The sequence below is a fragment of the Deinococcus sp. Arct2-2 genome, from assembly GCF_004801315.1.
Classification (GTDB): domain Bacteria; phylum Deinococcota; class Deinococci; order Deinococcales; family Deinococcaceae; genus Deinococcus.
Map to the genome: position 1 here is coordinate 1 of NZ_SSNW01000001.1, position 57671 is coordinate 57671.

At 62.1% G+C, this 57671-nt stretch carries 48 protein-coding genes and 1 tRNA gene (1 of these 49 running past the window's edge); 21 read left to right on the forward strand and 28 right to left on the reverse strand.

The annotated features are described in order from the left end of the window. Positions 1-262: 262 nt before the first annotated feature. From yvcK to metG, 3 genes are all read right to left on the reverse strand, one after another. Positions 263-1519 carry a uridine diphosphate-N-acetylglucosamine-binding protein YvcK gene (yvcK, locus tag E7T06_RS00005; RefSeq protein WP_136364004.1) on the reverse strand — a complete coding sequence of 419 codons (1257 nt, stop codon included), beginning with the start codon at positions 1517-1519 and terminating at the stop codon, positions 263-265. Positions 1520-1665: 146 nt separating this feature from the next. Further along, positions 1666-2508: an RNase adapter RapZ gene (gene rapZ, locus E7T06_RS00010; RefSeq protein ID WP_136363804.1), complete on the reverse strand. Its 843-nt coding sequence runs from the start codon at positions 2506-2508 to the stop codon at positions 1666-1668. Positions 2509-2860: 352 nt separating this feature from the next. Beyond that, positions 2861-4897: a methionine--tRNA ligase gene (metG, locus tag E7T06_RS00015; protein ID WP_136363805.1), complete on the reverse strand. Its 2037-nt coding sequence runs from the start codon at positions 4895-4897 to the stop codon at positions 2861-2863. Positions 4898-5413: 516 nt separating this feature from the next. Here metG and E7T06_RS00020 point away from each other — a divergent pair. The 3 genes from E7T06_RS00020 to E7T06_RS00030 all read left to right on the forward strand — a co-directional run bounded on the left by E7T06_RS00020 (position 5414) and on the right by E7T06_RS00030 (position 8787). After that, positions 5414-6619: an MFS transporter gene (locus E7T06_RS00020; RefSeq protein ID WP_136363806.1), complete on the forward strand. Its 1206-nt coding sequence runs from the start codon at positions 5414-5416 to the stop codon at positions 6617-6619. A 301-nt stretch (positions 6620-6920) separates the two neighbouring features. After that, positions 6921-7517, forward strand: coding sequence for a Holliday junction branch migration protein RuvA (gene ruvA / locus E7T06_RS00025; protein ID WP_136363807.1), 597 nt, complete (start codon positions 6921-6923; stop codon positions 7515-7517). A 13-nt stretch (positions 7518-7530) separates the two neighbouring features. Further along, on the forward strand, positions 7531-8787 hold the full coding sequence (locus tag E7T06_RS00030; protein ID WP_136363808.1) for a low temperature requirement protein A: 1257 nt from the start codon (positions 7531-7533) through the stop codon (positions 8785-8787). Positions 8788-8875: 88 nt separating this feature from the next. On the opposite strand, the gene E7T06_RS00035 is transcribed toward E7T06_RS00030, so the two are convergent. Continuing rightward, positions 8876-10732 carry a hypothetical protein gene (locus E7T06_RS00035; RefSeq protein ID WP_240740762.1) on the reverse strand — a complete coding sequence of 619 codons (1857 nt, stop codon included), beginning with the start codon at positions 10730-10732 and terminating at the stop codon, positions 8876-8878. 574 nt (positions 10733-11306) lie between these two features. On the opposite strand from E7T06_RS00035, the gene E7T06_RS00040 reads away from it, so the two are divergent. The 4 genes from E7T06_RS00040 (at position 11307) to E7T06_RS00055 (ending at position 15972) form a co-directional block, all read left to right on the forward strand. Further along, positions 11307-13391: a protein kinase gene (locus tag E7T06_RS00040; RefSeq protein WP_136363810.1), complete on the forward strand. Its 2085-nt coding sequence runs from the start codon at positions 11307-11309 to the stop codon at positions 13389-13391. Between the two features lie 3 nt (positions 13392-13394). Further along, complete coding sequence (locus tag E7T06_RS00045; RefSeq protein ID WP_136363811.1) at positions 13395-13670, forward strand: glutaredoxin family protein; 276 nt, start codon at positions 13395-13397, stop codon at positions 13668-13670. Between the two features lie 301 nt (positions 13671-13971). Next, positions 13972-14928 carry a signal recognition particle-docking protein FtsY gene (gene ftsY / locus E7T06_RS00050; protein WP_136363812.1) on the forward strand — a complete coding sequence of 319 codons (957 nt, stop codon included), beginning with the start codon at positions 13972-13974 and terminating at the stop codon, positions 14926-14928. Positions 14929-15390: 462 nt separating this feature from the next. Next, the gene (locus E7T06_RS00055; RefSeq protein ID WP_136363813.1) at positions 15391-15972 is read left to right on the forward strand and encodes a CAP domain-containing protein; all 582 of its coding nucleotides are present in this window, start codon (positions 15391-15393) and stop codon (positions 15970-15972) included. 129 nt (positions 15973-16101) lie between these two features. Here E7T06_RS00055 and E7T06_RS00060 read toward each other — a convergent pair whose 3' ends face one another. The 8 genes from E7T06_RS00060 to E7T06_RS00095 all read right to left on the reverse strand — a co-directional run bounded on the left by E7T06_RS00060 (position 16102) and on the right by E7T06_RS00095 (position 25350). Beyond that, the gene (locus E7T06_RS00060) at positions 16102-16803 is read right to left on the reverse strand and encodes an ABC transporter ATP-binding protein (RefSeq protein WP_346763182.1); all 702 of its coding nucleotides are present in this window, start codon (positions 16801-16803) and stop codon (positions 16102-16104) included. Between the two features lie 17 nt (positions 16804-16820). Next, a complete protein-coding gene (locus E7T06_RS00065) occupies positions 16821-17606 on the reverse strand; it encodes an ABC transporter ATP-binding protein (RefSeq protein WP_136363815.1) in 786 nt (261 codons plus the stop codon). Beyond that, positions 17603-18541, reverse strand: coding sequence for a branched-chain amino acid ABC transporter permease (locus E7T06_RS00070; protein WP_136363816.1), 939 nt, complete (start codon positions 18539-18541; stop codon positions 17603-17605). The genes E7T06_RS00065 and E7T06_RS00070 overlap by 4 nt, the downstream gene beginning before the upstream one ends. A gap of 156 nt (positions 18542-18697) precedes the next feature. Further along, positions 18698-19672 (reverse strand): branched-chain amino acid ABC transporter permease, encoded by a 975-nt coding sequence (locus tag E7T06_RS00075; protein WP_136363817.1) that lies wholly within the window; start codon positions 19670-19672, stop codon positions 18698-18700. A 163-nt stretch (positions 19673-19835) separates the two neighbouring features. Continuing rightward, entirely contained in the window at positions 19836-21008 is a 1173-nt protein-coding gene (locus E7T06_RS00080; protein ID WP_136363818.1) for an ABC transporter substrate-binding protein, read from the reverse strand. 178 nt (positions 21009-21186) lie between these two features. Continuing rightward, complete coding sequence (locus E7T06_RS00085; protein WP_136363819.1) at positions 21187-22920, reverse strand: DNA polymerase/3'-5' exonuclease PolX; 1734 nt, start codon at positions 22918-22920, stop codon at positions 21187-21189. Next, positions 22913-23698, reverse strand: a complete 786-nt coding sequence (locus E7T06_RS00090; RefSeq protein WP_136363820.1) for a histidinol-phosphatase HisJ family protein — start codon at positions 23696-23698, stop codon at positions 22913-22915. Before E7T06_RS00090 ends, E7T06_RS00085 begins: the two co-directional genes overlap by 8 nt. 620 nt (positions 23699-24318) lie before the next feature. After that, positions 24319-25350: an MBL fold metallo-hydrolase gene (locus E7T06_RS00095; RefSeq protein WP_136363821.1), complete on the reverse strand. Its 1032-nt coding sequence runs from the start codon at positions 25348-25350 to the stop codon at positions 24319-24321. A 117-nt stretch (positions 25351-25467) separates the two neighbouring features. On the opposite strand from E7T06_RS00095, the gene argF reads away from it, so the two are divergent. The 6 genes from argF (at position 25468) to E7T06_RS00125 (ending at position 30041) form a co-directional block, all read left to right on the forward strand. Then, the gene (argF, locus tag E7T06_RS00100; RefSeq protein WP_136363822.1) at positions 25468-26532 is read left to right on the forward strand and encodes an ornithine carbamoyltransferase; all 1065 of its coding nucleotides are present in this window, start codon (positions 25468-25470) and stop codon (positions 26530-26532) included. A 211-nt stretch (positions 26533-26743) separates the two neighbouring features. After that, positions 26744-27292, forward strand: a complete 549-nt coding sequence (locus tag E7T06_RS00105) for a GNAT family protein (protein ID WP_136363823.1) — start codon at positions 26744-26746, stop codon at positions 27290-27292. Further along, positions 27289-28215, forward strand: coding sequence for an N-acetyl-gamma-glutamyl-phosphate reductase (argC, locus tag E7T06_RS00110; protein WP_136363824.1), 927 nt, complete (start codon positions 27289-27291; stop codon positions 28213-28215). The genes E7T06_RS00105 and argC overlap by 4 nt, the downstream gene beginning before the upstream one ends. A 10-nt stretch (positions 28216-28225) precedes the next feature. Next, complete coding sequence (locus E7T06_RS00115) at positions 28226-29068, forward strand: shikimate 5-dehydrogenase (protein WP_136363825.1); 843 nt, start codon at positions 28226-28228, stop codon at positions 29066-29068. A 126-nt stretch (positions 29069-29194) separates the two neighbouring features. Then, entirely contained in the window at positions 29195-29473 is a 279-nt protein-coding gene (locus tag E7T06_RS00120; protein ID WP_136363826.1) for a DUF2171 domain-containing protein, read from the forward strand. A 247-nt stretch (positions 29474-29720) separates the two neighbouring features. After that, on the forward strand, positions 29721-30041 hold the full coding sequence (locus E7T06_RS00125) for a YegP family protein (protein WP_136363827.1): 321 nt from the start codon (positions 29721-29723) through the stop codon (positions 30039-30041). A 41-nt stretch (positions 30042-30082) separates the two neighbouring features. Here the strand turns inward: E7T06_RS00125 and E7T06_RS00130 are convergent, their stop codons facing one another. The 3 genes from E7T06_RS00130 to E7T06_RS00140 form a co-directional block, all read right to left on the reverse strand. Next, positions 30083-30829: a ScpA family protein gene (locus tag E7T06_RS00130; protein ID WP_136363828.1), complete on the reverse strand. Its 747-nt coding sequence runs from the start codon at positions 30827-30829 to the stop codon at positions 30083-30085. Positions 30830-30872: 43 nt separating this feature from the next. Continuing rightward, on the reverse strand, positions 30873-31871 hold the full coding sequence (gene trpS, locus E7T06_RS00135; protein WP_136364005.1) for a tryptophan--tRNA ligase: 999 nt from the start codon (positions 31869-31871) through the stop codon (positions 30873-30875). Between the two features lie 379 nt (positions 31872-32250). Next, positions 32251-34179, reverse strand: a complete 1929-nt coding sequence (locus tag E7T06_RS00140) for a peptidylprolyl isomerase (RefSeq protein WP_136363829.1) — start codon at positions 34177-34179, stop codon at positions 32251-32253. Between the two features lie 67 nt (positions 34180-34246). On the opposite strand from E7T06_RS00140, the gene E7T06_RS00145 reads away from it, so the two are divergent. Continuing rightward, positions 34247-34323, forward strand: a tRNA-Arg gene (locus tag E7T06_RS00145). Positions 34324-34580: 257 nt separating this feature from the next. Beyond that, positions 34581-35642, forward strand: coding sequence for an SIS domain-containing protein (locus E7T06_RS00150; protein ID WP_136363830.1), 1062 nt, complete (start codon positions 34581-34583; stop codon positions 35640-35642). A gap of 84 nt (positions 35643-35726) precedes the next feature. Here E7T06_RS00150 and recJ read toward each other — a convergent pair whose 3' ends face one another. Together recJ and E7T06_RS00160 are read right to left on the reverse strand one after the other, a co-directional pair. Next, positions 35727-37886: a single-stranded-DNA-specific exonuclease RecJ gene (gene recJ, locus E7T06_RS00155; RefSeq protein WP_136363831.1), complete on the reverse strand. Its 2160-nt coding sequence runs from the start codon at positions 37884-37886 to the stop codon at positions 35727-35729. Next, entirely contained in the window at positions 37883-38251 is a 369-nt protein-coding gene (locus E7T06_RS00160; RefSeq protein WP_136363832.1) for a LapA family protein, read from the reverse strand. The genes recJ and E7T06_RS00160 overlap by 4 nt, the downstream gene beginning before the upstream one ends. 99 nt (positions 38252-38350) lie before the next feature. Between E7T06_RS00160 and E7T06_RS00165 the strand changes: the two genes are divergently transcribed. Both E7T06_RS00165 and E7T06_RS00170 read left to right on the forward strand, forming a co-directional pair. Further along, positions 38351-39235 carry a UbiA family prenyltransferase gene (locus E7T06_RS00165; protein ID WP_205750759.1) on the forward strand — a complete coding sequence of 295 codons (885 nt, stop codon included), beginning with the start codon at positions 38351-38353 and terminating at the stop codon, positions 39233-39235. 116 nt (positions 39236-39351) lie between these two features. Next, a complete protein-coding gene (locus E7T06_RS00170; RefSeq protein WP_240740763.1) occupies positions 39352-40716 on the forward strand; it encodes an FAD-dependent oxidoreductase in 1365 nt (454 codons plus the stop codon). Between the two features lie 52 nt (positions 40717-40768). On the opposite strand, the gene E7T06_RS21075 is transcribed toward E7T06_RS00170, so the two are convergent. The 7 genes from E7T06_RS21075 to E7T06_RS00200 all read right to left on the reverse strand — a co-directional run bounded on the left by E7T06_RS21075 (position 40769) and on the right by E7T06_RS00200 (position 47696). Further along, on the reverse strand, positions 40769-40915 hold the full coding sequence (locus E7T06_RS21075; protein WP_168733303.1) for a hypothetical protein: 147 nt from the start codon (positions 40913-40915) through the stop codon (positions 40769-40771). 60 nt (positions 40916-40975) lie between these two features. After that, positions 40976-42727 (reverse strand): S8 family serine peptidase, encoded by a 1752-nt coding sequence (locus E7T06_RS00175; RefSeq protein WP_136363834.1) that lies wholly within the window; start codon positions 42725-42727, stop codon positions 40976-40978. A gap of 323 nt (positions 42728-43050) precedes the next feature. Beyond that, positions 43051-44622 carry an L-glutamate gamma-semialdehyde dehydrogenase gene (gene pruA / locus E7T06_RS00180; RefSeq protein ID WP_136363835.1) on the reverse strand — a complete coding sequence of 524 codons (1572 nt, stop codon included), beginning with the start codon at positions 44620-44622 and terminating at the stop codon, positions 43051-43053. Between the two features lie 255 nt (positions 44623-44877). Further along, a complete protein-coding gene (locus E7T06_RS00185; RefSeq protein WP_136363836.1) occupies positions 44878-45810 on the reverse strand; it encodes a proline dehydrogenase in 933 nt (310 codons plus the stop codon). Then, complete coding sequence (locus tag E7T06_RS00190; RefSeq protein WP_136363837.1) at positions 45807-46487, reverse strand: GntR family transcriptional regulator; 681 nt, start codon at positions 46485-46487, stop codon at positions 45807-45809. Before E7T06_RS00190 ends, E7T06_RS00185 begins: the two co-directional genes overlap by 4 nt. A 184-nt stretch (positions 46488-46671) precedes the next feature. Then, positions 46672-47181: an MgtC/SapB family protein gene (locus tag E7T06_RS00195; RefSeq protein ID WP_136363838.1), complete on the reverse strand. Its 510-nt coding sequence runs from the start codon at positions 47179-47181 to the stop codon at positions 46672-46674. 92 nt (positions 47182-47273) lie between these two features. Then, positions 47274-47696 carry a hypothetical protein gene (locus E7T06_RS00200; RefSeq protein ID WP_136363839.1) on the reverse strand — a complete coding sequence of 141 codons (423 nt, stop codon included), beginning with the start codon at positions 47694-47696 and terminating at the stop codon, positions 47274-47276. 374 nt (positions 47697-48070) lie between these two features. On the opposite strand from E7T06_RS00200, the gene recO reads away from it, so the two are divergent. Beyond that, positions 48071-48808, forward strand: coding sequence for a DNA repair protein RecO (gene recO / locus E7T06_RS00205; protein WP_136363840.1), 738 nt, complete (start codon positions 48071-48073; stop codon positions 48806-48808). A 61-nt stretch (positions 48809-48869) separates the two neighbouring features. Here the strand turns inward: recO and E7T06_RS00210 are convergent, their stop codons facing one another. Further along, the gene (locus E7T06_RS00210) at positions 48870-49784 is read right to left on the reverse strand and encodes an alpha/beta hydrolase (RefSeq protein ID WP_136363841.1); all 915 of its coding nucleotides are present in this window, start codon (positions 49782-49784) and stop codon (positions 48870-48872) included. A gap of 321 nt (positions 49785-50105) precedes the next feature. Between E7T06_RS00210 and E7T06_RS00215 the strand changes: the two genes are divergently transcribed. Continuing rightward, a complete protein-coding gene (locus E7T06_RS00215; RefSeq protein ID WP_136363842.1) occupies positions 50106-51662 on the forward strand; it encodes a lycopene cyclase family protein in 1557 nt (518 codons plus the stop codon). 132 nt (positions 51663-51794) lie between these two features. On the opposite strand, the gene E7T06_RS00220 is transcribed toward E7T06_RS00215, so the two are convergent. From E7T06_RS00220 to E7T06_RS00230, 3 genes are all read right to left on the reverse strand, one after another. Continuing rightward, complete coding sequence (locus tag E7T06_RS00220) at positions 51795-53132, reverse strand: aminotransferase class III-fold pyridoxal phosphate-dependent enzyme (RefSeq protein ID WP_136363843.1); 1338 nt, start codon at positions 53130-53132, stop codon at positions 51795-51797. An 88-nt stretch (positions 53133-53220) separates the two neighbouring features. Beyond that, positions 53221-53730, reverse strand: coding sequence for a DinB family protein (locus tag E7T06_RS00225; RefSeq protein WP_136363844.1), 510 nt, complete (start codon positions 53728-53730; stop codon positions 53221-53223). 159 nt (positions 53731-53889) lie between these two features. After that, on the reverse strand, positions 53890-55467 hold the full coding sequence (locus tag E7T06_RS00230) for an L-glutamate gamma-semialdehyde dehydrogenase (protein WP_136363845.1): 1578 nt from the start codon (positions 55465-55467) through the stop codon (positions 53890-53892). Positions 55468-55779: 312 nt separating this feature from the next. On the opposite strand from E7T06_RS00230, the gene E7T06_RS00235 reads away from it, so the two are divergent. Both E7T06_RS00235 and E7T06_RS00240 read left to right on the forward strand, forming a co-directional pair. Then, positions 55780-56001, forward strand: a complete 222-nt coding sequence (locus tag E7T06_RS00235) for a hypothetical protein (protein WP_136363846.1) — start codon at positions 55780-55782, stop codon at positions 55999-56001. 170 nt (positions 56002-56171) lie between these two features. Beyond that, positions 56172-57671: the 5' portion of an FAD-binding dehydrogenase gene (locus tag E7T06_RS00240; RefSeq protein ID WP_136363847.1), read on the forward strand. The gene runs 177 nt beyond the window's last position; 1500 of the gene's 1677 nt are visible here — the first part of the coding sequence; the start codon lies at positions 56172-56174; the stop codon falls past the right edge of the window.

A 57671-nucleotide genomic window follows, 5' to 3' on the forward strand; every position in this document is an offset into this window, starting at 1 on the left:
TCAAGAGTGTCTGTTTGATCCCCCTATTCTAAAGCTTTTTATTCGGAGCCCGTATGAGAGAGAGCGGAAGAGGACGGTTGTGGTTCGTTTCACTAGGTAAGTTTAGCGGAGAATGAGAAAGTTTAAGGGAGGAGAAGCAAGCTTGGTGGGGGTATTCCGGAGCTGTGCCAAGCCTGCAAGCGGCAAGAGCTGATGGCCTAAGTAGGGTTTCAATCAGTTCTTAGACCCTTAGACGCCTTACCCCCTCTGTCCCGCACCCTCCTCACGCCCCATTTCGGACGCGGGCAATTAGATTCAGTAATGCCGCTGCCAACGCTGCCGGATCATGGCGGGCTTGTCCATCTTGCAGCAGGGCGGCGCTGCGAACCCGGCCCCGCAGATCGCGGCTGGCCCCGGTCAAGTCCAGCACCGATGCACCCTCGGCGGCGTAGCGCTCGCGCACAGGCTGGGGCACGGGTTCGCTGTTCATCAGCACGCAGTCGGGCATGCGGCCCAAGTGCGCGGTGATGGCCGTCACGTGGTCTTCCAGCGTCAGGCCGGTGGTTTCGCCGGGTTCGCTCATCAGACTCGCCACGTACACCAGCGGCGCGGCAGAGTTGCAGACGGCCCGCGCAATCTCGGGAATAAGGAGCGCGGGGATAATGCTGGTAAACAGGCTGCCCGGCCCCAGCACGATCATTTCGGCTTCCTTGATGGCCTCCAGCACGGCAGGCAGGGCAGGCAAGTCGGGCGGATCAAGGCGCACTTCACGGATGCGGGCATTTCCCACGCTGGTCGCCAATTGGCTCTCGCCCCGAATCTCGCGCCCATCGTCCAGCATGGCGACTAGCGTAGTGGGCTGTGTCGTGGCCGGAAACACCTGACCGCGCACGCGCAGCACGTCATGAATGTCTTGCATGGCCGCGCCGAGGCCGCCCTGTTCTTCGCTCAGCGTTGCCAGCATCAGGTTGCCGAAGGTGTGCCCCTCGATGCCGTCGCCGCGATCAAAACGGTGCAGTAGCAGGCGGGCCAGCACCAGGCTGTCGCTGAGGGCCGCGTAACAGTCGTTCAGGTCGCCGGGCGCGATCATGTCCAGCGATTCGCGTAGGCGTCCGCTGGAGCCGCCGTCGTCGGCCACCGTGACCACTGCCGTGATGTTGCCCGTGTGGACTTTCAGGCCCATCAAGAGGTTAGACAGGCCTGTGCCGCCGCCCACCGTGACCACCCGTGCGCCGCGTGCCAGATGGCGTCGTTCGTAGATCAAGTCAACCACAGGCGTGCCCGGAGCCGTCCCCGTGCCGCGCAACAAAGAGCGGTTCAGCATGGCGATACTCCAAAACGCGCCGCCCAACGCCAGCACCATCAGGCCCACGCCCACTACGTACAGCGGCATCACTTCCGGCTCCATGAACCTGTTCAGCCACAAAATCCAGCGCGTGGCCGTGAAATGCAGCGGCCCAGTCCACGTAAAATGCAGGAATCCCAACGCCCCCATAAAGGTGCAGGCGGCAAACAGCGTCAGCCACCGCTTGACGCCCATGCCCGGAGACAGCCACATGCGGGCTTGACGTTGTGCGCGGCGGCCCTTTTGCAGTGCGACGGTGCGGCGGCCTTGAGGGACAGGAATTTGGTCTATTCCTTCCGCGCTTGCCTCCAGCGGCGTCCTGTTCGGGGGCGGCACGGTGGTCATAAATCCTCGTGCAGTTTCATGTCGCGGTGGTCGGTCACGTGGGCGTGCAGGTCGGCCAAGTCGGAGGCCAGCCGCGCCGTGACGGCCACGCTGCGGTGCTGCCCGCCCGTACAGCCCACCGCCACCGTATAACCGCGCCGCCCGGAGGCTTTGGCCCGCGTGGCTGCCAAGCGCACAAAGTCGCGTACCTGATCATAAAAGTCGTGCGAGGCCTGATCTTGAAACACGTATCCCGCCACATCCGCCTCCAGCCCCGTTCTGGGGCGCAATGCCGGATCGTAATAGGGGTTGGGTAGCGTCCGCACATCCACCACCAGATCGGCGTCACGCGGGGGCGCATGCTTGAAGCCGAAGCTCATCAGGCGCAGGTCGAATTCCTGTTCCAGCCGGAACAAACGCATCACCCGCTCGCCCAATTGCGCGGCACTGAGCGGCGTCGTATCAATCACGGTATCGGCAATGGCCCGCAGTGGGGCCAGCAGGTCGCGTTCGCGGGCAAAGTCTAGCATCAGCGACTCGCCCAACGGATGCTCGCGGCGGGTCAGGTTGTAGCGCTTCAGCAGCACTTCGGCGTTGGCCTCTAAAAACAGCACATGCAGGTCTTCGCGGCGGCGAGACAGGCGCACATAGCTGTCTTCCAGCGCCCCCAAAAAGTCCCGGGTGCGGGCATCGGTGCTCACGGCCACCTTGTCCAGCTTCCGCGCCACCGAGAGGTCGTGCATGGCCCCCCACAACTCTGGGGGCAAGTTGTCGGTAATAAAAAACCCCGCGTCCTCCAGCGTTCTGAGCGCGGTACTCTTTCCACTTCCCGACAATCCTGAGACGACCACAAACGGCATGCGGTCAGTTTACCCGGATTGGGGCGGGGCGGATGTGCGGCTTTGTTGCAGGGGGCGGCGGCGTGTGTAAGTGGCGTTGAAGGGGCTTGGTCTAAGGGTCTAGGGTCGAAGGGTCTGAGGCAAGAGCAAGAGCGTTGATAACGGGGGCTGAACATTCGGCGGTGAAAGGCAACCCCCCCAGTCTGCTTTGCAGCCAGCCCCCCTTAAGGGGAGCGCAAAAGCTTGAGTCCTCCCCTCTAAGGGGGGGCGTTGCGAAGCAACGGGGGTTCACCCACAATCCCAGTCCTCAACGCCCACAACAAAACACGGCCCACACGCTCAACACGCGGGGCCGCACCGAGATCAATACTCTTCAGCGAACTTTCGTGCCACTGGGCAAATCCAGCGTCAGGCCCACCAGATCTAAGTTGCCCTGATCGTCCTCTGCGGCCAGAATCATGCCCTGAGATTCGATGCCGCGCAGCTTGGCGGGTTTCAGGTTCGCCACCAAAATGACCTTGCGGCCCACCAAGTCTTCGGGGGCGTACCACTTGCGAATGCCGCTGACCACCGTGCGGATTTCATCGCCCATTTTGACGGTCAGTTTCAGTAATTTGTCGGCTTTGGCTACGGCTTCGGCGGCCAGAACCTCGGCCACGCGCAGGTCTATGCGGGCAAAGTCGTCTATGGAAATCAGGGCTTCGGCAGCGGCGGGCGTGTCGCTGGCGGCGGCGTGGGTGGGCGCAGTCTGTGCAGGGGCAGCGGGTTTGTTTTCAGCCGTTTTTTCTTCGATTTGGGTCATGGTCTGTTTCTCTTTTTTGGCAGTGGGGGCTGGGGGTTCGGTGGAGTCAGTTTTAAGACTCTCTGGCTTGGGAAAGAGAATCGGGCCACCCAGTACGCGGGTTCCGGCAGGCGTCAGGCCCCACGCTCCGGTGAGGGTGTAGGTTTGCCCGCCCAGTCCAAGTTGGGCGCGGAGTTCTTTGGCTTTGGCCGGAATCACGGCTTCTAGGCACACGCTCGCCACGCGCAACCCCTCTACAGCAGTGTACAGCACGGTATCTAGGCGCTGCTGGGTGTCTTCGGATTTTGCCAGCGTCCACGGCGCACTTTCGGCAATGTAGCGGTTCAGGTCGCGCACGAAATTCATGGCCGCTTCAATCGCCATATTGATTTTCAGGTCGTTCACCAGCCGCAAAATCTCGTTGGGCAGGGCCAATGCCGCCGCTTCTATGCCGTGTTCGCGCTCTCTGGGAACGTGTGCCTGAGGCACCACGCCGCCCCGGTACTTCTGCACCATGCTCACCGTGCGCGACAGCAGATTACCGAGGTCGTTGGCAAGGTCACTGCTGAGGCGAGAGACCAGAATGCCCTCGCCATACGCGCTGTCTGCGCCCAAAGTGGCCTCACGCAGCAACGTATAGCGAATGGCGTCGACTGGGTGGTCATGCACCAGTTGTTCGGGGTCTATGGCGTTGCCCAAAGATTTGCCCATCTTGCGTCCGTCTTCGGCCAAAATGTGGCTGTGAACGACTAATTTGCGGTACAACGGCAGGCCCGCCGCCCGTAGCATGGTCGGCCAAAACACGGCGTGTGGCTTCAAGATGTCTTTGCCGATCACATGCCAAGCCGTGCCGATCACGTCGGGCGAATGGCCCCGGCTCACGGGTGCAGACACGTAGTTCAGCAGGGCGTCGAACCACACGTAGGTCACGTGGTCGGCGTCCCAAGGCAGTTCTATGCCCCACGGCACGCGGGATTTGGGGCGGCTGATGCTCAGGTCGCCAATCGGCTCGCGCAGCATTTCCAGCACTTCATTGCGGTATCCGGCAGGCTGAATAAAGTCCGGGTTGGCCTCGATGTGTTCCAGCAGCCACGCCTGATATTTCTCCATCTTGAAAAAATAGTTGGCCTCGCGCCGAAGCTCTGGCGGGTCTTTGTCGCCGGGATAGCGCCGCACGCCGTCCGCGCCCTCTACGAGTTCCTTGTCGGTCACGTAGCGCTCTGCACCCACCGAATACAGCCCTTCGTACTCGGCAAAATAGATGTCGCCCGCGTCGTGAACCCGCGTCAGCACTTCTTGCACGTAGCGTTTGTGGCGGCCTTCGGTGGTGCGAATAAAGTCGTCGTAGCTGATCTCTAAGCGATCCCACAGCCCCTTGAAGGCCCGTAAGCTCAGGTCGTCCACAAAGGCTTGTGGCGTTTGCCCAGCTTTCGCGGCAGCTTTGGCGATCTTTTCGCCGTGTTCGTCGGTGCCGGTTACAAACTGCACTTCACGCCCCGACAAACGCATATAGCGGGCAATAGAATCGGCCAAGATCTTTTCGTAAACGTGGCCGATGTGCGGCGCACCGTTGGCGTAGTCGATGGCGGTGGTGATGTAAAACGCGCCCTTCTCAGCTTGATTCGTCATGGTGGCCTTCTCCCCGCCCGGCCCTTTCCCTGATGAGAGGAACGCCGGGGCAACCTAGTTAAGATACAAAATAAAGTCGGCTTCTTCGCGGCCCTGCCTTGTTTTCTAGGCAGAAGCACTAAAAAAGAGCGCCTCAGAGCGCCCCCGTTCCTGTGCCCAGCAGTATGTCAGGTCAACACCGCGTCAGGCCAGCCGGGGCATTCGCGCCAGCATTCGCCCGCGGAGCAGCAGGGGAGAGGGGCGGGGGTTCATGGGCCTAGTGTAGCCGAAGCCTTGCGCGGGGGAATGCGTCAAGTGGCGGAGACGTTCTATGACGGGGTGTCGAAGGGTTTAAAGGTCGAGGGTCTAAGGTGCTGGGGCGGGTTCGTTGCTGTGTGGAACGACCTTCCGCCCCCGCCCTTGCCCTTCTTAAACCCTTCGGCCCTTGACCCTTCGACTTCCCCCACGCCGTCCCCAACACCCGGACAAGGCTTTACCCAACACACCGCTTGACTTTTTCAAGTTAAAGTATCGGACATGACTCGTACCGCCTCCACTCCCACCGATGCCCGGCCTACGGCATCTGGCCCGCCCAGTGCGCTTCCAGACCGCCTCACCAGCCTGACTTTGTTGCTGCTGGCCGCCCTGACCATCATGTCGGGGGCCACCATCGCGCCCGCGTTGCCTGCGATGCAAGCCCACTTTGCCGATCAGCCCAACGCCAACTTGTTGGTCAAATTGGCGCTGACGATTGTGGGGTTGGTCATCGCCATCAGTGCGCCCCTGAGTGGCGTGCTGGCCGACAAATTTGGGCGTCGGCCCGTGCTGCTGTGGTCATTGGTGCTGTACGCGGTGGGCGGCGCAAGCGGCCTGTTTGTACAGTCGCTCGGTGAGGTGCTGGCGGGCCGCGTGATTCTGGGCTTCGCGGTGGCCGGAACCATGACGGCGGGCGGCGCATTGGTCAACGACTTGTTTTCTGGGCCTGCACGCGGCAAATTCCTGAGTCAGCAGGCGGCCTTTACTAGCTTTGGTGGCGCTGTGCTGCTGCCCCTCGGCGGGTTGCTGGCAGGCGTGGGCTGGCGTGCCCCGTTTGGCATCTACCTGATTTCGCTGCTCCTCATTCCGCTGGTGCTGCGGCTTCCCAAGGGCGTACCGGGCGGCGTGACCCCTGCCGAAGCTGCCGAAAAACCGCGCTGGTTGGCGGTGGCGTTGGTGTACTTTTTGGCACTGGCCTACATGGTGGTCTTCTATCTGATGCCTGCACAGGGGCCGTTTTTGCTTCAGGCGTTGGGGGCCAAACCCGCCGCAACCGGGCTGCTGCTGGGCACGTTTACCCTGATTGCCGCTCTGACTTCGCTGGGCTATTCGCGCTTCGCCGGACGGTTTGACCCCCGGCGCGTGGCTGCGCTGGGCATGTTGCTGCTGGCCGGGGGCTGGGGCCTTGTGGCTGTCGCCCACAGCATTCCCGCCGTTCTGGTGGGCCTGATCGTGGCCGGACTGGGCGGCGGCTTGGTCTTTCCTAACCTCTATGCGTGGCTGGCCGACCTGACGCCTGCCGCGTGGCGTGGCCGAATCACCGCCGGAATGAGCAGCGCCGTGTTCTTGGGCCAATTTCTCAGCCCGTTGGTGCTGGCCGCGCCCACCGCCCATCCTGCACAGGGTTTCGTGTGGGGATCGCTGGGCATCGCCATTATCGGTGCAGGATTGTTTGCTCTGAGCGTGGTAAAGCCCAAAGTCGCCTGATGACATTGTTCTATAGGTGGTCAGTGGGAAAGTAGAATCTCAACCGTGAAGTAAGTTACTGGAGTCAATGATTCCGAGTGAACCCCCCAGTCTGCTGTGCAGCCAGCCCCCCTTAAAGGGGAGCGCAAAAGGCTTTGTCCTCCCCTCAAGGGGGGGCGTTGCGTCAGCAACGGGGGGGTCACCTTCCAACTTTAAGTGGAGCCGCCTAGATCTGCTGAGGCCGCAATTCTCAACGCAACCGAAACTCATACTTCCGACTTTGGCCCTGTTCGAATCCCCGCGCCGCACTAGAATCTGACGTGTGATTGCTTACTTGAGTGGCGTAGTGCGCGAAATTCGTGAAGGAAGCGCCGTGGTGGTGGCGGGCGGGCTGGGCTACGAGGTGCAGTGCCCGGTGAGTACGCTGGGCCGCCTGAAAGTGGGCGATGTGGCCGAGTTCAATACCCGCTTCGTGGTGCGCGAGGATGCCCAATTGTTGTTCGGTTTTTCGGACGCCGATAGCCTGCGCCTGTTCGACCTGCTGATCGGGGTCAGCGGCGTGGGGCCAAAGCTGGGGCTGGCGATGTTGTCGGGCATGCCGGTATCGGCGTTGGCGCAAGGCCTGCTTAGCGGCGACGTGAAGTTGCTGAGCAGCGTGTCGGGCGTGGGCAAAAAGACTGCCGAACGGCTGGTGCTGGAACTTCAGAACAAAATCCCTGAGCATCTGGCCGCGCCGGTGGTGGGCGGCGTGAAAGTGATGCCCGTGAACAACAGCGCGGGCCGCGACGCCATAGACGCGCTGCTGGCGCTGGGATTCCGTGAGCAGCAGGTGCGCGGTGTGGTGGCCGAGTTGCTGGGCGCTGACCCCGAACAGACGGCAGACGCCCTGATTCGCAAAAGCTTGGGCCGGTTGCGATGACACGGGGACGGCGATGACGCACGGCCAACCGGATGACATAGATATTCAGAACAGTATCACTGGCTCCGAATCCGATTTAGCGGCAGGAAAAGCTGACGGCGACGCCCCCGACGAACAAAAGGTGTCTTGGCTGGAACTGTTCTTCGACCTGATTTTCGTGGTGGCCTTCGATCAACTCGCCAAGCGGCTGGGCACGAGTCCTACCGCTGAGAATATCGGGGTGTTTCTGCTGATGTTTACGGCGGTGTGGTGGGCGTGGGCAGGCAACACCACTTTTGCTGGGCGCTACGGCAACGATGGCCGCGCCTACCGCTGGGGCACGGTAGTTCAGTTGGTGTCTATGGCTATGATCGCCTTGTCCTTGCGCGGCGATGTGCAGGATACGGGGGCGCTGTTCGCAGTGGCGTTTGCCTTCAACCGCGCCGTATTGGTGGTCATGTACCTCGCCGTGCTGCGCCAGTCGCCCGAGGCAGTGCATTTTGTACGGCCCACGGCCATCGGCTTTGGTGTGGCGGCCCTGTTGTGGCTGGCTTCCGCGCTGTTCGCCTCAACGCCCTCTGTGCTGTTGGGGTTCTGGGCGGCAGCGCTGGCCGTCGATATCCTTACCCCGATCCTGATTCGCTCGCGCAGCCTAGACGCCTTGCCGCACCAAGCCCACCTCCCCGAACGGGTGGGTCTGCTGCAAATCATTGCGCTGGGGGCGGTGGTCACCGAGGTTGTAGAAGGGGGTCGCCAGCAAGACCTGACCCTGACTTTCTTGGCCCCTGCGCTGTTTGCCATCCTGACCACCGTCGCTCTGTGGCGGCTGTATTTCGATCAGCCCCGCCTTCTGCCCATTTTGTCGGCCCACAACGACTCTAGGGTGGGGGCGCTGCTGGTGTGGCTTTACGGCCACTTGCCCTTTACGTTGGGCGTGGTCATGTTGGGCGTAGGCTTTGGTCACGGCATCAGTCAGGTCGGAGAAAAAGACGCGGCCAACTTGCAACTCGTGGCGTGGCCGTTGGCCGCCGTGTTCCTTACACTAGCCGCCCAACGCTGGAACGCCGCCCGCCTCACCGCGCACCCGCCCTTAGACCGCAGCATGATCACCTTGCTGGTTGGCATGGTGGCAAGCGCCGCCCTCGCGTTCAGCACGCTGGATACCCAGCCCCTGCACGCCGCCGTCTTCGGCATTACGGGCCTCGCCGCCCTGATCGTGGCTACCGATCCCGGCACCCGCCGCTTGGGAGTGATAGAAGAAATTCGCGGTGGAGAGCAGGCGCCGCTCTAGACGGACTTTGGAACAAGAAGCGCTGCTGCCTAAGCGCAGTTGCTGTTCTTAGGCCCTTAGACCCGCTCTCTCAGGCACGGCCCAAACCTCAATTCTTGGTGTCGTAGGGCGCGTGCATGGTATGGCTCAGGTTGTGCACCGCTGACTTGTTCTGGAGTGTGCCGGGCAGCGTGTTCTCGGTGGGGTCGCTGGAGGGCGGCGCGTCGTGTAGGGCAGCGGCGGCCAGCCACGTGCCTTGGCGCACCAGCAGCAGGCTCAGGCCCGGTACGCGCACCACCAACAGGTCGTGCAGAGTGGCGGCGGGGTGTCCGGGCAAGACGGCGGCCAGTTCGCCTTTGTAATCCAGCCGCAGCGTCAGCGCACGCTCACCGCTCCGCAGCGTCACGGGGTCTTGGCCCAGCAGCACGCTCACAAACTGCCGGGCGTGGGGCAACTGCACCGATGTCATGGCTGCCGGCGGGGGCAACACTTCGGGCGTAAAGGTGGCAATATGCAGCGCCTGATGCAGTCCGATGGCCCGGTCGTCTTGCAGCCCCAGCCGCTCGGCAGCCGCACGCACCCCCGCCGCCGCGTTGGAAGGCGTAGAGCGTTGCAGACGTGATATCAGCGCCTCCACTCCTTTTTGAGCAAAAGCGATCAGCGTTTCTGAGGGTGCAGAGGCGTATTTCTCGGCACTTTGTGGGCCAAGCGCCACCGTGTCTACCGTGCCGCCGCGCATCAGTTGGGCCGCCGCCCGCGCTAGGCGCAAATTGGCGTAATCTTCGTCGGTGTCCAGCAGCAGCGCGATGGCCCTCGCCTTAGACGCCAGCCGCCCAATATCTTCTTCGGGGCGGCCATCTACGCTGAGCAACACATACGCGCCGCTGATAAAGGCCCGAATTTGGGCGCGGGCTGGCCCGATCAGGGTGCTGCGCTCGGCGGGCGGCAAATCGGTTCTGAGCAGCACCACATGGGGGCCAAATTGCAGTTGCCAGTTGCTGCCAATCGGTTGCCAGCGCAAATCCATGCCGCGCCAGTGGGCCGCTTGCCCGCCCGCCAAATGAATCACCAGTTGGTCTTTGCCGTCGTCGGGGGTGGGCAGGGCCGACTGAGTAGCCTGCGCGTAAAGGATGCTACGGCTGGGCGTGCCTGCCATCGTGGCAGTAGGGGCCGCAGTCAGCAGGTCGTCCAGCGTGCGCTGTAACTGCCGCGCCGCTTCCCGAATGGCGGGGCGTTCGCGGGGGTCGCGGGCTTGCGGGTACTGGGCACGCAGGGCGGCCACCAGCGAGGCGCGGGCTTCGGGGGCCAGCCGTTCGCGCTCGGCGGCGGCAATGCGGGCTTCCATCAGGTCTTCGTCGGGGTGGCGGGCAAACGGTTCTTCGTGAGCGGCAGACAGGGCGGTCTTCACGCGCAGGCGGCCTTCTTCGGTCAGCAGCAGATCGGCAAAACTGGCGGCCACATCGGCTACCACGTCCGGGTCGTGCAAGGACACGAGCGGGTCGCCCGCTGCCGGAACCGCCAAGCGCGTACCCACGCTGCGGCCCTCGCGTTCGGCGTTTTCCTGCACCGTGTACAGCACCCGCAACGTGGTTCGGTCGGGTTCGCGGCTCCACAATTGCGCCAATTCCAGCAGCGAAGTTTTGAGGCGGGTGTGCCACGCCATGCGCTGGAGTTCCTCCCAAGACTGGGATTCAGGGCTGTCGGCGCGGGCGGGCGCACTCCATTCGGGCACCGGGGTAGAGACTGGACGCGACAACACCGGAGCCGTATTGCCCGATTTGAGCAAGCCCCGGTAATGGCGGTCGCATTCCATCATGCGGCGCAGCAGCATCGGCTCGAGCGGAGCGCCCAGCAGCGCGTCCCGCAGGTCGGTCAGCGAGCGCCGCCCGCCACGCGGAACCCGGCCAGCCAGCGCGTCGGCGACCTTGTACTCATACAATTCCACCAGTTCGGCCCAGTACGTCACATCAGCAGTATAGAGAGGCCGCGTCACGTAAGTCTGTCGAAATGCGTGTCTCTAGGTGTGCGTGTCTCTAGGGGAAAGCCATCGCTCAGGGCGTTTGGGCGTCAGCACTGGTTATGAGTGATTCCTGCCTGATTGGGCAACATTTGATTTACTGAGCTGGAAGGTGAATCCCCCCGTTGCTGACGCAACGCCCCCCCTTAGAGGTGGGGACTCAAAGCTTTTGCGCTCCCCTTGAGGGGGGCTGGCTGCGCAGCAGACTGGGGGGTTTGCCCGAAATCTTCAACGCTTCGTCCCCGCCTAGCTCGGCAATCTCTTGAGGCTGCCTAGCCGTGCAGGATTCAAGAATTACAGCGTTCCAGAAGTCTTGACGGTTGAGCCTTATCGGTGGCCCTCTGTACTCCGCAGTTCTACAAGTCTCACCAGGGGAGAGGAACGAAGAGAACGCTGTACTGACGTTCAAATTCACAGTTGTTGTTTGCTGTAAGTTCAGCGCAAGGGCCGTCCGGTATAACTAGAAGGACATGACGCCCACTTTGCGCCCACTGCCCGCCCGATGCCTGACTGGGGGTGGCCTGTGAACCTGCTGTTGCTGGCCGCTCTGTTCGTGGTTGGTCTCCTGCTGACCGTGCGGGCCAGCGAGCGGGTTTTGGCTGTGCTGGTGGCTGTTTTCAGCCTAGCCATCGCTACCTTGATCGTTGCGTTGGCCATTGGCTCCGGCGACGGATTGCCGGGCCTAGACCGTGCCCAAGGCGTGCTGAGCGTGGTGGCTGTGCTGGTGGGCGGCGCGGCCTTCGTGATGGGTGGGCGTGGATTTTCTTTGTCGGCCCGGTCTGCGGCCAAACCCACCCAGCCTGTGCGGGTGCAGCGCACGGCCCCGCCCGCGCCCCCACCATCGCGCCGGGCCACCCTGACCCAAACCGCCACCGACCTGCGTTTTCAGGATTACGAAGTGATGGACAGAATTGGGATTGGCGGCATGGGCAGCGTATACCGCGCCCGCAGACGGCAAGATGGCCGGATCGTGGCCCTGAAAGTGCCGCAGGAAAAATACCTCGCCGACGCCAAATTCGTAAAGCGCTTCTACCGGGAAGCCGAAGTGCTGAAGCGGTTTAATCATCCCAACGTGGTGCGTGTGTACGACTACCGCATGCAAACGCCCGAGCATTACATCGCCATGGAGTTTCTAGACGGCGACAGTCTAGAGGCCGTGCTGGAAAACCGCACCATGAGCTTTTCGGAAGGCGCACAGGTCATCCGCGCCCTTGCCGACGCCCTGCGCCACATCCATATGCAAAACGTGGTTCACCGCGATATCAAGCCCGCCAACGTGATGGTCGTTAAAAATGCCTTCGTGGAGGGCCAACTGCGTGAAGGCGGCGTCAAACTCATGGATTTCGGGATCGCGGTGGGCAAAGTGCTGACCCGCCTGACCATGACCGGAGCGCGGGTAGGAACGCCGATTTACATGGCCCCCGAACAGGCCAAAGGCAACCGCGTGGACGCCCGCAGCGACGTGTATTCGCTGGGTTTGCTGGCCTACGAGATGGTGACCGGGCAAACCGCCTTCAAGGGCAGCTACGAAGCGGTGGTGCATCAGCAGGTCTTCGAGTCGCCCAAGCCGCCCAAGCAGGTGCGCCTAGAAGTGCCGGGCAAACTGAACGACCTGATCCTGAACATGATCGAAAAAGACCCCGCCATGCGCCCCACGCTGGACGAAGTGATGGCCCGAATTGATGCGGGCGTGCTGACCGACGAAGTGTTTTCTGACCCGGTGACGCTGGCGATGAGCGTGCAGGAAAAACGTGGCACGCTGCGTCTGCTGGACTTGAAAGGCAAATTGCGCGTCAGCATGCGTGATTTGGGGAGCGCGGAAGGCAATCTGCCCAGCCCGCCCAACGCGATGGCAGGCGACGCCGAGGGCAACCTGTACGTAACGTTGCTGGAATACCGTCAGGGCAAAACCGGGGCGCTGGTTCGCAAGATTTCCCCGGATGGGCGCGAGATTCTGGCGTTCGGCAGCTACGGCCTCGGCGAAGGAGAACTGCTGCAACCGGTGGGCATTGCCGTCGCTCAGGGCCATGTGTACGTGCTGGACGGCGAGGCCCACCACGTCAACGTGTACACCACCGATGGAAAATTCGTTCGGCGCTTTGGCGGGCGTGGGCAGGGCCTAGGCCGCTTCGAGCGCCCGCGTACCATCGTGGCTGCTCCGGACGGACATGTGTACATCCTCGACAGCGGCAACAACGAAGTGCAGCGGTTTACGCCGCAGGGCGAATACATCAGCCGCTACGCCTTCCGCCTAGACCGCAACAGCGAAAACCTGCGCCCACTGGACGGCCTCGGCATAGACGGTTACGGCGCGGTGTACATCGTGGATGGTGTGGCCCGCAAAATCCGCAAAATCGAGGTAGATGGCACGCCCGGCGTCACCTTCACTCTAGAAACCTTGGTGGGCGAACCCACCGACGCGCCTTGGCTGCTGCAAATCACCTCTGACGGCCAGATTTTCGCCGTGCGGCAGGGCGGCCAAGTGTTGCGTACCTTCTCGGGCGTGGGCGACCTGATCACTTCTAACGACATGTATGCGCCCGTGCAGTCGATGGCCCTGCTGACCCGGCCCGTGCCGACGCCTGTAGCGACTTCTACGCGGGCCTGAGCCGTGCTGCCCGACCTGACGCTCCCTGACCTGACCCTCTACAGCCGCCCCGGTTGCCACCTCTGCGAGCAGGCGCACGCGCATCTGCTGGCGCTGGACTACCGCTTTGCAGAAGTGGATATTACGAGCGATGCCGAGTTAGAACGCTTGTACGGTGACGATATCCCCGTGCTGGCCGCTGGAAACCGGGTACTGATCAAGGGCGTGTTCAGCAAAGGCCGCCTGAGTACGCTGAAGCTGTTGCTGCTGCGGGAAGCGCGGGAGAGGCAGTCGGGATAAATTCTTGGGTTATGGGGGAGAATTCAGAGTTGAGCCGCGTGTAACCCCCCAGTCTGCTTCGCAGCCAGCCCCCCTCAAGGGGAGCGCAAAAGCTGTTGTCCCCACCTCTAAGGGGGGGCATTGCGCTAGCAACGGGGGGTTCACCTTCCAGCTCAACCCCCAAAGTAGTGTCAAACTGAGCACGATTCGAAGACTGTTCGCGTCACAATTTGCAGAGCATTCCGGTTGGCTGCATCAGGCCGCGCTATCGTAGGGCCATGCTGTCTTCTCTTTCCCATCACACCCTGCTTGCGGTAAGTCTATGAGTTGGCTCGAACGTCTGCGCGACGGTCTCAGCAAAACGCGCAAGCAGATCAACGACACTGCCGGATTTCTCGGCAACGATGTGCGCGACGTGTTCACCAACCGTCTGGATACCATCGAAGACCTTGAATATGCCCTGATTGCCGCCGATGTGGGCCGCGCCGCCACCGAAGAAATCCTAGAGGACATCAAACGCAGCGAGAAACCCAATTTGCAAGAAGCGTTGATGGAAGCCCTGACGCTGCAACTGGAACCCGATGCCCGCCGCGCTGAATTCCGCAAATTGGGCTTTGCCCCTGATGCTCGCCGGGGCCGCGTCGACCCCAAAGGGCACGTGATTATGGTCATCGGCGTCAACGGGGTGGGCAAAACCACCACGATTGCCAAGCTGGGCCAATACTACATGAACCGGGGCCAAAGCGTGATGTTTGCTGCCGGGGACACCTTCCGGGCGGCGGCGGGGGCGCAGTTGGGCGTGTGGGGCGAGCGCCTCGGCATTCCGGTAGTGCAGGGCGCAGAGGGCAGCGACCCGGCAGCGGTGGCCTTCGACGGCGCGGCGGCTCGCACAGCACGCGGTACCGACCTGCTGTTTGTAGACACGGCGGGCCGCCTACACAACAAGCACAATCTGATGGAAGAACTGAAGAAAGTACGCCGCGTGATCGAGAAGGCCGACCCCGGCGAACCCAGTGAAGTCTGGCTGGTACTGGACGCCGTGACCGGGCAAAACGGCTTGCAGCAAGCCAAGAAGTTCCACGAGTCCACGCCGCTCACGGGCGTCATCGTCACCAAATTGGACGGCACCTCTAAGGGCGGCATCCTGATTCCGATTGTGCGTGAACTGGGCGTGCCTATCAAATTTATCGGTGTGGGCGAGCAGGCGGGCGACTTGCAACCCTTCGACAGTCAGGAGTTTGTGCGTGCCCTGTTCGACATAGACATTCCTAAAAGTTGAACAGTCCCAAAAGCTGAACAGCCTTAAAGCTGAAGGCCCGCCACGCCGAGCCTGCCCCGTCGCTTCCAGACAGGGCAGGCTTTTGTCAGTCTTGTCAGAGTTGTGTGCGAATCAGAATCTTCATTTGGACATCAGATTCAGTCGGAAACGCTGAAATGCTTGTGCCAGACAGATGATCTAGAACGCCGATCCGGGGCTGTAGGCAGAGTGTGGCAGAGCGTTGACCCAGAAAGAACTGTACTTTCAGCCGCGACACTCGCCGGAACCGGGGCGAGGCGGGGGGCGCAGTGCGGAAATGCCCCCATCCGGGTCATCAAAGAGAAGTTTTGTATGTTTGTAAGCTTTATGACGGGATGGTCATGTTAATGATCCGAGGTGTGAGCTGCCTGACAGCCTGTGCTTTCTAAGGTAGGTGTACTTCAACCGCACAGCATTCTCTCAGTGCGAAAAAGGAACACCCTCATGCTCCAGATCAAAGTTGCTCGCCTGACCGCCCTGACCCTGACCATCATTGGAGCCGCCGCCCTTACCTCCTGCGGTGGCAGCACGGCCCCCACTCCCGCTGCTGAGCCTCAGGCCAGCGCCCCAGTGGCTCCCAAAGCGCAGGACACCGGCAGCCAGACCATGAGCGCCGAAGAAGCCCAAGTGCTGCGCGAAGTGAACGCGGCAAGAGCTGTTCCCCGCACCTGCGGCGACGTCGCCTATGCAGCCGCCGCGCCCGTCGCTTGGAACGGCTTTTTGGCTGTGGCCGCCCGTGCCCACACCGCAGATATGGCCGCCCGTAACTACTTCGCCCACATTTCGCCCGAAGGCGGCACCTTGGTGACGCGGGCAGAAGCAGCCGGGTACACCACATGGCGCGAATTGGGCGAGAACATCGCGGCGGGCTACACGGTTCAGAACGTCGTGCAGGGCTGGATCGACAGCCCCGGCCACTGCAAGAACTTGATGGATCCCAAGTTCAAGGAAATGGGCGCGGGCTACACCTACCGCACGGGCAGCACCTTCGGCACCTACTGGGCGCAGGAATTCGGCACCCGCTAAGGCGGAACCGGAGCCAAGCAGTACCGAATCTGGGTTGAAGTTCAGATTCGCTTTGCGACAACAAATGGGCGCGGCAGTCCTGTGAGGGGGGCTGCCGCGTCCGCTTGTTTGGTCTAGGAAGCTGGAGTTCTAGCCGCCCAAGTACGCCTGCAACACCCGCTCATCGTTGACCAGTTCGGCGCTGTTGCCCTGCAAGGTCAGTTGGCCCGCGTCCAGCACATAGGTTCGGTGGCTGCTCTGCATCGCCAGCCGCGCATTCTGCTCTACCAGCAAAATCGTCACGCCCTGCGCGTTCAGTTCCCGAATGATGTCGAAGATTTCGCGCACGATGATGGGCGCGAGGCCGAGGCTAGGTTCGTCCAGCAGCAGCAGTTTGGGGCGGCTCATCAGGGCGCGGGCAATGGCGAGCATTTGCTGTTCGCCGCCCGACAGCGTGCCTGCCATCTGGCTGCGGCGCTCGCCCAAGCGCGGAAAACGGCCATACATCCGGTCTATATCGATCTTCACTTCAGCGTTGCTGCGGGTGTAGCCGCCCAATTCTAGGTTGTCCTGCACACTCTGGCGGGCCAGCACTTGCCGCCCTTCCGGACTTTGCGCGATGCCCAATTTCACGGCCTCATCGGCGGGCAGACGTGTAATGTCGCGGCCCATAAAGGTGATTCGGCCCGCTACCGGCTTCAGCAAGCGCGATACGGCCCGCAGAGTCGTGGTTTTGCCCGCACCGTTGGCCCCGATCAGGGTCACCACTTCGCCCTCGTTCACGGCCACGCTCAGGTCACGCACGGCCTGAATCGCGCCGTAGTTCACGCTCAGGTTCTCGATGCTTAGCAGCGGTGCTTTAGAATCGGTCATTCTCCTCCCAGATACGCTTCGATGACTTTGGGATCGCGCTGCACGCTCGCCGGGTCGCCCATTGCGATCAGTTGCCCAAAGTTCAGCACGGCCACGCGGTCACACAGGTTCATCACCAGCGGCACATGGTGTTCGATCACCATCACCGTCAGGTCAAATTTGTCGCGCACTTCCCGAATAAAGGCGGTCAGGCTGCCCTTCTCGGAGGTGTTCATTCCGGCAGCGGGTTCGTCCAGCAGCAGCACGCGGGGTTCGGTGGCGAGTGCGCGGGCAATTTCCAACCGTCTTTGGTCGCCGTAGCTGAAGTTTCCGGCTTCCTCTCCGGCCCGGTCAGACAGGCCCACCAAATCCAGCAGTTCCCACGCTCGCCGCTCCACCTGCGCTTCCTCGGCGCGGTTAGCCCCAAAAATCCCGCGCCACAGCCCGGCATGGGTACGGGTGTGTTGCGCGATTTTCACGTTCTCCAGCGCCGACAACGCCTTAAACAGCCGGATATTCTGAAAGGTGCGGCTCATGCCGAGGGCAGCTACCCGGTGTGGCGCGAGGCCCAATACGGGGCGGCCCTCATACATCAAAGTTCCGCTGCTCGGCGGTGTCAGGCCCGTCATCAGATTAAACAGGGTGGTTTTGCCCGCCCCGTTCGGCCCGATCAGTCCGAAAATCTCACCTTCTCGGACATCGAAACTCACGTCGTTGACGGCGATCAGGCCGCCAAACCGCCGGGTCATGTTGCGGGCTTCCAACACGGTTCTAGACGTGGGTTGAGGCACGGCAGCGGTCATAGCGTGCCCCCTTTGGCATCCGGCGCTGGGGCGATGGGCGGGCGGGCCGGAGGCGGCGATTTGCGGAGTTTGGCGAGTGCGCCCACGATGCCTTGGGGCAGATACAAGCTGGCGATGACCAACACGAGGCCGTTGATGACCAAGCGCCAGTCTTGCAAGAAGCGCAGGAGTTCCGGCACGGCGGTGAGGAGTGCGCCGCCCACCACTGGCCCCCACATACTGCGTGAGCCGCCGATCAGCACGAAGGCGAGGATGGCAATAGAAGCATCGAAGGTGCCTTGTTTGGCGTTCCAAGTGTTCAGGAACGGCGCACTCATAGACCCCACGATGCCCGCGATTACGGCCCCGATGACGAAGGCCAGCACCTTGTATTGGGTTGGCGGCACGCCCATCGCGTCGGCGGCCAGTTCATCTTCCCGAATGGCACGAAAGGCGCGGCCCACACGCGATTTTTGCAGCATGTAAGTAAAGGCCAGTACCAGCGCCAGCAGCGGCCCAAAAATCAGCAGGTATTGCCAGCGGTCTTGAAATCCGAACGCCTGCGGAATGCCGAAAATACCGATGGCTCCGCCCGTAATAGACAAATTCAGGGACACGACGCGCAAGATTTCGACGAAAGCGATAGTGGCCAGTGCCAAGTAGATACCCCGCAAACGCAGCGCCGGAACCCCCACGATCACGCCCGCAAGGGCACACAACAGACCTGCCGCCAGCCAAGTCAGCGGAAAAATCCCGTTACCCAGCGTGTCGCGCAGGCCCGCAAAGGCCGGATTGGTGAGCATGATGGCGGCCACGTACCCGCCCAGTGCATAAAAACCGGGACTGGCAAGGCTCAGTTGTCCGGCCATCAGCGGAAAATACAGGCTGAGGCCCAGCAGTCCGGCCTGAATCAGCGTGACGATCAGGAAGCCGTAGCTTTGGAGAAAGTCGCTCATGGTTGTCCTGCGCGTTGTTCTGAAATCGTCGTTGGTTTGAGTGCTGCCATGCCCGCTTTCCCCCTCTGCTGTGCAGGTTTAAAAGTTCCCACCTCATGCCCGAAGCTTTGAGGCTCAGAACGAAACCAACTCATCGGTGACATGAAAATCACCGAACTACACCTTCTGAATCAGGTTGCGGCCCAACAGTCCTTGCGGGCGCACCAGCAAAATCACGAACAGCAGCGCAAAGGCCACCGCGTCTTTGTAAGCGCTGTATTCGGCGGGCACAAAGGCTTCGGCCAGCCCAATGACGAGGCCACCTGCCACTGCGCCCGGAATACTGCCCAAGCCCCCCAGCACGATCACGGCCAACCCCTTCAGGCCGTACACGACGCCAAAATATGGCCCCGCCACCCCAAAGGCCGTGCCAACGAGCGTTCCTGCCAACCCGCCCAAAAAGCCCGACAGGAAAAAGGTGATCAGAATAAAACGGTCTACGCTGATCCCCAGCAGGCTCGCGGTGCTGGGGCTTTCGGCCACCGCCCGCAGCGCCTTGCCGACTTTGGTGCGCCCGATCACGTAGCCCAGCACGGCCAGCATCACCAGACTGACGGCAAAGATAATCAGTTGCACGGTGCGGATAATCACGATCTTTTCACCGATTTTGAAGCTCAGCGCAGGCCGCACCTCGCCGTAAGCATCGGAGGGAAAGTTGTAGATTTCTGCGCCTACGAGCAGTTGAATCAGGTTAACGATGACTAGAGCCACGCCGAGGCTGCTGACCAACGCCAGCAATGGATCAGCGCCGCGTGAACGCATGGGCCGGAACGCCAACCGCTCGATCAGCACGGCAACAGCCCCCGCCGCACACGCCCCCAAAATCGTAGCCAGCCCGAACATCACCGCACTGCCCGAAAAAGGCGAGCCATCTGGAAACAGGTTGATTCCCTTCAACAAGCCGTTGTTTTCGAACTGCCCCACCACCAACGTATAGGTAAAGTACGCGCCCAAAGTAAACACGGCCCCGTGTGCAAAGTTGATGATGCCCAAGATAGAAAAGACCAGCGTATAGCCGAGGGCAAAAATGGCATAGACGCTACCGATTGCCAGCCCGTTCATCAGGTTTTGTACAAATGAACTCAGTTCCATAGCTCTCCTTACTGGCCCACCAAGCTCATGTGTCTGAACCGAAAAGCTCTCAGATAAATCCTGTAGTTAACCGATATCCGCACTGAACCAACATTTAGCCGCCCACATTCAGCCCTGATTTTGCTGAATGTGGGCGGCGCTGACAGGCTAAATTGGGTTGGCCTTACTTGAGGAAGACGAATGAGCCGGTCTTGGCGTCCTTCATCTTAATCTGGGCTACGTAGAAGTCTTTTTGCACCACTTCGCCCTCTTTGTCGAAGGCAATCAGGCCTAGTGGCGTATTGTATTTGCCCACCAAGATTTGCTTGTTCAGTTCGACGCGCAAATCATCCAAGTCCCAAGTTGCAATCTTCTTCTTGCGGTCTACAGCGCGGAGAGCCTCCACAAAGACTTGCACGCCTGCATAAGCCTGCGCTGCAAACTGAGGTGGGTCTTTCTTGTATTGGGCGCGGTATTCCTTCACGAATACTTGGTTGGCAGCGCTGGGCTGCGAGGGGCTATAGGCCTGCGCGATGATGACGCCGTCGCAGAGTTTTTGGCAGACGGGGAACATGTTGGAAGTGTTCAGGCCGTTACCGCCGATGATGAGGCCCTTGTAGCCCAACTGACGGAGCTGCTTGACGAGGTTGCCGCCGTCGGCTGCGAGGCCCGACACGATGGCGAGGTCTACATCGGCGTTCAGGACGGCTGTGACCTGCGTGGTGAAATCGGTGTCGGTGGTCTGGAACTTTTGCACCGTGCTCAGCGTCAGGCCCTGAGCCTTGACCGTTTCCTGAAAAGTTCCGGTTTCACTGGTCGAGAAAGCGTCGTTTTGGGCGTACAGCACGGCTACTTTCTTAATTTTGGGATCGAGGCGAAGCGCCGTGCGGATGGCGTTGGGGGCCACTACGGCCACCGGAGCCGACACGCGGGCAATGTAGTTGCCGATTTGCGGCACGCCCTTGGCGGTGTTACTTGGCCCCAACACGGGCACTTTGGCGCGGTCGGCAATCGGGTCGGCGGCAAAGGCTTGCTGAGACAGCGTCGGCCCCACGATACCCACCACACGCTCCTTGGTAATCAGGTTCTGAAAGGCGTTGATGGCGCTGTTTTCATCGCCTGCCGCATCTTGAAACACCAGCTTGAAGGGCGTGCCGTTGATGCCGCCGCGTGCGTTCAAAAACTTCTCGGCGAATCTGGCCCCGATGACCTGTTCTTGGCCCAGCAGCGCGGTGTTGCTGGTTTGGGCCACCGCCACGCCGATCGGCACGGGGCTTTCTACTTTTTGGGCAAAGGCGAGACCGGCAGTGACGGCCAGTACGGCGGCGGCAGAAACCTTGAGCTTGGTTCGGTTCATTATTGAGCCTCCTGCACAACCCCCACACAGGCCAGGTTGGACACGCACGCACCTCAAGAGTTCCTTAAAGGTACGTTGGTTTTAAGATGCGTTCACTATGGTTGGAGACTCGGCTTAAGTCAAGCTAGAACGCACAAAATGGGTGTAGACGGGAAGATTGGTCACAGGTCAAATCAACCTAGGCTGATCGCGCTGCCCGCTGCCGCGCCACGAACGCCAGAAAGTCGGCCTGCCCCAACGTATTGATCACCTGTGCCGGAGTCAGCCCAGCTTTGCGGGCTACTGCCACGCCGTAGCGGGTGTCGGCAAGGCCGCCGGGTACGTGTGCGTCGGTGTTGATGGCAAAGGTCAGGCGCTCCCGCCAACGCAGCACGTCGCGCCAGTCCAGATCGAGGCGGTAGGCGTTGGCATTGATTTCCACGACTGTGCCGTTGGCCTCGCACGCGCCCAGTACGGCTTCCAAATCCATCGCGTACCCCGGACGGCGCAGCAGCAGGCGGCCTGTGGGGTGGCCCAGTACCGTAATCAGGGGGTGAGAGGCGGCTCGCACCAGCCGTTCGGTTTGCCGCGCCGCGTCCATCGTAAACAGGCTATGCACGCTGCCCACCACGTAATCCAGCGCCGCCAACTCATCATCGGGATAGTCCAGCGAGCCGTCATCCAGAATGTCCACTTCCGCCCCGGCGATCACGGGCACGCCCGCCGCCTGCAATTCGCGCACCTCCTGAATGTGCGCCCGCAGCCGCTCTAGGCTCATGCCGTTCGCGTAGTGCGCCGCCCGCGAGTGGTCACCTGTGCCCAAAAACTCGTGCCCCATCTTGACGGCGGCGGCGGCCATCTCGCGCACGCTAGACGCTCCGTCTGACCAAGTGGAATGGGTGTGGATCATGCCGCGCAGGTCGGCCACCGTGACCAGTTCGGCGGGAGTGGGCAGCGTTTGCCAGATCAGGTCGTGTTCGGGTTCGCGGTACTCGGCGGGCCGCAGGGTCAGGCCCAGTTCGCGGGCTACGTCCAATTCTATAGGCGTGACAACCAACTCGCCACCGCGCATCAGCCCCCGCCCACTCAGGTCAAAGCCACCTGCTCTAGCTGCTGCCCGCAGTTCTTCCCGGTACGCTGCGCCGCCGCCCATCATCAGATCAAGTGCGCCGCGTGCTTCGGCGGAGCTGTAGGCGATCTCCACAGGCACGCCGTCTACCCGCCCCGCCAGCAGGGGCTTGGTGCCAACGGGGGAGAGGGCTTCTACCCAGTTGCCCACCCGCGCCGTCACTTCTTCGGGTGTGGCAGTCACGGTCACGCGGGCGCTGTGAACCGTATCCAGCCCGCGCTGCACGTCGCCGGACATGCGGGCGTCCAAGTCGTGTAGGCGGGCGGCCAATGCCTCGGCCACATCCAGCCCGGTGCTGAGGTGCTGGCGTTCCTGAGCGGCCAGTGCAAAATCCACCGCTGCCAAAATCGTGGCGGCACTTTTGGCTCCAAAGCCTTTTAGGGCCGCGAGTTGCCCGTTGTGCGCCGCTTCCCGCAAGCTTTCCAACGAATCGGTTCCGGCGTCCCAGAGGGCGCGAATCTTCTTTGGCCCCAATCCGCGCACCCGGAACAGGCCCAGCACCCCCGGCGGAACCTGACTGGCGGCGTCCTCTAAGGGCGCAAAGGTGCCGCACTCGGCGTAGGCCAGCAGTTCGGCGGCAATACTTTTGCCTACTTTCGGCACGCCTGCAAACCCGGCGGCCACCAACTCGGCGGCGTCGGTGTCCAGCGCCTCTAGGCTACGGGCCGCGCTCCGGTAGGCGTTGGCCCGGAATACCTCTTGGCCCAGCAGCTCTAGCAGATCGGCAGTGGTTTTCAGTACGTTCGCCAGTTGCTTACGGTTAACGCCTGCCCCGGCCTGTTCGGTTTCATGCACGTTAGCCATGTCGCACCCGTCCCGCGTAGTTCACCACGCGGCCCCCCACATCATGAATCTGCTTGAGGGCGTCGGTAAAGCGGGAGCCGACTTCCTGTGGTTGGTGCGCGTCGCTGCCCAGCACGAAGCCGATGCCCCGGTCTGCGGCGGCGCGGGTCAGATCGGGGGCCGGGTAGGCTTCGCGCACGGGTTTTCTCCAGCCCGCCGTATTGAAGTCGAGGCTCAGGCCGCGCTCGGCCACCACGTCCAGCGCGTGTAGGGCCGCGTAACCGTCCGGGTCACGGTGACCAAACTTTTTGGGCAAATCCAAGTGTCCCAGCGCGTCGAAGAGTCCGGTGCGGGCCGCCCCTTCTATCAGCGCGTAGTAATGGCGGTAAATACTGCCCAAGTCGCGGGCGTCGTACTCGGCCACAAACTCCGGATTATCAAACCCCCACGCGCCGATGTAATGCACGCTGCCGATCACGTAATCCCAAGCATGCGCTTCCAGCACGCCTTCCACAAAGCTCTCCGTGCCGGGATGATAGTCGGCCTCTAACCCCAGCCGCACTTCCAGCCGCCCGGCAAAGGCTTCGCGGGCGGCCAGCACACTGTCTCTGTACTCCTGCAACTGATCCAACCGCATGCGCCAAGGCGCGTCGTACCACGCGGGCATGGGCATATGATCGGTAAAACAGACCCCGCTGAGGCCCGCGTCCAGCGCCGCCTGCGCGTACTCGGTGGGCGTGCCTGCCGCGTGCCCACACAGCGGCGTGTGCATATGCGAATCGAAGAGGGCAAGCGTCATGGGAACTAGGGTAGCGCAGATGATTTTGGAGTGGTTGCAAAACGGGAGACGCCGAACCAAGCTCTATGGGCTTCGGTTCGGCATCTATGCTGAGAATGAACTGAATACCTACTGTCTGGAAAGTCTGGCAATTGTTCCCAAAATAAAGAACATTGCTATCGCCCCGATGTACTGAAACTTGAATAGCCTCTCTCTTTTAGAGGGGTGATCAAGACTGACAAATAACTTAATGGCTGACACGTAGAGTAGCCAACCGAAATAGACTTCGGGGAAAGCTCCAAATATATCCAACTGCTGATTCCAGAAGCAGGATAGATAGTCTTCGCTAGTTTGGAAATCGGCAGAGACACAAGGGTAATTGTCTTGAAAATTTGCCCTGATGGCTACATATACCGCGACTGAAAACATTAACGATACTATCGCCTGAGTATTTGTTCTGGAGATAATGTAAAATATTGTAAAAACTGAAAGCGGAATAAGAATTGTTACGCCTATGTAGTTCGGGCTTGTCGACATTTAGTCTATGGCCTCAGATGCAGGACAATGCACGGCGTACTTCAGCTTCAAAATTGATGACCGATATGCCAATTGCATGGCCGAACGATACACCCTTTGCCCCGTTAATTTTCGGATCGCCTCTCCCCAGTAGGCTCACTCAGCCACCCCACCGGAAGCTCAGTAGCGGGAAAAATGGCCCGTGCTGCGGCTAAAAATTCGGGCCAACGCTCGGCACGGTAGCGGCGCGAGAGGTGCAGCAACACTAAGTTTTCCACGCCTGCCGCCCCTGCCAGCGCCGCACCCTGTTCTACGGTGGTGTGCTGATGCCGCTCGGCCAGCGCTGCGTCTTCGGGCAAATACTGGGCCTCCAGATACAACGTCTGCACGCCTGCCAACTTGGGGGCCAGCCGTTCCTGTTCGGCGGGAGTCAGCACAAAATCGGTGAGGTAGGCGAAACTCTGCCCCGGCGTGTGCTGAAGCAGGTGCGCCCTGAGGGCGGCGGCATCGTGTGGCACGCCGTTCACATCTAGCATTCCCTCTGCCCCAGCTTTCAACTGCGCCAGCCACGCGCCCGGTTTCAGGCCCAGTTCGGCCAGTGCGCCCGTGTTCACTGTGACCCGGCCCGCCTCGCGCACCACGTAGCCGAGGCTGACGCCGTGATGGTGCAGGGGCAAGGCTTCCACGCTGAACTGCGGCGTGTTCAGAATCAGGCCGTTGTGCGCCTGCTGCCCTTCGTCGTGTGCCACTTCAAACGCTTCGTTGGCTTCAAAGCGGTAAGAGTGAATGTGGTCTTCGTGGACGTCGTGAACGTGCCACACGCCGCCCAGTTCGGGGACATGGTTCCACCAGTAGCCCCGCAATCGGTGAGACAGAATGCGGGCCGTTCCCGGTGGCCCCCACACCTGATTCCCCGCTGTGGCCGCCGCTGGACGATCAAAAATGGCCCGAAACAGCGTGTCGAACCCGCCCACATGATCCATGTGCAGATGTGAAAACAGCACCGCGTCTACGGCCTGAAGATGACTGAACGGCACAGCGTCCAGCGTGCCCGCGCCGCAGTCCAGCAGCAAGCGGGTGTGGCCCTGCCCAGCGTCCAGCGTGGCCCACAGCGCATTGTCTTCGGCGGGGCGGCCCAGTACATCAACCTTCAACATGGCGTTACCCTAGCGGCCCACGGGCGTCAGGGGCTATGGGCCAGATCGCCTAATCTCGTCACTTGCCTGCAACTAAATGCAGCTAAATTGCATAATATTCCTGTATACTTCCCGCCTATGCCGAAGGACAGCAAGGCCACCACTACACCGAAACAATCGGGGAAAGCAGGCAAAAAGGCAGCGGCCCAAGCTACTGCAGCTACTGCTCAAGCCTCCGCGCCATTTCTGCACACGCCCGAAACGCTTCCCGCCCCCGTCTTGTCAGGCCGCGACTTCCTGAGCAATCTGGACATGAGCGCCGCTGAACTGCGAGTGGTCATGGACACTGCCCATTCTATGCGCCGGGGCGAGTGGCGCGGCGTGAAACCGTTGTCGGGCCTCAGTATGGCGCTGGTGTTCGAGAAGGCCAGTTTGCGAACGCGCACCACCTTTGACGTGGGCATGTACCAGTTGGGAGGGCATGCGATTACGCTCAGTAACGCCGAAATTGGCCTGGGTACCCGCGAGCGCGTGTCAGATGTGGCCCGCAACCTAGAACGCTGGGTAGACGGCGTGATGGGCCGCGTATACTTGCAGCAAACTCTGCATGAAATTGCAGATCACGCTTCTATTCCGATCATCAACGGATTGTCGGACATGCTGCATCCGGCGCAACTGCTGGCCGATTACCAAACCATTGAGCAGGAATTCGGCACCGACTTGACCGGCAGGCGCGTGGTGTACATCGGAGACGGCAATAACCTCGCCAACAGCCACATTCACATGGGCATCCTGACCGGCACAGAAGTCACCATCGTGACTCCGGTGGGCTACGAACCCAACGGCGCGGTGCTGATGGACGCCGTGAAGCGCGGCGCCAACGTGACCCTAACCAACGATCTGGGGGCCATCGCGGGCGCGGACGTGTTGTATACCGACGTGTGGATCAGCATGGGCCAAGAAGCCGAAGCCGACATTCGCCGCCGCGCCTTTCAGGGCTATCAGGTCACGCCGCAGATGCTGGATACGCTCGCGCCACACGGCATTTTCCTGCATTGCCTTCCTGCCCACTACGGAGAGGAAACCGTGCCGGAAGCCACCGAACACCCCAAGAGCCGCGTGTTCGATCAGGCCGAAAACCGCCTGCACGCGCAGAAAGCGTTGATGTATCACCTGTTGGGGGCGACGAAGCCGCGCTGGTAATGGATTTCGGTGAGTGGTCAGTGGTGAGTAGTGAGCGGGAAAAGAGTCGGTAGGCGTGGGCGTTTGGGTCTTTCCCTCTCCACCTGTGGGACTGGAACAGCTCGAAGAGAGAGGGGCGCTGCATCGCAGCGGGGTGGCTCGCAGAGCTGCGGAGCAGAGGGGGTAGTTCAGTGGCGTTCCCGCTCTCTCGCTACTTGATACGCTACTCCTCATGTCCCGCGCAGCCCTGCCCCCCTTGATGCTGCGCCCCCTGACCCCCGCCGATGCCCCGGCCCTCTGCGCCTACCGCAACGATCCCGCTGTGGCCCGTTATCAGGGCTGGGATTTGCCCAATGCACTGGCCGATGCCGAAGCCTTGATAACCCAGATGCAGGGGCGCACGCTGGCGCAAGATGGCTGGACGCAAGTGGCCTTTGCTCATGCTGAAAGTGGCGAACTGCTGGGAGATTTTGCGGTGCGCGGTCTAGGCCGACAAGCAGAATTGGGCGTGACGCTGGCCCCCGCTGCACAGGGGCGCGGCTTTGCGTCGGAGGGACTGAGGCTGGTGCTAAAGCAAGTGTTTGATTTGCACGGGCTGCACCGCGTCTACGCCAGCATCGACCCGCGCAACTACGCCGCCGCCGCCCTGCTGCTCCGGGCCGGATTCCGGCATGAGGGAACCACCCGCCAAAGCTACTGGCACCGGGGAGAATGGACGGACGACGCGATTTATGGCCTGCTGCACAGCGAGTGGCAAGCACAAACCACGCAGGAGAATTGATGAGACCCAAAATATTTATAGACGGCGAGGCCGGAACCACGGGCCTGCAAATTCGGCAACGGCTGGCAGGCCGCACAGACCTAGAAGTGCTGAGCATCGACCCGGCCCACCGCAAAGACCCGCAGGCCCGCGCCGACCTCCTCAATGCCGCCGATCTGAGCATTCTGTGCCTGCACGATGACGCCGCCCGCGAAGCCGTGACGCTGACCACCAACCCGCACGCCCGCTTGCTGGACGCCAGCACCGCGCACCGGGTCGATGCGGGCTGGGCGTTCGGGTTTCCGGAACTGAATGGGGGGCAAGCCGACCAGATTCGCACGGCCCGCTTTGTTTCCAATCCCGGTTGCTACAGCACGGGCGCGATTGCCTTGCTTGCGCCCCTCACGGCGTCGGGCCTGCTGCCATCCAACCATCCGGTGAATATTCAGGGCTACAGCGGTTACAGCGGTGGGGGCCGTGCCCTTGTTGACGCACACGAGCAGAATCAGCCTCACCCCATGCGCGGCGAGTTCCTGAGCTACGGCTTAGGGCTGGATCACAAGCACATTCCTGAAATGATGCGTTACGGCGGCCTGACCCGCACCCCCATTTTTGTGCCGAACGTGGGTGCGTGGGCACAGGGCATGACCGTGACTGTGCCGCTGCATTTGGAAGAATTGGGCGTCAGTGCGGAGCAGATGTATACCGCGCTGGCCGAACATTACGCAGGCCAGCGGTTCGTGCGGGTCACGCCGCCCGCCGAAAATCCGGCCATCTTAGACCCGCAAACGCTGAACGGTACGAACGATCTGGAGTTGTTCGTGTACGCCAGCACCGATGGAAGCCGCGTGCTGCTGGCCGCCCGCCTCGATAACTTGGGCAAGGGGGCCAGTGGAGCCGCCGTGCAAAACCTGAATCTGATGCTTGGGCTGGCCGAGTCATAGGACGGGTTGAATGAAACCGCCGATCAACAAAGACACGCAACTGTGCATGAGCTTATCGGGACGCCCCGGCAATTTCGGTACACGCTTTCACAACCACCTCTATGACGCGCTGGGCCTCGATTTCGTCTACAAAGCGTTCACCACCACTGACCTTCCCGCTGCCATCGCCGGAATCCGGGCGCTGGGCATTCGCGGCTGCGCGGTGTCTATGCCGTTCAAGGAAGCCTGCATTCCGTATCTGGATAGGCTGGATGCATCGGCTGCCGTGCTGCAATCGGTGAATACCATCGTGAATGAGGGCGGCGTGCTGCACGCTTACAACACCGATTATCTGGCGGTGCGGCAGTTGTTGACGCAGCATCAACTTGATCCAGCCCTGCGCTTCGTCTTGCGCGGCAGCGGCGGCATGGCGCGGGCGGTGGCGTTTGCCCTGCGCGACGCTGGATTTGCGTCCGGTACGATTCTGGCAAGGAACGAAGCGGCAGGGCAGGCGTTGGCTCATGATTTGGGTCAACAACACGGCCACTTCGTCTGGCAGCCCGAACACTGGCAACCGCAACCCCAAGAAGCCCAACTGCTGATCAACGTGACGCCTATTGGCATGGCGGGAGGCCCCGAAGCGGCGGCATTGGCCTTTGCCCCGGCCCAAATCGCACAGGCTCAGGCGGTGATGGATGTCGTCGCCTCTCCCGCCGAAACGCCGCTAATTCGGGCGTCCCGCGCAGAGGGCAAATCTGTCATCACTGGGGCGGAAGTCATCGAACTTCAAGCGTTGGAACAGTTCGTGCTGTATACGGGCGTGCGTCCCAGTGCAGTACAAGTGCAGGCCGCCGCCGCTTTCGCACGTTCCTGAGTCGGCCCCAGCGTCAGCCTTCCGTCAGACAAGCATCAGTGAGTCTTCGCCTGTTACTCATGCCTGTCCCACGCGCCGAGCGTCCCATAAGACCAACGCGCCAGTACGGGCGAAAGTGAGGCTCTTATGACTGGAAACGACCAGAGCATGACCGACAGCGACCTGCAAACCCTCGACGATAAGGCGATGGAAAGCCTGCGTGCGCAGATCACCGAGCACCTGCAAGTGAAGGACATCAACGGCGAGCATGTGGGCACGGTAGATCACCTCGAAGGCGACCAGATCAAGCTGACCAAAAGCGGCAGCCCCGATGGTCAGCACCATTACGTCAGCCTCAGCGACGTTCGGAGTGCCGATGAAGTGGCCGTGTACCTCAGCAAAACACGCGAAGAAGTGATGGCGTAAAGTTTAAGCGGCCATCTTAAGCGGGAATGGGGGCAACAGCGGGTGTGTTGCTCCCGCAGTTTTGTCTACAGCATTTGTCATAAGAATGACCGAGCGAAGCGAGTGAATTTTACCGAGCAAGACGGAGAATGGAGCCACCGAAAGTCTCTTTTTTCGTGGCGTAATTCGGAGAACTGCTCTAAAAGACGTGGAGTCTGCCCAAAAGATGTAGAGTGATAAAAATCACATCTTAAAAGGGGCTGAATACATGGCTGGAAAGTTTGTAGTCAAGCGCAGTGGCGATCAGTTTATGTTCAATTTGCACGCGGGCAACAGCCAGATCGTGCTGACCAGCGAGCGCTACACGGCCAAAGCTGGGGCCATGAACGGCGTGGAATCGGTACAGACCAACGCCGCCGACAGCATCCGCCTCGTACTCAGCGACAGCGGCCTGCGCTTTAGCCTCACCGCCCGCAACGGACAGGTCATCGGCACCAGCGAAACCTACTCCAGCGAAAGTGCGGCCCGTGCAGGCATGGAAGCCGTGACCCGCGCTGCGGAAGGGGCCACGGTAGACGACCAGACCTGAGGCTGTGGGCCAGAACTTCTGCGCTTGTCCAACCACCCACCTCAGCCTTCTTGCACATGCGACGTGATCTGAATTTCTCCGTTCACGTCGTCTTGCTGCACGCTGAAGTTGCCCTCTTTGACGCCTTCTAGTAGAGCGGCAAAGTAGGTGGTCTGCTCGCCCCAGTTTTGCGCCGGAATGCCCCGAAAAGTGAAGGTTCGCAGCCGGGTTCCAAAAGCCCGTAATGCGCCCAAAGCATCGGCCAGCGTCAGGCGTTCACGCGACAGCAACGGCACGTCTACCTGACGCACGGCATTTTGGGCGGCCCGCACCAATTTGCCGAGGCTGCCCGCCGGATTGCGTGGGCGTTCCCGGCGGGGCAGGGTCACGGGGACAGCGCGGGCGGCGATCAGTCCTTCCCGCTCACGCCGCCGCGCCGCTAAAAAGCCCACCAGCGCGTCTAACTCGGCCAGAGCTTCCACGCCTTCTACCAGTTCATCCAGCAGGTCATCCGGCCAGCTTTCCTCGGTGGCTTCAGGCTGAATTTGGGGCAGCAGCAAGCGGGCTTTGAGGGCAATGACGCTGGCGAGAGTCGGCAGCAAATCAGGTTGGGCGTCGGCGTAGAGCGCACCAAAGCCTTGCGCCCAAGCCAGCACTTCCCGCGTGAGGGCCAGCAGCGGCACTTGGGGCGGCAGAACCCAGCCAGAGCGCAGGGCCGAGGCCAGTTCTGCCAGTGTGCCCGAAAAGCAGGGCAACTGCACAGCAAAACTGGTCTGAGGGGCGGGGGCCAAAGCTACAGCCGTTCCCACAACCTACCGCCCACGTCCCACACGCCATTCACGGTTTTGGAAATCACAACTTCAGGAAGCCAACCTTCTCCCGCGCTTCCTCGAACACGGGCTGGGCAATGGCGCGGGCCTCTTTTGCGCCCTGCACCAAGGCGTCGCGTACAAAATTGGGGTCGGCACGCAGAGCGGCGGCGCGGTCTTGAATGGGCGCGAGTTCCTGCGTCATGCTGCCCAGCAACAGTTTTTTGCAGTCTACGCAGCCAATGCCAGCGGTGCGGCAGCCCGTGTACACCGTTTCCAGCGTGGGCAGGTCGCTAAACAGCTTGTGGTAATCCCCGATCAGGCACTTGTCGGGGTCGCCGGGGTCGGTGCGGCGCACGCGGGCGGGGTCGGTGGGGGCCACCCGCAGCTTTTGCCAAATGGAATCCAGCGGCTCCAGAATGCCGATGGTGGTGGCCTCGCCCTTGCTTTTAGCCATTTTCCCCGATCCGTCAAGGCCGGGAATTCGCAGCGCGTCCTTTTCCAACACCGCCCTCGGTTCGGGGAACGTGTCGCCAAACGCATGATTAAACTTGCGGGCAATCTCGCGGGTCAGCTCGATGTGCTGCACCTGATCTTCACCCACTGGCACGGTGTCGGCCTTGTACAGCAAGATGTCGGCGGCCTGAAGCACCGGATACATCAACAGGCCCGCCGGGGTGCTTTCCAGCTTTCCGGCCTTGTCTTTGTACTGCGTCATGCGCTCCAGTTCCCCCACCGGCGTGATGACCGTAAAGAGCCACGCCAGTTGCGTATGTTCGGGCACATGCGACTGCACAAAAAAGATGACTTTTTCGGGGTCTAAACCAATTGCCATATTGGCTATGGCCATATCGAAGGTACGCCGGGCCAGATGTTTGGGATCATAGGCAATGGGATTGGTGGGCGCGTGCAAGTCTACCACGCAGTAAATTGAGTTTTTGCCCAATTGGTCGCCCAATTTCACATAATTTTTCATGGCCCCAAAGTAGTTCCCGATATGGGGATCACCCGTAGGCTGAATTCCAGAAAAGACGCGCGGCATGACAGAAGACATAATGTCGGCAATTCTAGCGGGCCGGGGCGGGGGAAGGCGTGGGCTGAATGGCTCAGGGGCACACCGCCAGTCTATTTCGCAGCCAGCCCCTGATACGCAAGTAAAAAGAGCCCCGTACATCTGCTGTTGCCCTCTCCACCTGTGGGAGAGGGGCGCTGCAAGGCAGCGGGGTGAGGGGCCACCCAGCCAGCGTTCTTGCCTCATATACGCAAGTCAATTTAATTCCGTACTACAGGGGAGCGAGAAAGCGTAGTTGTCCTCCCCTTTAAGGGGGGGCGTTGCGTCAGCAACGGGGGGTTCTCCAAACTCCAGACCAAAAATTAGGCGGCCCCATTATGCGGGCCGCCCAATTCGGAAGGAGAGAAGATTAAGGTGTTTCTGCCGGAGTTTCGGTTGCAGGCGTTTCCGTCGCTGGGGTTTCAGTGGCGGGCGTTCCGGTGGCCGGAGTTTCCGTACCCGTTGCTGGGGTTGCAGGTGTGCCCGGAGCGGGCGTAGCCGGAGTTGCGGGCTTGGGCGTCGCCGCCGTCACGCGCTTTTCCTGCGCGGCCAAGATAGTTTTCAGGTTGTCGGTGGGCTTCAGGGCAGCCACTTGTTTGGCGACAAAAGCCGATCCGACTTCGTTCTTTTTGGTGCCCAAGACCGCTTCTTCAATCTGGCTGCGAACGGCGCTGAGGGGCTGAGTGGCGGCGCGTTTCAGGTCGGTTACGTAGGCCACCGAGTAGCGCGTGCCGACTTGTACCACGTCGCTGAGACTGCCTTCTCCGGCAGTTTTCAGGGTTTTGGCAGTAAAGATGGCGGCCTTCAGTTCTGCGCCCAGCGTGCTTTCGGTGCCGCCCGTGATGGCTCCGCGCTCGCTCACGGTGCCGCCTGCTTTGGTGGCCGCCTGCGTAAAGTTGCTGCCATTCCAGCTGTTGCGGAAGGCCACAGCCTGCGCCTTGTCCTTAAAGCTGGCCTCGTTCACGGTGCCGCTGGCTGCCGTTTCAAACTGCTTGATGTTTTCTTGGTAATACTTTTGCACGTCGGCATCGGTCACTTTTACGTCACGCGCACCGTAGGCAGCCAGCGATGCGGCCAACTCCTGCCGGGTTCCGGCCAGCGCCAACTTCTGATCCTGCGCCACTTTGCGGGCGGCGTAGCCCTGAATCAGGCTCTGAACCACTTGCGGTTTCAGGATGCCGTTGACGAGTTGTGCGGCCTGATCGGCAGGCACTTGCTGCAGCAGTCCGGTGAATTGTTGGTTGCCTACAACCTGCTCGATCACTGCCGAGTAGGGAATGTTTTGGCCCGCGACCTTGGCAACGGTGGGGTCTTCGGCCTTCCAGTTCACGTCTATGTATTCCACTTTCATGTCGGCGGCCAACTTGTCGCCCCACGCTTCTACGGCAGCGTTCTTCTTCTGCTGGTTTACGGCGGTCAGCACATCGGTTTTGGCGTCGGCAAAGGGCTTGGGCGCGGGCGCGAGGAACTTCTCTACCTTCACGATGTAAAACTTACCGCCGCTCTTGATCACGTCGGTGACGCCGCCCTCGGTGAGCGCAAAGGCCGCCGTGCCGACTTCTGCGGGCAATGCAACCTGCGCCACCGGGCGGGGAGCGCCGTTTTCCAGCGGGCCGAGTGCGCCGCCCCGGTCTTTGTTTTCGGTGCTGTTGGCGGTGGCGAGGGCTGCAAAGTCGCCGCCTGCTTTCACCTGTGCCAGCAAGCTCTTGGCCTTGGCCTCGTCGGCCGCCACGATCTGACGGCCCACGATTCGGGCGTCGCTGACAAAATTGGCCTGATTCAGTGTGTAGTACAGCTGCGCTTCGGCGTCGGTGGCGGGCGTGGCGGTTGCCTTGATGGAATCTACTTTGCGCTGTACAGCAAGGCCGTCGCGGACTTGCTTACGGAAGGCCGCGTCGGTCAGGCCCGCACCTTGCAGCGCGTCCGTCCACGCTTTGTTGTCGGTCAGTTTGTTCTGCTCGCGCACTTTGGTCACTTCAGCATTCACGTCGTTCTTGCTCACGTTGATGTCTTCAGCGGCCTGAATGTACAGCACTTGACGGGCCTTTTGGGCCACCACGTAGGTCTTGAAATCGTCGCCCAACAGCCCGGTGTCGGTGCTGCTCAGCACAGGATTGCCACGCCGCAGGGCTTCGAGTTCTTCTACCGTAATGGTCTGCCCGTTCACCTTCAGGGCAGGCGTTCCGGTTTGGCGGTTAAAGAGGCTGCCGAGGTTCGGCGTGAACTGGTAGGCCATGCCCACCACCAACATCAATGCCAGAACGCCCAGCAGGACGTTCACGAACTTCTTGTTCTTCACTTGATCTCCTTCATGCAAAGTGCTACTTTAGCTGAGCTTTGTGGGTTCCGTTTTGGAATCTCTGTAAGCACTCGTAGCTCAGGTGGATAGAGCGTTGGCCTCCGAAGCCAAAGGCCACAGGTTCGAGTCCTGTCGAGTGCACCACGATCAATCTGCAAGCCAGTCACGTCGCCTCTTTGGGCGGCGTTTCTGTATGGGCGGCTTCCATAGAGCTGTCGTCTACTGGAATGGGGACGAGACAAAAAGGACACGGGCAGGATTCTAGCACGCAAGGTTAAAGGGGCGTGAAGGCAAAATCTCTGTTCTGAACGGTGTTTTTGGTTGCCTTTGTGGGTTCGGGACTCTGGTCGTGCTGCTGCTGCGCCTCCCCCTGAGCGCCCCCGCCATGTACGCTAGTCGGTATGACCATTCCCTCTGCTCCTGCCCCCGCCAGCGACCTGTTTGCGCTGCTGGCCCGCTTGCCCGGCAGTTATGCTGGCCCCACCCGCCCCGAACCAGCCCCGCACGCCATCGTCGGCGTAGGTGAAGCCACGCTGGCTGTGCAATTGGCCGAAACCCTCGTGGCCGTCAACTTTACCCGCACAGGCACGCAATTTGTGCTGGACAGTGCCGACGCCGGAGACGCCGCCCGCACTTTTGCGGAACTGGCCGAAGTCGCGGGCGCGGCAGTAAAACGCATCAGCACCGGCGGCAGCGCCAGCGAAATAGATGTCTTGGTTCCGGGTGGCCCACTTGCCACCTACCACTTTGCCCAGTTTTTGGCCCATGCCACCGGGCACGGCGAGCAGGCGCAGTCCGCCGACGCGCTGCTGACCGATCTGGCCTACCGCTGCGCCCCCAGCGTAGAGCAGGACAATCCCGCCCGCGATTTGGCGTGGAGTTTGTGGGGCCGCACGCCGCTGCTGCTGGCCGCGCCCGACGCCGAGGCCTTGCCGCAGGCGTGGCAAACCCTGCTGGCCCGCATCGGCAAAACGCTGAGCATTCCGGTCATGGGCGATCCGCTGCCCTTCGTGACCGGCGCGTTCGAGGCCCAGCACGAAAAGGGCGACGGCAAAATTGCGTTGCTGCTGGGCGACGCCGATCCTGCCTTGATGGTGGCCCGCGAAATCTTGGAATCGCGCATTGACGAAGTGGTGCATGTGCCGTACTTTGCGGAGGAAGTGGGCGGGTACGCGGCCCAGTTGGGCCTGTGGTACTTCGGCGCGTGGGTGGCTGCATATTTGGCCGAGCGTTACGAGCAATCGCCCAACGATCTGCCTATTTTGCGCCGCGCTCAGGCCGTCCTGAGTGGCGAGGCCGCCGAAGACACCCTCAACGCCCCCCGCGAAGACGTGCGCCGCACGCCGATCATCAAGGACTGGCGCGATGAAGACGCCGACTCTGGCGACGGCAACCCGGACGGTCTTGAAGACGACTTTGACGAAGAAGACTTCGACGAAGATATGGATGAGGACGACGAATAACATTGATTGAGGTGAACAGTCATGTGGTTAGGCTGTCACTAGAGCGAAGCGAGCACGAAGAAAGTAGGCTTTCGGGTACTGATTTCAGTCGTCGGCCACAGCCAATACATGCTCCGCCGCTTCGGGCCTACCCACTTCAGGCACCTCTAACCCCAGCATGGCGTGAACACTGGCCGTCCAGCCCGCGTCATCCAGCGTGCGGTGATGGTGCGCCCATTGCCAGCGGCGGTAGGCGTCGGCGGCGCTCTCTAGATGCGCGTCGTCCTGTGTGGCGTCTAGCATGGGGTTGGGCGGCGGCGGGGCAAGGTGATGCCGGGTCAGTGCGCCTTCCAGTTCAGCCAGTGTTTTGGGGCCGTAAGCAAAGGCCACTCGCCCCGCCGTGACCCACATTCGCAGGTCGGATTCGGCGGGCAAGGCGTACAGGATCAGTTCGCCGCCGGGGTGCGGGTCGCCTGGACGGGTCAGGGTCAGGCCCGGCACGTTGCCGCTCAGGTAGTCGGCCACCGCGCCCTGTGCATAGGCGCTGGCCCCCGATTTCAGGTGCTGCATGGCCTCTTTGGGATCTAGGCGCGGGGTGGGGGAGAGGGCCGTTGCCGCATCCATTCCTTCCAGCCCCAAAGAAGCAGGCAGGCGCAACGCTTGGCCGTGCAACTCTAGATTCACTTTGCCCCGGAATTCGTTCAGCACCAATTGTGTGGCAAGGTCGCGGCTTCCGGGTGTGGCGTCGGTTTCGCCGTATTTCACGCCCTTCAGTGGCCCCACCCGGAATTGCAGGCTGTCGCCGCGTTTGCCCACGAGGCGCGTGTCGGTGAGGGTATCGCGCACATGCCAGAGCGGGGGGCGGTGGCCTTCGCCGTAGGGTTCGAAGCTGGCGGCCTCGGCCACCAAGTCCATTGTCGCCCCCAGCGTGGGCAGGGGCGCGTCTAGCAAAACGGTTGGCACAGGCGTCGGGAATTGCCGCGCATAGGCGTGAATCCGGTCACGAAAGGCCCCAATATTTTCGGGCGCAATAGAAAAGCCTGCCGCGCCGGGATGTCCACCGAAACGCTTCAGCAGATGTTCGCTGTCGCGGAGGCCCTGCACCGCGCTAATTCCGGGCGTACTCCGCACCGAGCCTTTGCCCTGCGCGATGATGTACACGGGCTTGTGGTAGGTCTCCACCAATTTGCTAGCCACAATCCCCATGACGCCCGCGTGCCAATCGGCGTGCGTGACCACCAGTGCGGGTTCCGAAGGGTCGGCAATCGCCAATGCCTGCTCGAACATTTTGTCTTGCAGCACGCGGCGGTCGGCGTTGCGCGTCTCCAAATACGCCGCGAGGGTGACCGCCTCATGCTGGCTGTCGGTGGTCAGCAATTGCAGCGCGATATCGGCCTCGCCCAAGCGTCCGGCGGCATTGATGCGCGGAGCCAGAATAAACGCCACGTCGCGGGCGGTGGGGCGACGCACCTGCTTGGTGTCCATCAGGGCACGCAGGCCGGGGTGCATGGTGCGCTCCATTTCCTGCAATCCGGCCCGCACCAGCGCCCGGTTTTCTCCGATCAAGGGGGCTACGTCGGCCACCGTGCCCAGCGTTGCCAGTGCCGTGAGGGGCCGGGGTTCGGGCAAGCCCAACTCGGTGTAAATGGCCCACAGCAAGTGATACGCCACGCCCGCCCCGGTCAGGTTGTGCAGCGCCCCGTTGTAGCCACTGGTCAGTTGCGGGTGAACCACCAACGTCGCGGGAAACTCTTTGCCGGGCGCGTGGTGGTCGGTTACGATCACGTCTACGCCCCGGCCCATCAGCGCCCGCACTTCCTCCACATTGCTGACGCCGCAGTCCACCGTGACCAGCAGGTCGGCAGCATCGGCGTGTTCTTCTACCCGGTCAGGATGTACGCCGTAACCTTCGTTCAGGCGGTGCGGAATAAAGCCGTGCACATTGGCCCCGACTTGCCGCAGCCCCAGCACCAGAATCGCCGTTGCGGTCACGCCGTCAGCGTCGTAATCGCCGTGAATCCGGATACGTTTGTTAGCGGCTACCGCTTTCACTATTCGCTGCGCTGCCTCAACCAAGGCCGGGTTAGGCGTCAGCGTCAGCGGGGGGTCAAGCAGTTCGCGGGTCAGGCCGCGCCCGTGCAGCACTTGTGCCAGCGGCGGAGACACGCGCCAAGCCCGCATCACGTCCAGCAGTTCTTCACGGCTGGCAGGCGGGGCCAGCAGCCAGCGCGGTTCGGGGGCGGTTTTTGTTTTGACTGGACTCATGGCTGGGTTCCTTGTTGCGCTTGTTCTGATTCGGTGGGTGCGGCGGGAGCCAGATTGGCCGGTGTCATGGCTCCCAAGCGGGCCTGCAACGTGGCGGCCAAGCGGTTTTCCAGCGCCGAGCGTTCGCGCACGTCCCGCCTGCGCTTGGCCCGCACGTTCCAGAGGGGCGGAACGAACAGCAGGGCCGCGTACACGGCCCCCGTCAGCAAAAACAGCGCCACCGCCGCACCTACGGGCAGGCTCAGTTCGCCGCGTCCAAAGGGGAGGGGCAGCCGCACCACCTGCGGGTTTTCCAGCGCCACCAAGAGCAGGTAAGCCGCCAGCGCCAGCAGCAGTAAAACTTGCACAAACGAAACGAGCCGCATCAGGGAACAGTTTAGCGCTTACGCCGGGTCAGAAAGGCAAGGCAGCCGCAGACTTTCGGGACGGCTGGCCCACGTTGCGCCGCTAGAATAGGGGCTGATATGGTGCCCCGCCTGCGTTCCGTTCCGCGCCCTGCGCTGCTGCCGCTCTCCCGGCTGTTGGCGGTGTCGCGTCCGGCGCTGTGGGTCAATACGGTGGGCACGCTCATTACGGGGCTGTGGCTCAGCGGGCATCTGTACACTCTCCATCTAGAACTTTGGGCGCTGCTGCTGTATTTCACGCTTCCCTTCAACCTGCTCATTTACGGCCTGAACGACTTGTCTGACCGGGCCGAAGATGCCCGCAGTGGGCGCAAAGGCGGCTGGCAAGGCGCACGCCTGATGTCGGGCGAAGGTGCGCCCCTCCTGACGGCGATTCTGGCCGTGAACTTGCCGTTTTTGCTGGCGCTGGCGTGGCTGCTCCCGCCCGCGGCGTCGCTGGTGTTGGCGTTATCGGCGGGCTTGTTCGCGGCCTACTCGGTGCCGCCGCTGCGCTTCAAGGGCCACCCGGTGCTGGACGGCCTGAGCAACGTGGCCTACGCCCTGCCGCTGGTATTGCCCGCGCTGGTGCTGGGCGGCCCCGTTCCGCTGCTGCCCTTGCTGGCGCTGATGGCCTATTCAGTGGGCAAACACGCCTTCGACGCCGTGCAGGACATTCCCGCAGACCGGGAAGGCGGCACACGCACGGTGGCGACAACGTTGGGCGCGGCGGGGACGGCCTTCTATGCATTGGTCTGGTTCACGCTGGCCGGGGCGCTCCTTTGGGGAGAAAGTCGGCTGGTGGCCCTGACCTTGTGGGCGGTATGCGGCGGCATGGCCCTAGCCCTCTCCCGCATGCCCACGCCGGAGTGGGCCGCCCGCCTGTACCCGCTGAGCATCGTGTCGCCTTGGCTGGTGGGCACGGTGGCGGGGGTGCAGTTGGTGTATTTGCTGGCACGGCAGGGGTGAGAGAAGAGAGATGCATCAGTGGACAAGCATTGGGTTTTGCTCCCTCCCTCTTTATGGGGGAGGGTTGGGGAGGGGGTAGGTGAGCAAAGCGAATGCCCTTTTCCAAGATATTGAAGGTGTCTGATCCGGTTAGTCCAACTACCGCCATCATCGGCGGCGGCTTGGCGGGCCTTGCGCTCGCCTCACTGTTGGCCCAGCGGGGTCACAGCGTCACTGTGTACGAAGCAGACCGCTTGGGCGGAAAGCTTAGGCGCATAGACGTAGGTGGCCTGAGTTTCGACACCGGCCCCAGCCTGTTCACCTTTCCCGGCGTATGGCACAGGGTTCTGGCCCGCCTGAAGGAAGGTTCAGACCTGCTGGACTTGCGCCCGCTGCCGGGTGGCTTGGGCCTTCATCACACGCCGTTTGGCTCAGTGCCGTTGCCTGTGCCGCCCGGTCATGCGCTATACGCCGACTGGCTGCGGGTGTGTGCGGCGGCGGCCCCGGTTGCGCCGCACGTAGAAACGCTGCTGACCACGCCGCCCCGCTTTACTTCCCCGGCTTTCCTGCGGGCGAGTGCGGCGCTGGCACGCGCTACTGGGCCGCACCTGACCGCCGAGGGCTGGATTCGGGCGCGGCGGGTGCATCCGGGGTTGGCCCACGCGCTCCGCACCCACGCCCTGAATGCCGGACTGCCGCCCGCCGATGCCCCGGCCCTGTACGCCCTGCTTCCGGCCCTGATCGCGGGTCATGTCTGCCGTCCAGCGGGGGGAATGGGCGTGCTGCTGGACAGCTTGCGGGGTTTTTGCGTGGCGCGTGGCGTGCAATTTCGGGGCGCGGTACGGCGGCTGGATGCGGCGTCGGTCACTCTCACGCTGGACGGGGGAGAGGTGGCCCGCCACGATCTGTTGGTCAGCGCGATTGACCCGGCAAGGCTGGCGGCGTTGCGGGGTTTGCCCGTGCATTCGCCCTTGCCCCGGCGCACGGTCAGCGGCGTGGCCGTGTATGCCGCGTTTGCTCAGACCGTGCCTCTGCCCGCCACCAGCATCATTCCGCCCACCGACTTTGCCACCTTCCGCGCTGCCATGCGTGCTGGGGCATTCCCACCCGATACGCTGGCCCTCGTTCACGCCGATGGGCCGCGCTTGGCGGTGTTGCTGACTGCCCCGGCCACCGCTCGCCCACTCAAGCTGGATCATCCTTGGGTACGGGCGCAATTGGCGCGTGTAGAAGAGATGTTGAATGTACCGGGGCTGCTGGCTTCGGCGTCGGCTGTATCCGTTTTAGACCCAGCCCACTACGCACAGGGCGGCCATCCGGGCGGCGCAATTTACAGCCTAGGCTCGCCGGTCTGGCGCGGCGGCCCTCTGCATCCCCAGCCTTACCGCCTCTCGCCCCGGCTGTGGCAGGTAGGCACCGGCGTGCACCCGGGCGGCGGCATCCCGGCCATTCTGGGCGGGGCGCTCATTGTGGATGAGTTGCTGGCTGGGTCATCCTTTTAACAAGAAAAAACCCGCCACAGGGCAGGTTCAGGGTAGAAATTTGAGTTTAGATTTAGGTCGGGCCATGCACATTCGGGCCGACGTACCCAGCCTCACGCCTCGAATCGTGGTTGTCGTCCATCGCCCGGTTCAGGCGGGCTTGTTGGCGGGCAAAGTAGGCCATCACTCCCAAGAACAGCAGCAGAAATAGTAGTCCCATAGCAGTCGCCTCCCTGCCCGCAGCGTAGCAGGCAGAGAGGCGGGGCATGTCAGCCGGGGCTTACTGCCCGGTGATGGCCTTCAATGGATTCACCAGTCCGTGCCCGAAGTTGTTGTCTTTGCCTGCCGTGCCTAAATCGGTGGCGGTAGTGGTGAGCAGGTTCAGCAGTCCGGTATTGGTGAGGGTGGGTTTGGCGGCCCAGACCACGGCGGCGGCGGCGCTGACGTGCGGCGTGGCCATGCTGGTGCCGTCGAAGTAGGCGTAATCTGCGCCCGTCACGCTCAGGGTAGCGGTAGGTGCGCCAGCGGCCAGCAGCGCCTCACCGTCGGTTTGCGTAATGCCCACCACGGGAACGGTGTAGGCGTTGGTCAGGCCGATGCCGGGTGCGCCCAGTGCGTTGTTGTAGATCAGGACGCCCGTTGCGCCGTTGCGGACGGCGTTGGCGGTTTTTTCCTCAAAGGTGCAGGTGCCACGCTTGATCAGGGCAATCTTGCCGTTGATGGCCGCACTGCTGGCGGTGGTGCCGCAAAATTCGTTGTTGGTGCCGCCCGCGACGGCTACTGTGCCCGTCACGCTTCCCTTGCCGCTCAGGTCAGCGCTGGTCACTTCGGCAAAGCTGCGGCCCAGTGCGGTCACGTTGGCAGCGGTACCTTTGCCCAGCGGAACGCTGCTCAGGACGCCTACGCCGGGGCCGACCAGATCGACTTGCGTGCCGAAGTTGCTGAAACTGGCCTTGGCATTGTCGGCATCGGTTGCGCCCACACCTACCACGTTGGTATAAGCCGCCGGATAAGAAACCGCCGCGCCGTCGTTGCCTGTGGCGGCCACGATCAGCACGCCTTTGTTATAGGCGGCGGTGTAGGCCCGCTGCTCGGTCTGGCTGGCGCGGCCCCCGCCCAGAGACAGGCTGACCACGACTTTGTTTTCCGTGCCGCCCTGAGACTTCAGCTGCGCCGCGCACCAGTTCACGCCGTTGATGATGCCGCTGCTGCTGCCGCTGCCGCTGTCGCCCAGCACGCGGGCCATGTACAGGTTCACGCCCGTTGCCACGCCCACCACACCGTTCGCGTCCATACCGGGTTGTCTGGCTGCCGCGCCCGTCCCTGCGCCCAGCTGGGCAAACACGGTTCCGGCCACGTGCGTGCCGTGCCCGTCCACGTCATTCAGTTTGTAGGGGTCTTCGCGGTTGGCATCGGTGGTCACGAAGTTCTTGTATCCCTTTAGCTTGCGTGCAAATTCCGGGTGGGTGGCGTCGATGCCCGTGTCGCCCACACACACCGCGACGCCTGCCCCGGTGTAGTTGCTGGCCCGCAGTTGAGGCACTTTCAGCGCGTTGTCGCCCCAAGTGTACTCACCGCTGGGATTGAAGATGGCCTGTGCCTTCAAGGCCTGAGAGGACAGAGCGGGGCTGCTGCCTTCGCGGGTCAGGCTGCCACTTGGCCAGCCCAGCGCGTGATGCACGGCTTCCAGCTCTACATATTCCACGTTCGGATTGGCCTTGAGTGCCGCCAGCGCAGAAGGAGACAACTGAACGGCGGCGGCGCTGATGTCGGCCCACTGCTGCTTGAGCGTTCCCCCAGCGGCAGTCACCGCCTGCGCCTGCAACACGGCCTGAGCCTCAAGCGCCTGTGCATCTAAGCTCTGTGCATCTAAGTTCTGGGCGCTGAGCGGGTTCTCCTTGAAGCCCACCAGATAGTTGCCACTGGAAGACAAGTCCGGCGTGCTGGCGTCGGGCACAGCGGCATTCTGCTGAGAGCAGGCGGCCAGCGAGAGGGCGAGGGTGGCAGCAAGCAGGGCACGGTTCAGTGACATCAGACTTCTCCTCGAATCAAACGGGTGAATGAAAGAAAGACCCATGCCAACGGTCAGTGCAGAGCAGACCGTGAGCTTGGGAACCGAAATCAATGTGGAACTTGGGCCGGATGCTATGCCGCAGGTCAGCAGTTCATTTATATTTGTCTAGACAGAATTGAACTGAGTTTATAAAAGTCTACAGAAGCGCCCTACAAGCCTGAGTTTTTCGACAAGAGCCGTGAATTCAGTTTCATTTCAAAGCAGATGCCCCATTCCTAACCTGTGAGAGCAGGCAAGAATGGGGGCATTCGGACAACCAGATTTGGGCTTAGGCCGCAGCCTTACCAGCGTTCCGTCACCGTTTTTAGTTGCATAAAGTTGGCGAGGTAATCCGGGCCGCCCGCCTTGCTGTCGGTGCCGCTCATGTTGTAGCCGCCGAAGGGCTGCACGCCCACGATGGCCCCCGTAATCTTGCGGTTGAAGTACAGGTTCCCAGCCTCGAATTCGTGACGGGCTTGCTCCAAGCGGGCGCGGTCACGGCTGCACACGCCCCCGGTCAGGCCATATTCGGTGGTATTGGCGATGTCCAGCGCGTGATCCCAGTCGCGGGCGCGGATCACCGAGATGACTGGCCCGAAGATTTCCTCCTGTGCAATGCGGGCGTCCGCGGGCACGTCGCCAAAGATGGTGGGCTGCACGTAGTAACCCCGCTTGCCGCCGTGTTCGCCGGGGGTTTCGCCGCCCAGCAGCAACTTGGCCTCGCCCTTGCCGATGCCGATGTATTTGCCGATTTTCTCGAAGGATTCTTCGTTGACCACAGCGGTCACGTTGGCGTTGTCTTCGCCTGTGCCCACCCGCAGCTTCCCGGCGCGTTCTACAAACTGGCCCACAACCTCTTCGTACACGCTGTCCACCACGATCAGGCGGCTCATGGCGCTGCACTTTTGGCCGTTGAAGCCGAACGCGCCCTGCACGGCGGCGGTCACGGCGGTTTCAATATCCGCCGTCTCGTCCACGATCATGCCGTCTTTGCCGCCGAGTTCCAGAATGACCTTTTTGATCCACTTTTGAGTAGGTTGCACTTTAGCGGCCACTTCGTTGATGTGCAGGCCCACGCCGCGTGACCCCGTGAAGGTGATAAAGCGCGTCTTGGCGTGCGTGGTCAGGTACTCGCCTACTTCCTCGCCCACACCGGGCAGGAATTGCAGCACTCCGGCAGGCAGGCCCGCTTCCAGCATGATGTCGGTCACGAATCCGGCAATGAGGCCCGAATCTTCGGCGGGTTTGGCGATCACGCAGTTGCCCGCCACGATGGGCGCGGCCAGCATGCCCAGATAGATCGCGCAGGGAAAGTTCCACGGGCTGATGGAGACGCCCACGCCGATGGGCATGAACATCAGCCCGTTTTCCTCGCCTTCGTACCAGGTGGTGTCGGCGGCCCCAAAGCCAGAATATTTCATGGCAGTGCGGGCGTAATATTCGAGGAAATCAATCGCTTCGGCCACTTCTACATCGGCCTCGGCGTAGTTTTTGCCCACTTCGATGCTCATCAGGGCGCAGGCTTCTAGGCGGCGGGCTTTCAGGAGGGCGCTGGCCTTCAGCAAAATGCGGGCGCGGGCGTCGGGCGTCCACTTTTTCCACGACTCGAACGCCTTCCACGCGCCGTCCAGCGCCTTTTGCGCGTCGTCTACAGTGGCTTTGGCCGTGCTGCCCACAATCTCGGACGTATCGCAGGGATTGATGGATTCCAGCTTTTCAGCGGTATCCACGCGCACGCCGTCGATAATCAGCGGGTAATGCTTGCCCACAAGTTCGGCCCGGACTTTTTTGAGAGCGGCCTGATAGGCGGCCACGTTGTCGGCCTGCGTAAAGTCGATGAACGATTCGGGGCGGTACTCTTGGATTTTCAGCATGGTGGCTCCTGCGGGGAAGGTTTAAGGGTCTAAGGTGCTGGGGCGGTGGGTTTTTGGGTGGATTTGACGGCTGAGAAAGTTGGTTGAGACGGCGTGTAGGGTGTGTCTAAGGGTCTAAAGGTCAAGGGTCTAAGGTGCTGGGTCAGTGGGTTTTCGGATGGGCCATGCCATCAGAACAGATGTCCAGCACGGCCCTTGCCCTTCTTAGTCCCTTAGACCCTAGACCCTTAGACTTCCCCAAACCTCAACCGTCACTCACCCCTTCAGCATGCCGCGCAAGACGAACATCACGTTCGCCGGACGCTCGGCAATGCGGCGGCTGAAATAGGCGTACCAGTCGCGGCCATACGGGATGTAAGCCCGCACACGGTAGCCTTGCGCGGCCAGTTCTTTTTGCAAGTCGCGGCGAATGCCGTACAACATCTGGAACTCAAACGCATCTTTGGAAATGCCGTGCGCCAATACGAAGTGCTGCACGTCGGCAATGATGGTTTCGTCGTGCGTGGCGACATTCACGTAGTTGCCCGCCTTCAGGTGCGCGTAAACCAATTTGCGGTAATTGGCGTCCACGTCGGCTTTCACGGGCATCGCTACCGATTCGGGTTCAAGGTAAGCGCCCTTCACGATTCGCAGATTGGGGCGTAGATCATCGAGGCTGGCGCGGTCAGCTTCGGCGCGGTACAGGTAGCTTTGCAGCACCGTGCCCACATGCTGCGCCCCAAATTCGCCCACCAGCACACGGAATTGCTCCAGCGTCTGGTCTACGCGGGGGTGGTCTTCCATGTCTAAGCACACGAAGCCGCCGTATTCCTTGGCCTTGCCGATACTCCGGCGGGCGTTGGTCAGGCCCAAATCTTGGCCGTCCACGGTTTGGCCCTGCCCGATGCTGCTCAGTTTCACGCTCACATACGGCTTGATGCCCTCGGCGCGGGCAGCGTCCAGCAGGTGCAGCACTTGGCCCGCAAACTCATTGGCCTTTTCGGGCGAGGCCACGAACTCGCCCAACAAATCGAGGTTGCTCAGAATCCCGTCGGCGGCCAGTTCGCCTACGGCGGCGATGGCGGTCTGGGCACTCTCGCCTGCCACAAAGCGCTGGGCCACGCTCCAGCCCCGCGAGCGTACGAGGGATTCGATCTGCTTTTGGCCTGAAACGGTTAGGACGGCTTTGCGGTAGAGCTGGTCAATCATGCGAGTTCTCCAAGGTTGTGCATCACGAGGGCGGCGAAGGTTCGGACATGCAGGCGGGCGGCGGCTCTGGCTTGATCCGCGTCGCGGGCCAAAATGGCTTTCAGGATGGCGGCGTGCTGGGCAGCCGTTTCGGGGTGGGCGTTGTAGGTGCGGGTCTGGTGCTTGATCAGGGCCACACGCTGCTCTAGGTCGCGGGCCAGGTCGCTGAGCGCCCCATTGCGTGCGCCCTGCGTAATGGCCCGGTGAAAGGCCAAATCCAGCCGGGTCTGCGTGCGGTATTCGCCGTCTGGCGAGGCATTCAGGTCGTGCAGCGCCGTTCGGAGAGCGTCGGCATCGGCGGGGGTGTGCTGCGCGGCAGCCAACGCTGCGGCCAATCCATCCAATTCTTCGCGCACCACGTAGGCGTCACGGGCCTCAGCCGCCGTCATGGTTCGCACGCGCACGCCTTTGTTGGCCTCGGCCACCAACAATCCATCTTGCACAAGGCGCATCAGGGCTTCCCGAATCGGGGTACGGCTCACGCCCAACTTCTCGCCCAATTCCACTTCGCCCAGCCGCTCGCCGGGCAGCAGATCGCCGTCCAGTACCACCCGCCGCAAATGGTCATACACCCCGTCGCGCACCAGCGTCGGGCGGGCGAAGGACAGGCCAGACAAATTCAATGCAGGCAGGCTCATTGTGGATACTGTATACAATCTGCGGCGGGCTGACAAGGGGCAAATGTTATAGATCCGATGCTTTGGCGTAGGCCGGAAAACATTTTGCATCGCTGGGGCTAAAGGCGCCGGGGCGACGGCGCTCAGCGCGAGCCAACCAGTTTTTAGATCCTAAGACTCCTTTCTTTATTCCACGCCCCACCCCTCAGCCGTTCTGCTCTTCCCGTTTCCGTTCCGAATTCTGTGCTCCGTCCTTGCCACTCCGCTGATTTTCCCACTCTGTCAGTCGCCACAGTACGCCCAGCGTCAGCAAAAACAGGGCGGTGGCTCCAGTCGCCAGCACGTATAAATGCAGGCCGCACGCCACGCCAATCCCTGCCGTTGCCAGCAGGCCCGCTGCGGTGGTCAGGCCTTTGGCCCCCTCGCCGTGCCGATCCGAAAAAATGGCTCCCGCGCCCAGAAAGCTGACGCCGCTGACCACCGCCCCCAGAATCCCGATCAGGTCGAAGCGCACCTGATTGTCTTCTTTGGCAAAGGAATTGACCAACGATTCGCCCAGTACCATAAATAGCGCGGCGCTCACGCCCACCAGAATATGCGTGCGGAGGCCCGCGCTGCGGTTGCGACTTTCGCGCTCCCAGCCGATTGTGCCGCTGAGCACGAAGGCCGCCAGTAGTCCCTGCATCAGCCTGAGTTCGGCCCAGAATGCTTCCATTCTGCCAGCTTAAGCAAAAGGCGATTGACCCAAATCTGACACAGCTTGCCGTTTTCTTGATACCACGTCAGAGGAGGGTCAGGTCAGCAGGCTCACCGTTCGTCCGGGGAAATGGGTTCGATGGGGAAGATTCGGTGGGCGAGCCGCTCTAGACCCGAGCGTCCGGCACGTTGCTGGCAAGACTGCGTACCTGTGCAGAGAGTGACGTAGCGGGTGCGGCGGGCGGCCACATGCACTCGGTACAGCGCCGCTTCGGTGCGCGAGCGGGTGTAATGGCACAGGTCGCAGTGGAGGGCGTTGCGGGCTTTCGGGTCTAGCGGCGTAAATTCGGCCAGTTGGTCGCCTTGCACCAGCGCCAACCGCCCATCGGCCACCGGATAAAGGCCTAACGTCAGCGGCGGCGGGGCCGGGTGTGTGGCGTCGGCTTCGTGCCCAAACAGTTCCCGGTGCGTCTCTGGAAACAGTTCGCGCAGCAAGTCGCGCACGCTGTGGTCTTGGGGGCGGTGATCCTTCATGCTTATCAGTTTAAGCGGAGCTTTGGTGGGCGGAAGGTGGGCTTGAGCACGGCTTGCGACGGGCAAACCCCCCAGTCTGCTTCGCAGCCAGCCCCCTTAAAGGGGAGCGCAACAGCAGTTGTCCTCCCCTTTAAGGGGGGCGTTGCGCCAGCAACGGGGGGGTTCACCTTCCAACCCAGATCAACTCTCCCCGCCCCAACCGTGCCTCCCCGCCCCGTTTCTGCCCCGCTGCCGCACTAGACTAGGCCGGTGATACGGACTTGCTTCGATTACCGTTCATCCGGGAAGACGCCGGATGCCCGTCCATCTCCGCCAGCCCGTACTTTTTGTTACTCGCTCTGCTCGGATGCGTCTCCGACTCATCGCAATTCTTTATGAGGTCAAGAACCGCCAACCGCAGCGGCATCGTTATTCGCCGCCGGGTCACGCCTGCGGGCGACATTATCGTCACGCTGCTGACACCGCAGGGCAAACTGAAGGCCATTGCGCGGGGCGGCGTGCGCGGGCCACTCGCCAGCCGTCTGAACCTGTTTCACCATGTGGGCATCCAGATTTACCAAACGCCGCAATCTGACCTTGCCAGCGTGCAGCAAGCCGTACTGGAAGGCGCGTTGCCCAAGCTAGCCGAGCCGGAGCGCTACGCCTTTGCCCACCTGATGGCAGAATTGGCTGACGCGCTGTTTCAGGAAGGCGAGTTTACCGAACAAGCGTTTGAACTGTTCGCTGGGGCCTTGCGCGGCATCTCTCATCAGCCTGATCCGGAATGGGTGGCGCTGGTGATGGGCTTTAAGTTGCTGGGCCTTGCCGGATTCGTGGCGCAAACGGCCCGCTGCGCCCGTTGCGGCGCAGATCAGCCCGCGCACCCAGACCCCCTAGGCGGCCAAATGCTGTGTGGCAACTGCGCCAGCCTGCCCGCTTACCCACCCGAATCCTTAGATTTCGTGCGCTATGTGGTGCGCCGTAGCGTGAGGGCCAGCATAGAAGCGCCCGTGCCCACCGAACAGCGGGCCATGCTGTGGCGGGCGCTGGAGCGCTTCGTGACCGTGCAAGTCGGCAATGTGCAAAGCTGGCGTCAGCTGGTGCCGCAGCCGAGAGAAGGCGCGACGGTTTAGAGGGTCTAGTAGGTGCTTTCGCCCTTCTTAGACCCTCAGACCCTAGAGCCTTAGACGTTCCTTACCGCACCCGGTACTTCTCGATAAAGTCAATCGCTTGCTGACGGGTATTGCCCAAAAAGGTCAGAGGCCGCGCCACCGCCGCCATAATCGTGACGTGGTTTACGCGGGGAATCACGTTGCGCGTCACCGGAATGCCTGCCGCTTTCAGGGCCGCTTCCATGTTCACGGCGTTCATCGGGTACACCACGCTGTCGTTTTCGGCTACCAACAGCAGGTGCGGGGGCGCATCTTTGCGGACATGGCGGTCGGGCATGATGTCGTCGGGGTTGCCGCCTACAGGGAAGGCGCGGGCGCTGGGGAAATCGCGGAAGTCGTAGGAGTACGGCCCGGCAATGCCGATCACGCCGCGCACGCTGGAAATCGGTACGCCCGCTTCTCGCAGCCAGCGTTCGTTGTCCACCGCTTCTACAGCATTGAACCCGCCCGCCGAGTGGCCCACCACGAACAAATTATCGGGGTTGCCGCCCACAGCTTTGGCGTTGTCGCGCATCCATTTCAGGGCGGCGGCAGCGTCCTGCACGTAGCTGGGGTAGCGGTTGGTGGGGGCGAGGCGGTAATTCATCACGCCTGTCACGTACCCGGCGCGGGCCAAAGACTCGCCTGCAAACTTGTGACCTTCCTTGTCGCCGCCTTCCCAAGAGCCGCCGTGAATAAACAGCACGACGGGCGCGTTGGTCACACCTTCGGGCGAATACACGTCCAGCACATTGCGGGTCTCGGGGCCGTAGCGTTGATCGTATTTCACGGTCAGGCCACTGGTAGACACGACGCGGTTCAGGGTTCCCTGCGCGTTTTGCGGCGAGCAGGCGGCGATGAGGAGGGGCAGCGACAAAGCGCCTAGCATCAGCGCGGCTTGGCGGGCGCGGCGAGGGCGGGCGGTGGGGCGAGAAGAGGACGCAGTGGCCTTGAACATGCCTCAACGCTAGCGGGTGCAGCGGCAAATTGCGGGCACTTGGGGCACACTCCGGCCTTAGCCGAAGCCTGCGCGGGCCTTGAGCATTTGCTGATGTTCTGGCGGTGGACTGGGGGCGAGGGCTAAAGGCAAGAACTGGAACTTTGGTGTATCTCCTCCCCCTTGAGGGGGGAGGCTGGGAGGGGGTGAGTGAGCGCCAGCGATTGCCCTTTCACCCTTCCTTAGACCCTTCGACCCTAGACCCTTAGACAATCACCCTCTCACTCCCCCAGAATCAATCCCCACACTCCCGCCCGCCTGCCCCGCGCTAGGCTGGAATGAATGCAGCACGACACGGCGGCACTCCCCCTACAAGCCACGCCCACCAAAGACAGCCCGATGACCGATGTCTTGGTGATCGGCGGCGGCCCGGCAGGTGTGGCGCTAGCGGCTGAACTGGCGGTGCGCGGCCTGCAAGTGCGCCTTATAGCTCCGCATCCGCCCCAGCGTTTTGCGCCCACTTACGGTGCGTGGCTAGACGAATTGCCCGCTTGGGCACGCGCCTGCACTGCCGACGTCTGGGCCGATGTGCGGGCCTATACCGGGCCGAAGGCCACTGCACTGACCCGCCCCTATGCGCTGCTCGACAACACCGCGCTGCTGGAGTCCATGCTGGCCCGTGCCGGAAAGAAGCTGACTTGGACGCACGGCACTGTCCTTCGTGCCGATCCGCGTTCTATCCCCGGTGCGTTGCTGCTGGCGCACGGCGCGGCGGGCGAACGCTGGCCCGCCCGCGTAATTGTGGATGCAGGCGGGCACGGCGGAACACTCACGCACCCTACTCATCCCGGCGGCGCAGCCTTGCAAACGGCTTACGGCATCACGGCCACTTTTGCCCACCCACCCAGCGCACCCGGCGCGATGGTCTGGATGGACTGGCGGCAGCCTTCCAATTTGCTGCCGGATGCCGCCCCTACCTTCCTGTATGCCATGCACCTCGGCGGGCAGAGGTACTTCGTGCAGGAGACCAGTCTGGTGGCCCGCCCCGGCCTGACCCGCACCGAGCTGGAGGCCCGCCTTCACGCCCGCCTGAACGCGGCTGGCACGCCTCCCAGCAACGTAGAATTTACCGAGTGGGTGGCTTTCCCCATGAATACGGCGGCCCCCGAACCCGGCCCGGTGTTGGCGTTCGGCGCGGCGGGCGGCTTGGTGCATCCGGTCAGCGGGTTTCAGGTGTCTGGGGCGCTGGCCGATGCTCCAGCGGTAGCGCAGGCCATGGCCGACGCCCTGCCCGATGGAGAAGCAGCCACCCAAGCCGCGTGGCACGCGCTTTGGCCGCCAGAGCGCCGCGCCGCCCGCGAACTGGGTCTGATGGGACTGGACGCCCTCCTCAGGCTTCCAGCAGACGGCCTCCCCGCATTTTTCCAATCGTTTTTTAGACTACCTGCCACGCACTGGCACGCCTTTTTGGCCCCGCGCACGCCTACGCCCGCTGTGGCCCGCACCATGCTGCGCGTGTTTGCCCACACCCCCAATTCGGTGCGGCTGCGCTTGGTTCAGGCTGCGGTGGCGGCGGGCGGCGTCAGCGTGCGGGCGCTGAGTTCGGTGTTCTCTTCCCCGCCGTCCATGAATGCCACATTGACCCTTTTCCCGGCTGGCCTTCATGGAAGCAGGTCAGGCTCAGGTATGACCCAACCCGAGCAGAGCCAGCGTGAAGACCAGAACGAAATTGTAGAAGACGGCATGCAGGGAGCCACTGGGAATGCCGACGCCAATGGCCTAGACCCCAATGTTGACCGCGAAGAGAAGTTGGCCGAACTGCGCGAAAATCTGGCCGACATGACGCACGGTGAGGGACACAAGCTGGAAGACGCCAAGGCTGACATCGCGGCAGAGTAGGCTGTGGTTTTGGATCTCTAGGTTCGGTTCACCATCGGCTCTGCCAGCGAAACTTGCCCCGGATTTCTGTTCAATGAGGAAATCTGGGGCAATGTCTTGTGGCTTACCGAGTTGAGAAGTGTTGAGGCTGCGCTACTCGCCTGCCCCCAACGCTCCATCCAGCGCCGACAGCATTTCCTCCACTTCTGCTGCCGAAATGTTTAGCGGTGGCCCCAGCAACAAGTGATCACCGCGCACGCCGTCTACCGCGCCGCTGCCGGGATAAGTGATCAGGCCGCGTGTGCGGGCAGCGGCAGCTAGGCGTTCTGCCAAACCGGGAGTTTCGTAGGCTTCCCCGGTGGCGGGATCGCCCAGCACCATGCCTAGCAGGAGGCCATGCCCGCGTACCTCCAGCGTTTGCGGGTGCTTGGCTTTCAGTTGGTGCAGTCCGGCCAGCAGGTGTACGCCGCGTTCCCGTGCGGCTGCCACTAAGTTTTCCCGCTCCACGATGTCCAGTACGCTGAGGCCCGCCGCCACGCTGACGGGGTGGCCCGCGTAGGTGAAGCCGTGTTTGAATGCGCCGCTGCCGCCCATCACGGTGTCGTAAATTGCGGCGCTCGCCATCAATCCGGCCAATGGTGCGTAGCCTGCCGCCAGTCCTTTGCCCAGTACCACAATGTCGGGCGTGACTTGATCTGTTAAGCGCACGGCCAACGGTACGCCACATCTGCCCATGCCGCTCATCACTTCATCGGCAATCAGCAGCACGCCGTATTCCTTGCAAATCGCGTGCAGGCGCGTGTGATACCCCACCCCCGGCGTCAGCGCCGCATCCGACGCACCCACCACCGGCTCCACCATCACTGCCGCCACCGATTCTGGCCCCGCCGCTTCCAGTACAGCCCGCAGGCGTTCAGCGTCGGCTTCCCCACTGAGCGCCGGGTCAGGTTTGGGCATTTTGGGCCACGCATCCTCGCGCATCAGGGGCAAATACAAGCTGCGGCGTGCACCCATGCCACTGGCCGCCAGCGCTCCAAGCGACGCCCCGTGATAACTCGGAATCCGCGTCACCACCTTGTATCTGCCCGTGTCGCCCCGCTCGGCGTGATACTGCCGCGCCAACTTAATTGCGCTCTCGGTGGCCTCCGATCCGCCCGAAACCGCCCAAAACCGGAAGTCGGGTAAGTCCAGAAAGGCGGCCAGTCTGGAGGCGTATTCCTCCAGCACTGGCGACGTGAACTGCGAGCCGTGCACAAATGCCAGAGTGCGGGCCTGCGCCGCCATCGCCTCCCCAACTTCTGCCCGCCCATGCCCGATATTCGCCACCAACGCCCCAGAACTGCCGTCCAGATAGCGCTTGCCGTCCGAATCGTATAGATAGACGCCTGCGCCGCGCACCGCCACCGGGTAAGCCTTGCTGGAGCGGTAGAAGACGTTAGAGGAATTGGGTTGAATGGGTTGGTCGGCAGGCGTTGGGGCGGTCTGGGTCATGATTTAGGCCTTTGAGAACGAAAGAGAGGCTTGGACAACGATGTTTTCAGCTTTTCCCACTGACCACTCCCCACTCCCCACTTACCGATTACCACGTATCGCCGCCCCCCGCTGGAGGCCACGCTCCCAAGGCCTGCCGCACGGTCACAATTTGCCCAAAGTGGTGCGCCGTGTGCAGGGCCATATCGGCCAGCAGTTCGCCAATGGTTTCCTCGTGGTTCACCGGGCTGGCTAGGTCGGGGCGGGCGGCGTGTGGGTCGATGCGGGCCAACAGTTCATAAAAGTCGTTGCGGGTGCGTCGCCAATCGGAGGCCTGAACAGCGGGCCACGTTTCGGCGGCGTGGGCAGGGTAGGGCTGGGCGCGGCCTTCTTCGATAATGGCCAGCATCCAACGGTTCCACCAGTTCACGTGAGCCAGCAGTTCGGCCACGCTGTGCGGCAGGTGGTCTGGACGCTGGCAAGCGGTCTCGGCGTCTAGACCCGACAGCGTGGCTTCTACACCTACAAACGCTTGCCCACCGCGAAACAGCTTGGGCAGCAGGCGGGCAAAGGCGATCTGGGCGCGTTCATTGCGGTCTGGGGCGGGAGCATCGGTCATGGGGACAGTTTAGGTGGTGGGGTGGTGGTTGCAGGCGGGTCTAAGGGGACTTGTGGAACTTTGTTTTTGCTCCTCCCCCCTGCGGGGGAGGCCGGGAGGGGGGAGTGAGCGCAGCGAATGCCCTTCTTAGCCCCTCGACTCTTAGACAATCTTCCTCCGTCAGTACCTCTGCGCCACCGTTTTCGTCTGCAAAAACCAGAACAGGTAATCCGGGCCGCCCACCTTGGCATTGGTGCCGCTCATGCCGTAGCCACCAAAAGCGTGCGTGCCCGACAGTGCGCCCGTGCATTTGCGGTTGATGTACAGGTTGCCCACATGCATTCGCCGCCGCGCTTCGCTGATTTTGTGTGGGTCGCGGCTATAGAAGGCGGCGGTCAAACCGTAATCGGAATCGTTGGCAAGTTCGATGGCGTGCTGCCAGTCGCGGGCGCGGGTGAACGCCAGTACCGGGCCAAAAATCTCGTCTTGAAACAGGGGATCGCGGGGGTCGACATCGGCAAAGATGGTGGGGGAGACGTAGCCGCCCTGTCTGTCGCCCATATCAGGAATCTCGCCGCCCAACACTAGCCGCGCCGTCTTCTGTCCGGCCTCTATCGCCTGCCCAATCCGCTCGGCACTTCCGGCATGAATCACTGGCCCTATGGCCCCGTTGTCTTCCGGCAGCCCCACCTTCAGGCCCCGTGCCAGTTCAGTTACGCGCTCTAGCAGGGCGTCGTACACGCTGTCTTCGGCAATGACCCGGCTACAGGCGCTGCACTTCTGGCCCGCGTAGCCAAACGCCGCTTGCACGATGCCCACTGCGGCGGCTTCTACGTCTCCGTCGGCACAGACCACCGTCGGGTCTTTGCCGCCCATTTCGGCCATCACACGCTTAATCCACTTCTGGCCGGGCTGCACTTTGGCGGCGCGTTCCACGATTCGGCAGCCGATTTCCTTGCTGCCCGTAAAGGCGATCATCCGCACCTGTGGGCTGTCTACCAGCGGGTCGCCCAACACGTCGTCGGTTCCGGTCAGAAACTGCACTGTGTTGCTGGGCAGGCCCGCTTCAAACAGCAGTTCCAGCATCAGCAGGCTCGACAGCGGCGTCTCGCTGGCAGGTTTCCAAATCACGGTATTGCCCGCCGCGAGCGCACCCAACGCCATGCCCAGCGGGATAGCACTCGGAAAGTTCCACGGGCTGATGCAGACCACCACACCCATCGGTTCGTACACGGTGGTCACGTGTTCGTCGGGCATGGGGTACACGGGTTTGCCCTCGGCCCAGCGCAAGGTTTCGCGGGCAAACACCTCAAAATGATCCACGGATTCGGCCACTTCACCATCGGCTTCGGCCCAGTTCTTGCCGTTTTCTAGCGTCATCACCGCGTTAAATTCCATGCGCCGCGCCCGCAACAGTTCGGCGGCCCGCTTAAAAATACTGGCCCGCTGAAAAGGATCGGAAAAACGCCATGTCTCAAAGGCGTGTTGCGCGGCGGCAATGGCGTCGGCGCGTTGCTGGGCGCTGGCTTTGGGAAAACTCCAGACCACTTCACGGGTGTCGGCGGGGTTGCGAACCTCGTAGGAGTCGCCGCCCTGCACCTGCTCGCCGCCGATGTACAGCCCAAAAGTGCGGCCTACATATTGCTCTCTGACCCGCGCAAAGGCGTCACGCTGCGCCTGGGCTACGGCGGGCTGTGCAAAGTCGTGGTACGGCTCGTGTTCAAACGGCAGAAAACCTGCCATCAGGTGTGCGGTCATGGATGCCCCCTTTTGGGTGGTACGGCTTGCTCTGGTTGGTCTGGCCCAGAGGTTAACACGCGGCCCACGTGCCCGCAAAACCCCTGCCAGACGCAATAATTTAGGAGTCAGCGCCATGATGAGAGCCGACTTGAGGAGCAGATTGACTTGGCAAATGTAAGCCGACGCAACGAATGTAATTTTTCTCAGTACGTATTAAGCTCAACAGTTTTAAACTCATCAGTAACTCAGGCGCAAGAATATACTCCGGACACTCGTCCGGTGGCCCTGTTCCCCTTCACGGAACCACTAGCCTTGTGCCTAGGAGTCACCATGCTCGCCGTACCCACTGCGCCTGACGGAACCCATTCAGTCAGCAATTACCGCCTCGATTTGCAAAATCCCGCCGATCCCTACCGCCTAGATGTGCAGATTACGGATCAATGGTACCGGGTGCAGACGCAGTGCCTCAGCGATGTATTGACCTTGGTGGGCGTGCTGCACAATCCCCCAGTGGTAGTCATAGACAGCTGGATCGTAGGGCGCGAAACGTAGGGAACCGGGGCGGGTCTAAGGGTCTAAAAGTCGAGGGTCTAAGGTGCTGGGGCAACTACGGTTGCTCGGTGGCCTTTGCCCTTCCTTAGACTCTTAGTCCCTTGACCCTTAGACAGCTTCTAGCCCCGGCATCCATGACAATCCCGCGCCTTGCCGCTACCCTGTAGCCCATGACGACAATTCGGGTGCAGTCCGGTTCTATGCAGGCAGACGTGATCGTGGTGGGCGCGGGATTGGCTGGGTTGGTAGCCGCTGCCGAAGCCGCCGACGCGGGCGCACGGGTGCTGCTGCTGGATCAGGAAGGCGAGCAAAATCTGGGTGGGCAGGCGTTCTGGTCGTTTGGCGGCCTGTTTATGGTCGGCACGCCCGAACAGCGGCGGCTGGGCATTCACGACAGCCCCGAATTGGCGCGGCGAGACTGGCAGAACACCGCCACCTTTGACCGCCCCGAAGACCACTGGCCCCGCCGCTGGGCCGACGCTTACCTCGACTTCGCCGCCGGAGAAAAACGGGCGTGGCTGCACGGCATGGGCATGCGCTGGTTTCCGGCGGTGGGCTGGGCCGAACGCGGCGGGCAGGGCGCGGCTGGCCCCGGCAACAGCGTGCCGCGCTTTCACGTGACTTGGGGCACCGGGCCGGGTGTGCTGGAACCCTTTGTGCGGCGGGTGCGGGCACATGTGGCGGCTGGAAAAATCACCCTGCATTTTCGTCACCGCGTTCGCGCCCTGAAGATCACTGATGGCGTGGTGGTGGGCGTTTCCGGCGACATCTTGGAAGCCTCGGATGTGGCACGCGGCGAGCCGTCCTCGCGGGTGGTGGTGGGCGATTTTAGCTATAGCTCTGGCGCGGTCATCGTCACTTCGGGCGGAATTGGTGGCAATCAGGACTTGGTGCGCCGCAACTGGCCTACAGACCGTCTGGGCGCGGCTCCGGCCTTCATGGTGTCGGGCGTGCCGCAACACGTAGACGGCCAGATGCAGGCGGCAGTCGCGGGCGCGGGCGCGAGCCTGATCAACCCAGACCGCATGTGGCACTACACCGAAGGCCTGCGAAACTGGAATCCGGTGTGGCCGGGGCACGGGATTCGGGTGCTGCCCGGCCCCAGCAGCCTGTGGCTTGGTCCTCATGGCGTGCGCCTGCCCCACCCGCATTACCCCGGTTGCGACACGTTGGGTACGCTGTCTCACATCACCCGCAGCGGCTATCCGTATACGTGGTTCGTGCTGAACCGCCAGATCATTCGCAAGGAGTTCGCGCTGTCTGGCAGCGAGCAAAACCCTGACCTGACGGGCAAAAACATCGGCCTGACGTTGCGGCGCGTGGCGGGGGTGCAGGCTCCGGTGCAGGCCTTTATGGACAATGGGGAAGACTTTGTGGTGCGCCAAACGCTGCCCGAATTGGTGGCAGGCATGAACGCGCTGGCAGGCAACGACCTACTCAGCCTCGCCACCGTGCGGGGCCAAATTGAAGACCGCGATGCCCAGACCCGCAACAAGGCCGGAAAAGACCCCCAATTGGCGCTGGTACGCGGCGCACGCGCCCTCGCCGGAGAACGGCTGGTGCGTGTGGCCCCGCCTGCCCCGATCCTTGACCCGGCGCACGGCCCCCTGATCGCCGTTCGCATGAACATTCTGACCCGTAAAACGTTGGGCGGCCTAGAAACCGATCTT

Excerpts from the sequence above, each read along its gene's own strand:
- yvcK (WP_136364004.1), bottom strand. The coding sequence starts at position 1,519 with ATGGGCGTCAAGCGGTGGCTGACGCTGTTTGCCGCCTGCACCTTTATG.
- rapZ (WP_136363804.1), bottom strand. The coding sequence starts at position 2,508 with ATGCCGTTTGTGGTCGTCTCAGGATTGTCGGGAAGTGGAAAGAGTACC.
- metG (WP_136363805.1), bottom strand. The coding sequence starts at position 4,897 with ATGACGAATCAAGCTGAGAAGGGCGCGTTTTACATCACCACCGCCATC.
- E7T06_RS00020 (WP_136363806.1), top strand. The coding sequence starts at position 5,414 with ATGACTCGTACCGCCTCCACTCCCACCGATGCCCGGCCTACGGCATCT.
- E7T06_RS00030 (WP_136363808.1), top strand. The coding sequence starts at position 7,531 with ATGACGCACGGCCAACCGGATGACATAGATATTCAGAACAGTATCACT.
- ftsY (WP_136363812.1), top strand. The coding sequence starts at position 13,972 with ATGAGTTGGCTCGAACGTCTGCGCGACGGTCTCAGCAAAACGCGCAAG.
- E7T06_RS00055 (WP_136363813.1), top strand. The coding sequence starts at position 15,391 with ATGCTCCAGATCAAAGTTGCTCGCCTGACCGCCCTGACCCTGACCATC.
- E7T06_RS00065 (WP_136363815.1), bottom strand. The coding sequence starts at position 17,606 with ATGACCGCTGCCGTGCCTCAACCCACGTCTAGAACCGTGTTGGAAGCC.
- E7T06_RS00070 (WP_136363816.1), bottom strand. The coding sequence starts at position 18,541 with ATGAGCGACTTTCTCCAAAGCTACGGCTTCCTGATCGTCACGCTGATT.
- E7T06_RS00075 (WP_136363817.1), bottom strand. The coding sequence starts at position 19,672 with ATGGAACTGAGTTCATTTGTACAAAACCTGATGAACGGGCTGGCAATC.
- E7T06_RS00080 (WP_136363818.1), bottom strand. The coding sequence starts at position 21,008 with ATGAACCGAACCAAGCTCAAGGTTTCTGCCGCCGCCGTACTGGCCGTC.
- E7T06_RS00085 (WP_136363819.1), bottom strand. The coding sequence starts at position 22,920 with ATGGCTAACGTGCATGAAACCGAACAGGCCGGGGCAGGCGTTAACCGT.
- E7T06_RS00090 (WP_136363820.1), bottom strand. The coding sequence starts at position 23,698 with ATGACGCTTGCCCTCTTCGATTCGCATATGCACACGCCGCTGTGTGGG.
- E7T06_RS00095 (WP_136363821.1), bottom strand. The coding sequence starts at position 25,350 with ATGTTGAAGGTTGATGTACTGGGCCGCCCCGCCGAAGACAATGCGCTG.
- argF (WP_136363822.1), top strand. The coding sequence starts at position 25,468 with ATGCCGAAGGACAGCAAGGCCACCACTACACCGAAACAATCGGGGAAA.
- E7T06_RS00105 (WP_136363823.1), top strand. The coding sequence starts at position 26,744 with ATGTCCCGCGCAGCCCTGCCCCCCTTGATGCTGCGCCCCCTGACCCCC.
- E7T06_RS00115 (WP_136363825.1), top strand. The coding sequence starts at position 28,226 with ATGAAACCGCCGATCAACAAAGACACGCAACTGTGCATGAGCTTATCG.
- E7T06_RS00120 (WP_136363826.1), top strand. The coding sequence starts at position 29,195 with ATGACTGGAAACGACCAGAGCATGACCGACAGCGACCTGCAAACCCTC.
- E7T06_RS00125 (WP_136363827.1), top strand. The coding sequence starts at position 29,721 with ATGGCTGGAAAGTTTGTAGTCAAGCGCAGTGGCGATCAGTTTATGTTC.
- trpS (WP_136364005.1), bottom strand. The coding sequence starts at position 31,871 with ATGCCGCGCGTCTTTTCTGGAATTCAGCCTACGGGTGATCCCCATATC.
- E7T06_RS00150 (WP_136363830.1), top strand. The coding sequence starts at position 34,581 with ATGACCATTCCCTCTGCTCCTGCCCCCGCCAGCGACCTGTTTGCGCTG.
- recJ (WP_136363831.1), bottom strand. The coding sequence starts at position 37,886 with ATGAGTCCAGTCAAAACAAAAACCGCCCCCGAACCGCGCTGGCTGCTG.
- E7T06_RS00160 (WP_136363832.1), bottom strand. The coding sequence starts at position 38,251 with ATGCGGCTCGTTTCGTTTGTGCAAGTTTTACTGCTGCTGGCGCTGGCG.
- E7T06_RS00165 (WP_205750759.1), top strand. The coding sequence starts at position 38,351 with ATGGTGCCCCGCCTGCGTTCCGTTCCGCGCCCTGCGCTGCTGCCGCTC.
- E7T06_RS21075 (WP_168733303.1), bottom strand. The coding sequence starts at position 40,915 with ATGGGACTACTATTTCTGCTGCTGTTCTTGGGAGTGATGGCCTACTTT.
- E7T06_RS00175 (WP_136363834.1), bottom strand. The coding sequence starts at position 42,727 with ATGTCACTGAACCGTGCCCTGCTTGCTGCCACCCTCGCCCTCTCGCTG.
- pruA (WP_136363835.1), bottom strand. The coding sequence starts at position 44,622 with ATGCTGAAAATCCAAGAGTACCGCCCCGAATCGTTCATCGACTTTACG.
- E7T06_RS00185 (WP_136363836.1), bottom strand. The coding sequence starts at position 45,810 with ATGATTGACCAGCTCTACCGCAAAGCCGTCCTAACCGTTTCAGGCCAA.
- E7T06_RS00190 (WP_136363837.1), bottom strand. The coding sequence starts at position 46,487 with ATGAGCCTGCCTGCATTGAATTTGTCTGGCCTGTCCTTCGCCCGCCCG.
- E7T06_RS00195 (WP_136363838.1), bottom strand. The coding sequence starts at position 47,181 with ATGGAAGCATTCTGGGCCGAACTCAGGCTGATGCAGGGACTACTGGCG.
- E7T06_RS00200 (WP_136363839.1), bottom strand. The coding sequence starts at position 47,696 with ATGAAGGATCACCGCCCCCAAGACCACAGCGTGCGCGACTTGCTGCGC.
- recO (WP_136363840.1), top strand. The coding sequence starts at position 48,071 with ATGAGGTCAAGAACCGCCAACCGCAGCGGCATCGTTATTCGCCGCCGG.
- E7T06_RS00210 (WP_136363841.1), bottom strand. The coding sequence starts at position 49,784 with ATGTTCAAGGCCACTGCGTCCTCTTCTCGCCCCACCGCCCGCCCTCGC.
- E7T06_RS00215 (WP_136363842.1), top strand. The coding sequence starts at position 50,106 with ATGCAGCACGACACGGCGGCACTCCCCCTACAAGCCACGCCCACCAAA.
- E7T06_RS00220 (WP_136363843.1), bottom strand. The coding sequence starts at position 53,132 with ATGACCCAGACCGCCCCAACGCCTGCCGACCAACCCATTCAACCCAAT.
- E7T06_RS00225 (WP_136363844.1), bottom strand. The coding sequence starts at position 53,730 with ATGACCGATGCTCCCGCCCCAGACCGCAATGAACGCGCCCAGATCGCC.
- E7T06_RS00230 (WP_136363845.1), bottom strand. The coding sequence starts at position 55,467 with ATGACCGCACACCTGATGGCAGGTTTTCTGCCGTTTGAACACGAGCCG.
- E7T06_RS00235 (WP_136363846.1), top strand. The coding sequence starts at position 55,780 with ATGCTCGCCGTACCCACTGCGCCTGACGGAACCCATTCAGTCAGCAAT.